Consider the following 57063-nt stretch of genomic DNA (forward strand, 5'->3'; position numbering starts at 1 on the left):
TGCCGGCGCCTCTCCAAAGACTTCGAACGCTCTGCCGCTACCGAGCTCGCTTGGCTGCTCGCCGCCCATCTAAGGCTCCTAATTCGCCGTCTAGCCAGAACCTTGATAGCGTCCACGCGCTTTTTGAGTCAGGCTCTCAGGATGAGGACGAAGCGCGCGCAAGCAGTTTCAACGGGCACCGGCGCCGATTATCTGGTTCACCTTTGCCTAGGAGGAGGTGCCCTCCTCGGCTCGCACCGATTCAACCAAAGCTCATCTCGCTTTAGCTGTTGAGCTGCGGCGGCTTGAAATCCGGAAAGCGCGTGAGCATTGCGGTCTTGACGAACTTCAAGTGAGCAATGCTGCTTGCCAATTCCTTGAGCCGTCGCTGGCCATTCGAGATGTCGGCCGCGAAGAGATCCTGATGATAATTGTCGAGCGGCTCTCGCTCGAGATATTCATCGGTGCCATTTCCGAAGGTGACGGACGCACGCGCGAGGGCATCATCAACACGCCGGTTGAGGCCGGCCTGCTCCCTCTCCGCCTCCTGCAATGCTGTTTCAATCGCCGCCAGGACGGCACCGATCCGCACGCGGTCGGTCTCCGCATCACGCTCGACAGAGCGCGCCTTAAAACCCTTGGTCTCGCGGCGGGAGCCGAGAAGATTGTGTGCGCGCGCTCTCAGGAACAGCTGAAACATTTGGGCCATCCCACATTCGAGATCAGGCGGCTACCATCGGTCAGACATAGTTAACAAAGCCTAAATCTTGCGCCCGCTCCGCCTGGCTTTGTTCGATCCATGCCCGCCAGGCTCGTTCGTGCCTGGAATAGAGCTCAAGCCAGCGAAACTCGGTCGCGGCGGCGGCTGCTTCGCTCACGCAAATCTCCGACGCGAATTGCACCTTATTGTTCGGTGAAAGATCCAGCGCTTCGAACTCCGCAGTTTCCTGCAGCGAAAGGCCGATCAGGACACGACGCCCTTGGGCGTCGACGAAATACCTACGGGGCGCATTGCGCCTTTGATCAATCATCTCGAATGGCCCTCATCCATGATCCAAGGCCCTGGAAGATCTTTCAGCCGACGATCAAAGCTACGAACAAACGCGACCAAAATGAGGACGCAAGTCGCGCCCAGCAACACAATCAAATACGCCATCTACGCCTACCCTGCGAGCCGCGAAAAATCGAGATGACTAAACTCTCGCCATGAACTGATCCGTCTTAAGTTGCCTTTCCGAAGCGCTCAAGGACCGCGCCACGTTAACCTAACTGCACATGGTTATTCGACGTTGCCACAACATCAACTCCAACCGAAACGTCGCGCCCCTGGTGTTGCCATCACGATGGACGCTCGCTTTGCCTGACTCTCATCGAGGCCGGCGTGTAGGGCGCATAGAGACGATATCGCGCTGATCGCTTGCGCGAGCGCCACGCCCGCACACCATAGCCGCAGCAAAAGCCAGCTGCAAAAATCGACATCAAAACCAGAATTGCAAGCATGTGGAATGTTCCCAGTTTTCGGAACGCTCCTCCCGGTCCATTTCAACGTGATGTCGTGACGACTTCAAGATCATCGGCGCTGAAACTTTTGTCAGACGAACATGAAGTTTGTGCAACGTGGTGCTCGGAGTTTGGTCGTCGCGGGAAAAGCTAGGCCGGGCGGATGACGAAATCTCTCATTGTTCAAGAGCGACATCCTGCTGGCGATGCTAACCCCTGTTCACCTCGGCAAGCAGCCTGAGCCACGCGCACCGGTGATCGAGCGTGTCTGTACTCTGCGTGATGACGTCGCTTCCGACACATTTTTCGCACGCCGCTGCTGGCGATTGCAGACACCGACGAAACATCCGTGGTTATACGGAGCGTCATGCACCAACTTCATCCCGGTAAGGTTGAGCAGTTAGCTTAATCCGCGTTGGTTGTTGCGAAGTCTCGCATTTCGCTTATCCATCTTCGCACCGGGCTCCCCCAAGCCCGGCCCCACCCAAGCAAAGCCGTCGAGCGAACATGGGTCGCTTGGCGGCTTTGTCCTTATGTCGACGAGAGGATCATGTCGGTTATGGCGCGGAAGCCCTGGTCGTTCAAGGAAGACCGCCGGCTCATGGAGCTGGCCAAGTCTTCGGCTTCGCTGGAAGAGGCCGCGAAAGTTCTCCGACGCTCGCCTGATGCGATCAAGCGCATGGCGTTGCGACTCGGTCTTTCGTTGAAGTCGAAGTCGGACAAGAAGTCCTAGCGCGGAAGCGCGGCAGCGCTCACCTTGCGCCTCGCAGCCGACCTCCCGCGCTGCGGTGCACGCGAACGACGTCACCGACGAGCCCAGCAGGTCATCCCATCCTCTACAGCGCCGCAACACGCCTTCGACGCAGCCACAGCTTCATCCCGGCGGGCGGAACCGAACCAACGCTCGGGTGTTGATGCCCGACTTCACAGCGAGGCCTGGCAGTGCTCAACTTGGCCATTTCCGCGATGTTGATTTGGCTGGCGATCAATATCGCCTTCGTGGTGCTTCGGCTCCGGACCCCCCGCCATCCGGCCACGTCCCACACCCACAGGCCCAGCTCACCTTGTCCCGACGTGATTCCTCTGCGCCATCGCCTCAGGCGGTGAGCGGCGATAGACGCCCGAGGGTCCGTTCGGCTCGTTCAACCTAAAGCGCGATGAGATCAGGATGAATCGTCATCGCGCTTAGGTTTTTGTTTGAGCATGATCTTTTCGGAAAACCGCTTCGCACTTTTCCGGATCACGCCTTAGTTGTTGGTCTTCTTCTGGGAGCCCATTCCAGGGCTGGTCCCGTAATTGGGCGTCCCCGTTCCTTTGAACGCGCCACCCATGCTGTCCGAACCGGAATTCGTCCCAGTGCCGCTGCGGGTCGCCGAAGTGGGCTGCGTGCCCGATGGCCTGTCTTTGGTTCCCTGTGCCGAGGCCGCAGAGCTCCCGGCAATTAGCGCCAGGAGAAGGATGCTTAACGTCCTGATCATACTGCTCAACTTTCCATGCTCGTTCTAATGCTTGCGCCGCGAGATCATCGGCCAGCCATCACTCCGGTCGGCCCGACCGCGCCGGTCCGCCCGTTAAACCCTATCTTAGCCCCCGCTGGCTAGGATCAATTCTCCAAGCCTTGCCTCATTTCGCCTGACCCGGATGAAACGACTGCGACCGACCCTCCCGTTTGCGGCGCTCGTGCTTGCGAGCACGATGGCGTTCGCCTTGTCCGGGCATTTCGCTGCGGACGCCGTCATTCGCCACCAGCAGGCGCATCAGCTGAACGAGTTGACCGAGGTCGTTCTGCGCCGCTCCGAATTGGCGGTCGATTTTGCCGCGGCCAGCCTGGACGAGCTCCCAAAACGCAATCTCGCCAGCTGCGAGCCCGCGGCGTTGCAAGCCATCCGCCTCCACGTCTACCAGCGCTCGGCGATCAAGGACGTCCGGCTCGTCAAGCCGGATGGCTCGGTGATCTGCTCGGCCTATTCCGAGACGCTCGAGTTCGACAAGGGATGGGCGGATCGCCATGACATGCTGCCCTCGCGCGACAAGGCGCTGTCGCTGTTCCGCGTGGAGCAGTTCGGCGGGGACGCCCTAGGCGTGCTCAGGGACATCAATGACAGCTCCGCCCTTATCGCCATTGTCGGCATCAATGCCAGCCTGTTCGACATCATGCCCGCCGAGCTGCGCGCGCACAGCGAGGTGATCCTCACCTTGAGCAATGGCGAGAAGCTCGGCGAATTCCTGCTCGATGCCGACAGGCCCCTGGTGAGACCAATCAGCTTCGAGAGGCATTCCACGCGCTTGCCGCTTCATGCCACGATCCGGCTCGAGCACGCGGTGCTCTCGAGCTGGAACAGCGAGGCCTATTGGCCGGCGCTCGCAGTCGCCCTTGGCCTTGGCACACTCTTCGGCATCCTGCTGGCACGCAGCCGCCGGATGGAAGGGCCGGTCGCCGATCTCGATCGCGGACTGGCAGCTGGCGAATTCAAGCCGTACTACCAGCCCATCTTCGACCTCAGGGCGGGCCGGATCACAGGCTGCGAGGTTTTGGCGCGCTGGGTGCGCCGAGACGGCTCGGTCGTCCCGCCGATGAACTTCATTCCGCTCGCCGAATCCAGTGGACGCATCCAGGCGATGACCTGGCAGATCCTGAGATCGGCGCTGTCCGACCTGCAGCCAATGCTGAGGGCGGACAAGACCTTCAAGCTGTCCCTGAATGTCGTGCCCAAGCAGCTGCTGAGTGCCGGCTTCGTCGAAACGCTGCGTCGCACGGTCCTGACGGCCAGGGTCTCTGCGCGCCAAATCGTGGTCGAAGTCACCGAGCGCGACGAGCTCGACGATCTTGCGCGCGCCGCGGCGGTTGTCGCCGAGCTGCGAGACCATGGCTTCCGCGTCGCCATCGACGACGTCGGCGTCGGCCATAGCGGACTGTCCCGATTGAAAGGCCTCGGCGCCGACACGATCAAGATCGACAAGTTCTTCGTGGACACGATCACCGTGGACGCGTCGACGACGATGATCGTGGAGATGCTGGTGGCGCTCGCGAGGGACCTCCATATGAGCGTGGTCGCGGAAGGCATTGAGACGGAGGAGCAGCTCCGCGCGCTGGTCGCATCCGGCGTGGAAGAGGGTCAGGGTTATCTCGTGGCGCCTCCGCTTCCGTTCGCCAAGTTTGGTGAGCTCGTCGAGTGCCGGCGCGCGGCGCAATCAGGCACGGCGGTGTCAGAGGACACGGCTTTGGTGGCGTAACGGCGGCGCGAGCTTTAACGATATTTTCTGCTTTCGAGGCAGACCGGCAACCGACCGGCTATGCTGGCGCCATGCGCAGAACCCATCTCATTGCAGCCGCGAGCATCTGCCTTGCCCTCATCGTCTACGCCACGCTGGCGAAGCTGGCAGGAAGACCCGCGCTCTTGGGCCATCACGAGGCGTACTGGGTCGTCGTGATCGAGCGCTTCAGTGCCTATGGGCTGCTCGGCTTCCTTCTTTCCTTCTTGCTGCCAGGACGGCTCGGTCTGGCTTGCTCGCTCGTGATCGCGGTCGCGATGGGGCTGGAGCTGATGCAAGCGTTCATACCCGATCGGGATCCGGGCTTTCTCGACGTGCTCCAGAAGGCGGCAGGAGGCACCGTCGGCGTCATGCTCGCCCAGATGATCCTGGCGTTCTTGCCCAGACCGCCGTCCTGAAGCCACCGGTATCGCAGCAAGATGACCGTTCGGACGTACAACCGGTCCTTACTTCATCATCTGGCCGCGCAATTCACCGCCCGGGTTCGCGGCCGTATGGATGTTTGCGTACCATTTTCCGGCCAGTAGATCTGCCGCCTGCGCGTCGGTGAGCGTGGCACTGCCTTGGATTGGGCTTTGCACTGTCTTGAACGGCAAGACGATGCCGGCGTTCTTGCCGGCTTCGCCTGGGCCATGGAAATGCGCGCCCATTGCGGGTCCCGTAAGCCCGGCATAGGTGACGCTGTAAGTCAGAACTTTCGTTTCAGTGTCGTAGCTTGCCTCGGCCTTGCCTGACCCGGTTGAGCTGTTCGGGGGCACTTCATTGCTTCCCTTGAGCTCGGCTTGCAGCATCACGACTTCCGCGTTTGCCGTGCCGCTCATCGCAATGACGCTTCCTATGAGCGCGAGCGTCCCCAACAGTGCCACCGACGGCCGACACCCGGCTTTGCTCATGCATCCCTCCTGCGGACTTCGCGACCCATCGGCTGTGAACACCGACGACAGCCGGAAATTCCGCCATAGAGCTTATGCTGATTCGGGACGAACGCGGGAATTGGCCCTTCGGCCTGGGCCGGAACACGCGGAGGCTCAGGCCGCTCCACGCCTGTTGTGGAGCTGGGTGGGAGCCAGCAGTTCGGCCATCTGCCGGTGGGTGTTGTGCAGCGCCTCAACGGCGCAATCCAGATCGAAATCCGCCTCACGAACGGCTGCAAAGAACTTGGCCGTCAGCGCCAGATCGAGTTTGACGCGCGTCGTCCCGTCGCGACTCTTGCGGCGATCGAGCGACAAATGGATGGCACGCTCCCTGGCCTCCATTGCGCCGCAGCCGCAAAGCGCACCGAGCTCGTCGTATGTCATCCAGATTTGAGGCATGTTCTTCCACCACACTTGATCGGCCGCGAGACTAGTTCTCGCGTCTAAAGGCAGGGTTGCTGCAGCGCGGCCGCGGTGTGATTTCGAAGCAATAGTGTCAATGCAATGCTAATCATCGCGGCGGGCACCCGCGGAGCTGCGCGGATGATCGTCGATTTGGCTTTCACCTGGGCGGGCCCGCCGTGAACGGATGCCGCGGCCGGGAACGGCTGTCGGGCCCCTTGGGCAGCTTGTCGGCATTGAGCTTCACGACCGCGCTCCTGATATCGGCAGCCGGGGCATCTTCCTGACTGTAGATCAGCGTCGCCTCGAATTTCACGTCAGGCGCTTGCTTCGCCGTTCCGGAGCAGATCGCCATAGCGCCGCTGAAGACGCCGGAGAGATAGACTTCGACCTCGTCACGCCCGAACACGGTCGGCGGCCCGTCGGCATGCCGGCGCGTGGTCAGAACGGCCGTGAAACGCTGGTCGTCATCGAATTGATAGGTGCCGCCATAGGTGAAGAAGCTGTCACTGCCCGAAATCCGGCCCTGGGCCAGATGCACGATACCGGTGCCTTGCGCTTGTGCGGTTCTGAACCACGCCGCGTATTTGCCTTCTTTCAGCATGGGAACATCCGTCGTGATTTTCACCCGTATTTGCAACGAACCTGTGGGGCGCGACAATGGCTGCCGCAGCGAGCATTCCGCCACGGTTAACACCCTGCCAAGTCAATCGATCAAATTCCTGCGGGCCGGGAGGCGAAGCCGGCAGCGACGTCAAAACAGTTCTAAGCCATCGTGCCCATGGCTTGATACCCGGTCGCCGATTTGAACCTGTTCCTGATAAAGTGCACCAATATCAAAGAGTGATTCTGGTCACACTTGCCTGGGCGCCCCGCTGCTAAGCATCGGACCGGACGGGGACCGGTAGAGCATCGTCGAATTGGATGAGAATTCCCATGAAAAGCCTGATCGGCGCCCTTGTCGGCGCGTTCTGTATTGCGGCCCCCGCTCTGGCGGAGACCCCGGCCGCGATTGTCGAGGATGTGCAAGGCAAGGTCGACGGCGTCGAGTTCATGGATTATGTGGCGCCGGGCAAGATCATCAAGCTCGGGCCCAAGTCCAGCGTTACCCTCAGCTATCTCAAATCCTGCTTGCGCGAAACAATCAGCGAAGGCGTCATCCTGGTCGGCACCGAGCAGAGCACCGTACAGCTTGGCGACGTTCAGCGCGCCAAGGTGCCCTGCGATACCAAGGCGGCGCAGCTCTCCGAACGCGAGGCCAACCAGAGTGCCGCGACCACCTTCCGGACCGTGCGGTCCGATGCCAAGAACGCTCCATCCAAATTGCCAACGCTCTACGGCATCGCGCCGCTGGTCCAGGCCAAGAGCGGCAGCACGCTCGTGATCGAGCGCACCGACGGCAAGGAGCCCACGATCAGCGTGCCGCTCAAGAACGACGTCATGATCCGCGGCAAATTCTATGACTTTGCCAAGGCCGGAAAGTCACTGACCCCGGGCGGCAGCTATCTCGCCATTCTCGGCGCCAAGCGTTACGCCTTCCAAGTCGACGCCGGCGCCACGGCATCGCCTACCCCGGTTATCGGCCGCCTGCTGCGGCTCGAATAGACGGACCTAGCGAGGCCGCGATGCGGCGGATCGGCAGGCGGGACATCGTTGCGGCGATCCTGATTGCGCTCCTCGCGGGCGCGATCGTCATGTCTCCGCCGCTTCAGACGCTGCAGGGCCTGTCGCTCGACATCCTCACCGCGCTGCGCGGCAAGCTGGCCGGTGAGCGCCGCGATCCTGCAATGTCGCCAGTCGTTGTAGTCGCGATCGATGCGGAAACCTACGACACGCCGCCCTTCAAGGGATCGCCGACGCAAACCTGGACGCGTGAGATTGGACGGATGCTCGGCAGCATCACCGAGGGCGGCGCCAAGGTCATCGGCTTCGACGTAATCTTTCCGAGCTCGATCGAGCAGTCCGAGATTCTCTTCGGCGACGCGCCGCTCGGCACCCGCATGAAGGGTTTTGATCGGGATTATCTGATCGCCCTGCGGCAAATCTCCGACGGCGGCAAACTGGTGCTCGGCGAAATCCTGAACAACGACCACCCGGAAGTGCCCTATCGCGCACAGCAAGTGGCCGTGCGCAACACCATCCGCGCGCTCAACGTACACACTGATCCCGACGACGTGATCCGGCGCATGCCATTGAGCTTTGCCATCGAGGGCAAGCCTGTCCCCGCGATGGCGGTCGAGCTGGCTGCGCGTGCGCTTGGCGCAAAGCCTGAGATTGCGCCGTCCGGCGCGACCGAGTTGTCCGGCTATGCGATCCCGAGCGCGATGCCGAATACAATCACACTCAACTTTCGCGGGCTGGGACGCGACGTTCCGACCTTCTCCTTCGCCGACCTGCGCGCCTGTGTCGAGAAGGGCGATCGCGATTTCTTTCGCCGCGCCTTCGACGGCAAGGTCGTGCTGCTCGGCACGGTCCTGAATTTCGAGGACCGTAAGCTCACCTCGATGCGCTTGTCTGGCGGATATGACGGCACGCCGGCGGCGCGATGCGCCCTGCCCGCGCCGGAGCGTGGCGCGCAACGCCCCCGCAGCGATGTCGCCGGCGTCTTCGTGCACGCCACCGTCGTTCGCAACTTGATCGAACGCGACGCCGTGACCGAGCTCGGCTTTCCCGCGCGGAGCATCCTCACAATCCTGTTCGCGCTCGTCATCGCTTGCGCCGCCTGCGTGCTTGCACCGAGCGGCGCCCTGATCGCCTGGCTCGGCCTCACCGCCGTTTACGCCGCCATGGCTGTCGGTGCGTTCGTTCGCGCACTGGCACTGCCGCTGACCGAGCCTGCGCTCGCAAGTCTTGCCGCGCTCGCGATGATGATCGGCTACCGCTTCGTGCTGGCTGATCGCGACGAGCGCTTCCTGCGCAAGAGCTTTGCGTTCTATCTCGCGCCTGAAGTGATCGACACCATGGTTGCATCCGGCAAGATGCCGGCGCTCGGCGGCGAGATGCGCAACGTCACCATGTTCTTCTCCGACCTCAGCGGCTTCTCAGCGATCGCGGAGACGATGACACCTGGCGAGCTTGTGACCCTGATGAACGAATATCTGTCCGCCATGACCGACATCATCGAGGGCCATGGCGGCTACGTCGACAAATATATCGGCGATTCCATCGTCGCCATGTTCGGCGCCCCGGCCGACGACGTCGCACATGCGCGCAATGCGGTGCGTGCCGCGCTGAAATGCCACGAGAAGCTCGCAGAGCTCAACGCCAACAATGCCGCCTTTGCGGGCCACGGCCTGTCGCATCGCATCGGCCTCAACAGCGGCGAAGCCGTGGTCGGCAACATCGGCTCGCGCCGCCGCTTCAACTACACCGTGATGAGCGACACCGTGAACGTTGCCTCGCGGCTCGAGGGCGCCAACAAATATTACGGCACCGCGATCATGGCCTCCGAAACCACGATGGCGCAGACCGGTGACACCTTCGCCTGGCGCGAGCTCGATGCGATCAGGGTGTTGGGACGCGGCGAGGCGGTCAGGGTGTTCGAGCCGCTGGCGGAGAGAGGCGCGGCGAGCGCCGAGCAGGCGAAGGTGGCCGCGGTGTATGCGGAGGGGTTGGCCTGCTGGCGGGCCAGGGATTTTGTGAAGGCGGCCGAAGCGTTCGAGAGCGCGGCGAAGATCGATCCGTCGTCGGCGCTATTCGCCAAACGCGCCAGAATGCTAATCGCGAATCCGCCCGCGTCGGATTGGAGACCGGTCAATATGCTGGAGGGGAAGTAGCAGTTGATCGCCTCCCTCCAGGGCAGGGTAAACGCGTGCCACCCTAAACCGGCAGCTCCGGGAGGCGCGGATGGGGAGGAAGTCTGACGACCTCGGCCTTTGTTGGCCGGCACGGCCACTTACCTTCGTATATGGTGTCCTATCCTTTGGATAGAGGCCGTTTACCTCAGTACAATTGAGTACGGAATGCTCGCGCCTTAGCGTGACTGCATTCGGCGCCCTGGCGCTGGTGGCATGAAACCTCCCTGACCTTGGCGCAAGACGGCCACCCCTGTCCGGTCGTCTGCGCCGCTTTTTTCAGCAAGCCATCGCCAGCTTTTTGCGAAACTGGAGATTTGTGCACAATGTCTTCTCTTGAGAAGATCGCACTCTTTATCGATGGCTCCAATCTGTATGCCACCTCCAAAGCGCTCGGCTTCGACATCGATTTCAGGCGGTTGCTCAGCGAATTTCAAAGCCGAGGTGCACTGTTGCGCGCCTTTTACTACACGACCGTCATCGAGGATCAGGAGTTTTCGTCAATCCGCCCGTTGATCGATTGGCTCGATTATAATGGGTACACCGTCATCACCAAGCTCGCCAAGGAGTTCGTCGACGCCACCACCGGCCGCCGCAAGGTGAAGGGCTGCATGGATGTCGAGCTCGCCGTGAGTGCGATGGAGCTCGCCGAACACGTCGATCAGATCGTATTGTTCTCGGGCGATGGGGACTTTCGTTCCCTCGTGGAAGCCCTGCAACGCGGCGGTGTCCGCGTGACGGTCGTCTCCACGCTCTCCACTCAGCCGCCCATGGTCGCCGACGACCTGCGCCGACAGGCGGACGTATTCCTCGATTTGGCAGACCTGAAACCAAAAGTGGGGCGCGATCCCGCCGACCGGCCCCGCGAGCTTCGGCAGCCACCGCAATTCCTCGCGCGCGGATCGATCGATCGGGGCGACCGGGTGGAATGATCCTGGGACGGCCGCCGGCACCGTCGAGCACCCTGCCTTCCAGCGTGATGCGTTCGCCCTTGGTGCTCGGCGTCACCAGGACGTCCAAAAGTTCTTCTTGAAGACGTCGAAGCCGGCCATCGCCCGCACGCGAAGGTTGGCCGGCTGCCGATGTTCATGGCGAGCCAGCTCCAGACTGTCGCGGCGATGGCTGCCGCTTGAGCCGGCCCCACCCCACGAAAACCTGATTCCCGCCAAACCCACTGGTTGCGCACGGGGAGCCACGCTAAAATCGCGCCATGACAGTGACCGACATTGCGAGCCGAACCTACAATCACAGCTGGCGGCTGGATCCCATCATCCGCAGCCTGCTCGATACCGATTTCTACAAGCTGTTGATGTTACAGATGATTCGGGAGGATTACCCGAATCAGCAGGTGACGTTTTCGGTCATCAACCGCTCGCGCCATGTGCGTCTCGCCGAGATCATCGACGTGGGCGAGCTGCGCGCCCAGCTCGACCATGCCCGCACCATCCGCTTCACCAAGAAGGAGCTGATCTGGCTTGCCGGTAACACCTTCTACGGCAAGACCCACATGTTCTCGGCGGACTTCATCCGCTGGCTGGCCGAATTCCGCCTGCCCGAATACGAGCTGCGCAAGGTCGACGGCCAGTACGAGCTGCATTTCCACGGCCCCTGGACCCACACCACGATGTGGGAGATTCCGGCACTCGCGATCCTCAACGAGCTGCGCTCGCGCGCAGCGATGAAGGGCCGCGGCCGCTTCGAGCTCGACGTGCTCTACGCCCGCGCCAAGGCCAAGCTGTGGACCAAGGTGGAGCGGCTGCGCAAGCTGGAGAACCTCCGGTTGTCCGATTTCGGCACCCGCCGCCGTCACGGCTTCCTCTGGCAGCGCTGGTGTGTGGAGGCGGTGAAGGAAGGCCTCGGCTCGTCCTTCATCGGCACCTCCAACGTGCTGCTCGCGATGGACAACGATCTCGAAGCCATCGGCACCAACGCGCATGAGCTGCCGATGGTCGCGGCCGCGCTCGCCAGGGACGACGAGGAATTGCGCTGGGCGCCCTATCGCATCCTCGACCAGTGGCGCCAGACCTATGGCGGCAACCTCCTGATTGCGCTGCCCGACGCCTTTGGCACGAAAGCTTTCCTGCGCGATGCGCCGGAATGGGTCGCCGACTGGACCGGCTTCCGCCCCGATAGCGCGCCACCGATCCAGGCCGGCGAAGAGATCATCGCGTGGTGGAAGAAGATGGGCCGCAATCCCAAGGACAAGCTGCTCGTCTTCTCCGACGCGATGGACGTCGGCTCGATCGAGGAGACCTATCACCACTTCGCTGGCCGTGTGCGGCTCTCGTTCGGCTGGGGCACTAACCTCACCAACGACTTCGTCGGCTGCACGCCGGACGGCTCGTTCAATCTCGATCCGATCTCGCTGGTCTGCAAGGTTTCGTCCGTCGACGGACATCCGGCCGTCAAGCTCTCCGACAATCCGGAGAAAGCGACCGGCCTGCCCTCGGAGATCGAGCGTTACCTGCGCGTGTTCGGCGATGCCGGACGCGTGCGCAAGCCGGTGCTGGTCTAGCAGCGGACCAGGCTTCTTTCGATCCGGTAAACCGCGCACGATGAATATGAGGCTTTGGTTCGCCGATGCCGCGCCAGTTCCGATTGACCAGTATTTGACGCGATCTGCGCGCATCCACTTCACAGCGCCTTCACCCTGGGTGCAGTCGCTCGCGTTTTCAGGTCGAGTTAAGCAACATTCTGCTCTACTTCGCGTTGCAGGCCCAACGCTCCGCTGGGATCGTTGATCGATTTGGGGAACGCAGGGTGTTTCGTAGAACAGCGACGTCGACGAAGGGACACAGTCTCCTTCACGTCATCAAGCTTGTCTCGCCTTTCGTCATGGTCGTCGTGCTCCAGGCGGCAATCGCAGGATTCAGCCTCGAGGTGATGTCCTCGGTCCGCGCCTATGTCGCCGGCGAAGCGTTGTGGTCGCGCTCGCAGAAGAATGCTGTTTACTTCCTCAATCGCTATCTGCATTCGGGCGAGGCCAGCCAGTTCGCGCAATATCGGGCCGCGCTCGCCGTTCCCATTGGCGACCAATTCGCGCGCTGGGCGCTCGAACGCGATCCGGTCGACGTCGAGGTCGCCCGCATCGGCTTTCTGCAGGGCGGCAACCATCCCGATGACGTTCCGGGACTGATCTGGCTGTATCGCTACTTCAACCGTGTCAGTTTCCTCCATGAAGCGATCCGGGAGTGGGCTGCCACCGATCCCATGCTGCTGGAGCTCAGCGTGTTCGGCGAGGTCATCCGGTCCGAGTTGGAGAACGGCCCCATTCAAAACGACGGTCGCCTGCAATTCCTGTCGTCGCGGCTCTCGGAGCTCAATACCCAATTCACGGTGCATGCCAAGCGGTTCTCCACTGTCCTCGGTGAAGGCTCTCGTGCCATCAAGGTGACGCTGACGTGCATCAACATCGTCACCGCCGCGACGCTGATCCTGCTCCTGATCTGGCATACGCGGCGGCTGGTGCTGCAACGACAGGCATTCGAGGAGGCCTTGCACGCCGAGAAAGAGCGCCTGGCCTGGCAGGCGTCGCACGACTGGCTGACCGGCCTGTCCAACCGCCGCGCCTTCGAGGCGAGCCTGCAGAGCGAGTTGGACAATGCCGCCGCGGGTCCGCTGGGACTGATCCTGCTCGACCTCGACCAGTTCAAGAGTGTCAACGATACCTGCGGTCACCTTGCCGGCGATCGCCTGCTCTGCCAGGTCTCGCGCCTCCTGCAACAGGACCGGCATGCCCATGATCTGGTGGCCCGGCTCGGAGGTGACGAATTCGGCCTGATCCTGCCGCGGTGCCCGCCCTCGAATGCCGTCGATATCGCCGAACGGCTGCGCCGATCGTTCGAGCTGTTCAATTTCGCCTGGGACGACCGTTGCTTTGCGGTGACCGCCAGCATCGGCGTCGCCTGCATCACCGACCGCAACACCACGCTCGAGGATGCGATGCGGCGCGCGGATGCCGCCTGCTACCGTGCCAAAGAGAAGGGACGCAACCGGGTTCAGGTCGACGGCGTAAGGCCGGATGTCGTCGTCGCGGCAGCCCGGCCGCGCGAAGCGGCGCGCGCTTGACGCTGCCCGCGCCGTCACCGTCGAGGCAAAATTCCAAGGCCGGCGAGATGGGCGTCGAGAAACTGCTCGATCTGCTGACGCAGCATCTGCGGCGGCACGGCCACCATGCGCTCCTCGAGGCCGAGCGAGATGATTCCATGCACGGCCGAAAACAGCGTACGCGACAAAAGCGCGATCTCCACGTCATTCGCATCCGGCAATAGCCGCACCAGCGGTGGATGCATCAGCGCGAAGGCGTCCATGACCATCTGAAGGATGTCGTCCGGATAAGGGCGATCGTCCTCCATCCGATGCTCGAACAACGAGCGCAGCAAATTGGCGTGCTCAGCAAAGAAGTCGAGATAGGTCGCGGCAAGGCCATAGAGCTGACGGACGGGATCCTTGGCAGGAACTCCGCGGAGCCGCGCTGTGAGCGCCTGAACCGTCTCCCGATTGACGGTCAGGATCACCCCATCGAAGTCGCCGAACTCGTTATAGACGCTGCCGACCGAGCAACCGGCGGCTTCCGCGACATCACGGACCTTCAATGATTTCAGCCCCTTAGCTGAAATGATGCCCCGGGCGATCTCCACGATCTGGAGCCGTCGCCCACTTTTTTTCTGCCCGCGCAGTGATTTTTCTTGAACATTGTTCATTTTCAGGCTACCCATGTGAACATTGTTCAACTTAGCCCGGAGACCTGCAAAATGCAAACTCTCGCTGTTGATATCGCCGCCACCTTCGTCGATGACGCCGCAGCTCTCGTGACCGGCTTTGGCCGCGCCCTGCTGCGGTTCGCCATGACTCCAATCGATCGCGTCGCAAATGCCTGCGACATCGCCGGCGTGCTTACTGAGCGGCGCGCGACCTTCCGGATGTGGCGGGCCAACCGTGCCCGTGGGCGTCTCGAGGGCCGCCGGTTCAGCCTGCTCGGCCGCCTCTCGCCCTTTCGCCACCTCTCCCATCTCACCTGAGACAGGCACAGCCGGCACGTTCCGATCGGCTCGAATGCAAGATCGGGTTGCAACGAAGGACTCACCATCTCCGGACATTGGCGGTCGATCTGGCGGACTTCGGCGATGCGGTTCAGCTTTTCCTCAGAACCGGCGCGATATCCGGCAAGCGCGGCCATCTCGCCCGAACTGCGGTCGCGCTCAGATATTTGCGAACCTAACGAGACCACTTGGAGACCAACAGGATCGGAAGAATCGAGGCGACGAAGCAGGCCGGCAACCGTCGTCGCCCTGCAATCACTCATCCCATACCCTTCCGGTCGTGACGCTTCACCGACAACGTAAATCTCAGGCTGCCTTTCCAAAACAGGACTAGTCATGATCAGGGAATTGATGTCGTCACGCCGCTTCGCGCCGCTGTTCTGGGCGCAATTTTTCTCGGCGCTCAATGACAACGTGCTCAAGAACGCACTCGTCATCATCCTGCTTTACAGTGCCGCGACCGGCCACGGCGATGCCCTGGTGACGATCGCAGGCGCCGTCTTCATCTTCCCCTATTTCATCCTGTCCGGGCTCGGTGGCCAGCTCGCCGACAAATACGTCAAATCCGTCGTCGCAAGGCGGCTCAAATTCGCCGAGATCTTCGCCGCTTGCTTTGCGGCCGCCGGCTTCTTCCTGCACTCAGTGCCGCTGCTGTTCGCAGCGCTCGCGCTGTTCGGCATCATCGCCGCCATGTTCGGCCCGGTGAAATACGCCATGTTGCCGGACCAGCTCGAGCTCGGCGAGCTCGCGACCGGCAACGCACTGGTCGAAGGCGCAACCTTCATGGCCATCCTGCTCGGCACCGTCGCCGGCGGCCAGTTCGTGGCCGGCTCCGCGCATATGGGCTGGGTCGCATCGGCCGTGGTCGTGCTGGCCCTGTTGTCCTGGGCCTTCGCCTCCCGCATTCCGGCGACCACGCCGTCTGCGCCCGATCTGCCCGTCAGCGCCAATCCCTGGACCTCGACGCTCAGCCTGCTGAGGACCTTGCACGCCGACCATCGGCTGTGGGACCGCATCGTGATCGTCTCCTGGTTCTGGCTCGTCGGCGCCATCGTGCTGTCGCTGCTGCCGGCGCTGGTCAAGGACGTCGTGGGCGGCACCGAGGGCGTGGTGACGCTGTGTCTTGCGATCTTCGCGATCGGCATCGCCGTCGGCTCGCTGTTCGCCGCCAGCCTCAGCCACGTTCGCCCGAACCTCGCTCTCGTGCCGATCGGCGCCATCATCATGGGATGTTCTGGCCTCGATCTCGCCTGGGCCATCGGCGTGACCACCAGGGGTCAGGACATCACCGCGGCCGGTTTCGCAACCTCGTTCGCGGGCTTGCGCATGATGATCGACTTCGTCGCCTTTGCATTCGGCGGTGGCTTGTTTGTCGTTCCCTCATTTGCGGCTGTTCAGGCCTGGTCGGCGCCGTCCGAGCGCGCCCGCATCATCGCCGCCGGCAACGTGCTGCAGGCGGCCTTCATGGTGGTCGGCTCGCTGTTCGTCGCGCTGTTGCAGGCGGCCGGCCTCCATGTCGGCTGGATCTTCTTCGGCCTCGGAGTCGCGAGCTTCGGCGCGGTGTGGTTCGTGCTGACCAAGTGGGGCAAGGAGGGCGTGCGCGACTTCGGCGGACTGCTGTTCCGCGCGCTGTTCCGCACCGAAATTCGCGGGCTCGAAAACCTGCCGCCGTCAGGCACGCGCATGCTGATCGCGCCCAACCATGTCAGTCTGATCGACGGTCCGCTGCTGCACGCGGTGCTGCCGATCGACGCCAGTTTCGCGGTGGATACCGGCATCTCGAAGGCCTGGTGGGCCAAGCCGTTCCTGCGCGTGGTCAAGCACTACACCATGGATCCAACCAAGCCACTGGCTGCGCGCGACCTGATCAAGCTCGTCGCCGCCGGTGAGCCGGTCGTGATCTTTCCCGGAAGGACGCATCACCGTCTCGGGCTCGCTGATGAAGGTCTATGACGGCACCGCGATGATCGCTGACAAGGCCGACGCGGTGGTCGTGCCCGTCCGCATCGAGGGCGCGCAGCGCTCGCATCTCAGCTATCTCAATAGCAGCCAGATCAAGCGCTCCTGGTTTCCGCGGGTGACGGTCACCATCCTGCCGCCGGTCAAGCTTCCGGTCGACCCGTCGCTGAAGGGCAAGGCGCGCCGCAACGCCGCCGGCGGCGCGCTTCAGGACGTGATGATCGATGCTCTCGTGAAGAACGCGATGCTCGATCAGACGCTGTTCGAGGCGCTCGGCCACGCCTATCGCGACCGCGACACCGGCAAGGTCATCGTCGAAGACGCGCTCGGCACCAAGCTGACCTATCGCAAGCTGATTCTCGGCGCGCAGGTCTTGAGCCGCAAGCTCGAGGCAGGCACCGCCGCCGGCGAGAATGTCGGCGTGCTGCTGCCGAACTCGGCAGGCGTCGCCGTTGTCTTCATGGCGTTGCAAAGCATCGGCCGGGTGCCTGCGATGCTCAACTTCTCCGCCGGCCCGGTCAATGTGCTCGCCGCCATGAAGGCGGCGCAGGTCAAGACCGTGCTGACGTCGAAAGCCTTCATCGACAAGGGCAAGCTCGACAAACTGATGGCGGCGGTCTCCGCAGAGGCGCGAATCATCTATCTCGAGGATGTCCGCGCCTCGATTGGCGTGGCCGACAAGATCAAGGGCCTGCTCGCAAGCACCGCGCCGCGCGTCACCCGCCAGGCCAACGATCCGGCCGTCGTGCTGTTCACGTCGGGCTCGGAAGGAACGCCCAAGGGCGTGGTGCTGTCCCATCGCAACATCCTCGCCAACGCGGCGCAGGCGCTGGCGCGGGTCGACGCCAACGCCAACGACAAGGTGTTCAACGTGCTGCCGGTGTTCCACTCCTTCGGGTTGACTGGCGGAATGATGATGCCGTTGCTGGCGGGCATTCCGATCTACATGTACCCCTCGCCGCTGCATTACCGGATCGTGCCCGAGCTGATCTACCAGACCGGCGCCACCATCCTGTTCGGCACCGACACGTTCCTCACCGGCTATGCACGCTCGGCGCACGCCTACGACTTCCGCACCCTGCGCCTCGTGATCGCCGGCGCCGAAGCGGTCAAGGACCGGACGCGTCAGGTGTTCATGGAGCGCTACGGCATCCGCATCCTCGAAGGCTATGGCGTCACCGAGACTGCGCCGGTGCTGGCGATGAACACGCCGATGGCCAACCGTCCGGGCACCGTCGGCCGCCTGTCGCCGCTAATGGAAAGCCGGCTGGATCCGGTCCCCGGCATCGAGGACGGCGGTCGCCTCTCGGTGCGCGGACCGAACGTGATGCTCGGATATCTGCGGGCTGAAAATCCCGGCGTGCTCGAGCCGCTGGCAGAAGGCTGGCACGACACCGGCGACATCGTTTCGATCGACGCGGCCGGCTTCATCACCATCAAAGGCCGCGCCAAGCGCTTTGCCAAGATCGCGGGCGAAATGGTCTCGCTGTCGGCGGTCGAGAGCATCGCGACGACGCTGTGGCCGCAGGCCGCATCGGTCGCCGTCTCGATCCCGGACCAGCGCAAAGGCGAGCGCATCGTGCTGCTGACGACGGAGAAGAACGCCGAGCGCAGCGCGATGCAGGCCCAGGCCAAGGCGCTCGGAGCGTCCGAGCTGACCGTTCCCGCGGCGATCATGGTGGTCGACAAGGTGCCGCTGCTCGGCACCGGCAAGACCGACTATGTCACGGCAACAACAATGGCCCGCGAGCAAGCGTCGGCACCGGAGCGCGAGGTGGCGTGACGACCGATCGGGGCAAGCCTCTCAAGCGCTGGCTTCGCTACGCCGCTCCTGTGCGTAACGCACCAGCGCCGCGAAGCGATAGATGCCGTGCACGAACTTGCCATAGGGCATGGTGATGAACAGCGCGAACACCGCGCCGAGATGCAGCGCCAGCAGCGGCCCCATCGCAGAGGTCTCGCGCAGGAGCAGGAGGGCCATGCCCGTAAGACCCGTCAGGAACAGCATGGCGATGAAGCCCACGTCCATGCCGTAGCGGCTCTCGTCGAGCAACGCTGGATCGCGGCGCATCTTGGCGGCGAAGAGCCCGATCGGCCCAATGATCAGGCCGATGCCGCCGAGCGTGCCGAGCACGACAGGCAGGTCCCACCACGGATAAGGCGCCTCCCGGCCGAGCACATAATGATACAGCGTGGCGACGGACGTCGCCGCAAAGCACAGCAGGAAGCCGTAGAAGGTCAGGTGGTGATAGAGCTTGCGCCGATCGGTCGGCTTGTCGTCTTCGTTGTAGCAGCCGACGCCGCCGCCATGGAGGTAACGCAGCTCGCCGGCATCGCGGATCGCTTGAAAAATCGAACCGCCGTCGGCGCGGCCGCCAATCGGCGGACCGATGTCACGCCAGAAGGCGCGCACGCTCAATACGAGCGCGAGGATCGCATAAAGCAAGGCAGCGCTGAACAGCGCGGCCATCGCGTTATGGGGCATCAGCCTGTAGAACGCGCCGGGTCCGGTGTGCACGCCGAACAGCACGCTGCGGTCGTTCCAAATGGCGAAGCCGAGGATGAAGACGGCCATGCTGAGCGCGGCGATGATGCTGATGACCAGCCCGTTGCGGGCAAATGTGCCTGATAGCGCCTGCGGCCAGGCATAGGCTGCGTAGGACTCGGCGCGCACAATTGCCAGCGTCTTCGGAACGTTGACGTTGAATTCGTGCGGCGGCGAGAACTGGCAGTCGACATAGCAGGCGCCGCAGCCATGGCAGAGATTGGCGAGATAATTGAGATCGCCGTCGGAGAAGGCGCGGCGCATCTCCATGGCCGGAAACACCGCGCACAGACCCTCGCAATAGCGGCAGGAATTGCAGACCGTCATCAGACGGTCGGCTTCGTCCAAAATCCTAGTTGCGTGCATGCTTTGCCGCTTCCCGTCCTGCGATCCGCCCGAACACGCTGCCGATGGTCATGCCCATGCCGGCGGCATAACCCTTGCCGAGCACGTTGCCGGCCATGATCTCGCCGGCCGCGAACATGTTGGCCGACGGCCTGCCGTCAGCCATCAGCATCCGCGCCTCCTTGTTCACGCGCGTGCCGAGATAGGTGAAGGTGATGCCGGGCCGCACCGGATAGGCCAGATAAGGCGGCGTCGCGATCCGGCGCGCCCAATGGGTTTTCTGCGGCGTGATGCCTTCGGTGCGGCAGTCATCGAGGATGGTGTGATCGAAGGTGCCGGGCCGCACCGCAGCGTTGAATTCGGTGATCGTCTTCTCCAGCGCGGCCGGATCGAGATCTAACTTGGCGGCGAGCTCGGTCACCGTCTGCCCGGCGATCGGCGGAAACAGCGTGGGCATGAAGCTCGTGACCACTGTCGAGTCGAAGATGATGTAGGCGATTTGGTCGGGCTGCGCCGCGACCAGCCGGCCCCAGATCGCGTAGCGCTTCGGCCAGATGTCCTCGCCTTCATCGTAAAAGCGTTGCGCATGCTTGTTGACGACGATACCGAACACGACGGAGTCATGGCGGGTGATGATGCCGCCGTCGAATTTCGGCGCACGGGCGTCGATCGCGACCGCATGGCACTGTGTGGGATCGCCGACTTCCTGCACACCCTTATCGAGCAGCATCTTCAGGATCGAGCCGCGGTTATAGGGCGTGCCCCGGATCAGGAAATTGTCGGCGGCCTCGCCCCAATATTGCTTCAGCCATTCGATGTTGGCCTCGAACCCGCCGGCCGCCGCCACCAGCGAGGTCGCGCGGATCTCGATCTCGCCGTTGACCGGCCGCTTAAGGCGGGCGGCGAGGAACATGCCATGCTCGATAACTAGGTCGATGACTTCGGCATCGTACTCGACCTCGACGCCGAGCTGCTCGGCGGTGAGATAGAGCGCATTCAGCATCGCTCGCCCGCCGCCGAGGAAGAACGAGTTGGTGCGGCCGAGGCTCAGCGTGCCGCCGAGGGAGGGCTGCCAGCGCACGCCCTGCTCGACGATCCAGTTGAGAATGTCCTTGGACTCCCGGATCATATGACGGGCCAGCACCTCGTCGGTTTGCCCGCCGGTGACGCGCAGCAGGTCCTCCCAGAACTCCTCCTCGGTGTAGGGGCCGGTCAGGATTTCGGTCGCGGCATCATGGGCGCAGCGCATGTTGCGGGTGTGACGGGTGTTGCCGCCGCGATAGAATTTTGGCGCCCCCTCGAGCACCAGCACCGACGCCCCACCCCGGCGCGCGGCGATCGCTGCGCACAGAGCGGCATTGCCGCCGCCGATCACCAGCACATCATATTTGCTGCCCATACCGTCTGCCCGATGGCACGCCAGATTAGAGACAATTGCCGTCAGCGGCCATGTCCAAGCACGACCGCTGTTGCGTACCTTTGTATACAAAGATATACATAGGCGGCGCAAGCGGCGCGTCGTGCATGGGCAGGATGCGCATCGAGGGACAATGGCCAGACGCCCGGCAAGGACAGGCGGAACGATCGCGCGCGGCGGTGGTGTCGCGCTGGGCGAAGCGGTGTTCCGTTCGCTCTGCGAGGCGCTTCAGGCCGGCACCTACCGTGCCGGCGACCGCCTGCGCGAGGAAGAGGTCGCGCAGCGGCTGAAGGTCAGCCGCACCCCGGTTCGCGAAGCCCTGGGACGCCTCGCGGCACGCGGCTTCGTCGAGCCAGCCGGCGGCCGCGGGCTGATCGTGCGCAACCTCGACATTTCTGAGGTGCTCGAGCTCTACGCCATGCGCGAGATCATGGAAGGCGCCGCTGCGCGCCTAGCCACCGAACACGCCTCCACCACGGAGATCGACGCGCTCCGCGATATCGAGCAAGCCTTTGTCGAGACCTCCGCCAGCCACGCTGCCGAACTGGCGCGGCTCAACCGCGCCTTCCACGAGGCGATCTGCCGCGCCGCGCGCAACCGCTATCTCGACAATGCGTCGCGCGAATTGCAGGACTGGATCGCCCTGCTCGGACTGACCACCTTCACCATGACAGGCCGCCCCAAGACAAGCCACGGCGAGCACCAGGCCATCATCGGCGCTATCGCTGCCCGCGACGGCGACAAGGCCGAGCAGCTCGCGCGCGCCCATATCCGCGAGGCGCTGCGCTGCCGGCTCAAGCTGCTGCAGAAGCAATAGGCGCGAGGCGCCTCAGGCAATCACGTCCGCGACGACTGCCGTCAGAACGTCGCGCACATCAGCCGGCCTCACCCGCACCTGCAAGCCGCGCTGGCCGCCGTTGAGATAAACCTGGTCATGCGCGAGCGCGCTCCGCTCGAGCACAGTGCGCACCGCCTTCCGCTGCCCGAACGGACTGATACCACCAACCTTGAAGCCAGTCAGGCGCTCGGCCTCTGGCGGCTTCATCATCTGCGCCGACTTGCCGCCCGCAGCGATGGCGAGCTTCTTCATGGAGACTTCCTGGTTGGACGGGACGATCACGCAGACCGGCTTGCCGTCAACCACCGCCATCAGCGTCTTCAACATGCGCGCCGGGTCTTCACCGAGCGCGGAGGCGGCCTGGAGCCCGATGCTCTCGGCGTCGGGATCGTAGTCGTAAGTGTGGAGGGTGAAGGCAACTCCGGCGGATTCAAGCGCCCGCGTGGCTGGGGTGGCTTTGGACATCAGTCACATTTACCACCGTCATTGCGAGGAGCGAAGCGTTGTGGGGGAGCCGTCAGCACGCCGGCCGAGCACCACTGGGGGCCCGGCGTAGCTTCGCGGAGACGGGACCGGGTGATCCAGTACTCCGAGACGACTGTGATCAAACCGATGGGCCGCGGCGTACTGGATGCCCCGCCTTCGCGGAGCATGACACTGATTTGGGAGCAGCCCGAGCGATCGTATCGCGGCTCTCCCCTACTCCGCAGCGTCCCGCATTTCCACGCGTTCGGCCCTGGCCGCGCAGAACTTGAATTCCGGGATCTTGCCGAAGGGATCGAGCGCCGGGTTGGTCAACAGGTTCGCCGCCGCCTCTGCGTAGCAGAACGGCATGAACACCATGTTCTCCGGCACGTCGCGGTCGGAGCGCACTTTGACCTCGACGGCGCCGCGGCGGGTCTCCAGGCGAATGAAGTCGCCCGGCGCGAGCCTCTTCTTGCGCATGTCCTTCGGCGACATGAACGCGACCGCCTCGGGCTCGATCTGGTCGAGCACCTGCGCGCGGCGCGTCATCGAGCCGGTGTGCCAGTGCTCGAGCACGCGGCCCGTCGACAGCACCATCGGATATTCGGCGTCGGGCAGCTCGTCCGGCGGAATGACCTTGGCCGGCACGATCTTGCCGCGGCCGCTCGCCGTCGGGAAGCCCGTGGTGAAGATGATCTCGTTGCCGGGCTTGTCGGGAGCGTCGGCCGGATAGGTGACTGCGCCTTCGCGCACCAGCCGTTCCCAGGTGATGTTCTTCAGCGACGGCATCAACTCCGCCATTTCGGTGTAGACGTCGCCGGGGCCGGAGTAATTCCACGGCAGCCCCATGCGCTTGCCGATCTCTTGGATGATCCAGAGATCCTGCCGCGCATCGCCGGGCGGCTTGATCACCTGGCGCGCGAGCTGCACGCGGCGGTCGGTGTTGGTGAAGGAGCCGTCCTTCTCGGCGAAGGCCGAGGCCGGCAGGATCACGTCGGCGTGGAACGCGGTCTCGGTAACGAAGAGATCCTGCACCACGAGATGATCGAGCATGGCCAGCGCGTGGCGTGCGTGCTGGAGGTCGGGATCGGACATCGCGGGGTTCTCGCCCTCGATGTACATGCCCGTGATCTCGCCGGCGTGGATGGCGTTCATGATCTCGACCACGGTCAGGCCGCGGACGGGGTCGAGATCCTGTTGCCACAGCTTCTCGAAAGCGCCGCGCATGTCGTCGCGTCCGACCGGCTGGTAATCCGGCAGGAACATCGGGATCAGGCCGGCATCGGAGGCGCCCTGCACGTTGTTCTGGCCGCGCAGCGGATGCAGGCCGGTCCCGGGACGGCCGACCTGCCCGGTGATCAGCGCCAGCGCAATCAGGCAGCGCGCATTGTCGGTGCCATGGACGTGCTGGCTGATACCCATGCCCCAGAAGATGATCGACGATTTTGCGCGCGCATAGGTCCGCGCGACCTCGCGCAAGGTCTGCGCCGGGACGCCGCAGATCGGCTCCATCTTCTCCGGCGTGAACTCCTTGATCTTCTCCTTGAGCTCGTCAAAGCCTTCGGTATAGCCGGCGATGTATTGGTCGTCGGTCAAGCCTTCGGTGATGATCGTGTTGATCATCGCATTCAGCATGGCGACGTCGGAGCCCGGCTTGAACTGCAAATGCTTGGTCGCATGACGCGACAGCGACTGCCGGCGCGGATCCATCACGAACAGTTTTGCACCGTTCTGCTTGACCGCGTTCTTGATGAAGGTCGCCGCGACCGGATGGTTCACGGTGGGATTTGCGCCGATCACGACGATGACCTCGGCATCCATGGCTGCGGAGAACGGCGCCGACACCGCGCCCGAGCTCAGGCCTTCGAACAGCGCTGCCACGGACGAGGCATGACACAGACGGGTGCAGTGATCGACGTTGTTCGAACCGAAGCCGGTACGCACCAGCTTCTGGAACAGATAGGCCTCTTCGTTCGAACCCTTGGCCGAGCCGAAGCCCGCCAGCGCCTTCGCGCCCTTCTCATCGCGGATCTTGACCAGACCCTTGGCCGCGATGTCGAGCGCTTCTTCCCAGCTCGCTTCGCGGAAATGAGTGAAGGGATTGGCCGGGTCGACCTGGTCGTTGGCATCCTTCTTCGCATTCGGCAGCCGCACCAGCGGCTTGGTCAGGCGGTGCGGATGGTGGATGTAGTCGAAGCCGAAGCGGCCCTTGACGCAGAGGCGGTTGTGATTGGCGGGGCCGTCGCGGCCCTCCGCGTAGATCACCTTCTCGTCCTTGACCTCGTAGGTCACTTGGCAGCCGACGCCGCAGAACGGGCAGAGGGAATCCACCTTCCTGTCGGGATAGGTGACGCGCGTTTGCTTGTCGTCGAGCATCACGGCCGGCATCAACGCGCCGGTCGGGCAGGCCTGCACGCATTCACCGCAGGCGACGCAGGTTGATTCCCCCATGGGATCGTCGAAGTCGAACACGATCTTGGCGCCGGCATTGCGGTACGCCATGCCGATGACGTCGTTGACCTGGACCTCGCGGCAGGCACGCACGCACAGGCCGCACTGGATGCAGGCGTCGAGATTGACGCGCATCGCCGGATGGCTCGCGTCGGTCGCCCAGCGCTCGGCAGCGGGGAAGCGGCTCTCGGTGACACCCGTCGTCTCGGCCCAATGCCAGAACTTGGAATCCGGATCGTGCGAGGTCTCACGCGCCGGCTGGTCGGCGACGAGCAGCTCCATCACCATTTTTTGCGCAGCGACGGCGCGCGCGCTTTCGGTCTTCACCTTCATGCCGACCGACGGCGTGCGCTTGCAGGACGCCGCGAGCACGCGCTCGCCCTCGATCTCGACCATGCAGGCACGGCAATTGCCGTCGGGGCGATAGTCGGGAGCCGGCGAATAACAGAGGTGCGGGATCTCGCGGCCCTGGCGCTGGGCCACCTGCCAGATCGTCTCGCCGGGTTTCGCTTCGACCTGCTTGCCGTCGAGCTCGAACGTAATCTTGGTCATTCGGCCGCTTCCTTGAACTCGTCAGGGAAATATTTGATTACCGAGGACAGCGGATTCGATGCCGCCTGTCCGAGCCCGCAGATCGAGGCGTCGCGCATCGCCTGGCTCAATTCTTCCAGCAAGGCCCGGTTCCAGACCGGCTTCTGCATCAGCAGCGCGGCCTTCTGGGTTCCGACGCGGCACGGCGTGCACTGACCGCAGCTCTCGTCCTCGAAGAACTTCATCAGGTTTAGTGCCGCTGCGCGCACGCTGTCCTTGTGCGACAGGATCACGATCGCGGCGGAGCCGATGAAGCAGCCGTATTTCTCCAGCGTGCCGAAATCGAGCGGGATGTCGTCCATCGACGCCGGCAGGATGCCGCCCGACGCGCCGCCCGGGAGGTACGCGTAGAATTGATGGCCGTCGGCCATGCCGCCGCAATATTCATCGATCAGCTCGCGCACGGTGATGCCCGCAGGCGCGAGCTTCATGCCGGGATTCTTGACGCGGCCCGAGACCGAGAAGCTGCGCAGGCCATGCCGCTCATGGCGGCCATTGCCCTTCCACCAGTCGGCTCCCTTCTCGACGATGTCGCGCACCCACCACAACGTCTCGATGTTGTTGATCAGCGTCGGCAGGCCGAACAGGCCGACTTGGAAGGGATAAGGCGGCTTGTGCCTGGGCAGGCCGCGCTTGCCTTCGATGCTCTCCAGCAGTGAGGATTCCTCGCCGCAGATATAGGCACCGGCGCCGCGGCGCATATGCAGCGTCGGACCGCCCGGCGGGAGCTTGGCGATCTCGCGCTCAAGGATCTCGCGTGAGGCCGGATATTCGTCGCGCAGATAGATGTAGACGTCGGAGGCTTGCACCACATGCGCGCCGATCAGCATGCCCTCGATGAAGCGATGCGGATCGGTTTCGAGATAATAGCGGTCCTTGAACGTGCCGGGCTCGCCTTCGTCGCCGTTGATCGCCATCAAGCGCGGGCCGGGTTCGCCCAGCACCGCACGCCATTTGCGCCCCGTCGGGAAGCCGGCGCCACCGAGACCGCGGAGCGAAGCGTCATCGAGCGCCTTCAGCAGGTCGTCCTTCGGTAATTCGCCGGAGCGGAGGCGATTGAGCAGCTTGTAGCCGCCGCCGGCAACATAGGCGTCGTAATCGACATATTTCGGCAGATGCGCGTGAGTGTCGCCGGCCTTCGCGGCCGCCATGACATTGGCGACGGTCGCGTGGTCGACGAAGTTGTGGCCGACCTCAGCGGCAGGCGCCGTATCGCAACGGCCGACGCAGGGCGCGCGTACCACGCGAATGCCGGGACCCGATGCGCTCTGCAAATCTTGCAGCAGCTTTTCGCCGCCGAGCATCGCGCAGGTCAGCGAATCGCAGACGCGGATCGTCAGCGGGGCGATGTCAGGCTCACCTTCTTTCACCACGTCGAAATGCGCGTAAAAGGTCGCGGTCTCGAACACCTCGGCAAAGGCGAGCTTCATCTCGTCGGCGAGCGCGGCGAGATGCGCGGCCGAAATCTGGTGGTACTTGTCCTGGATCAGGTGCAGATGTTCGATCAGCAGGTCGCGCCGCCGCGGCCTGTCGCCGAGCAGCTGCTCGATTTCGTGCGCGGCCGTGGGGTCGACCTGTCGTCCCTTGGAGGTCGCCTTGGCTCGCTTCCGGCCACCGCCGGGATGTTCGAACGAGCGGACCTGTTGCACGTCGTGGCTCATCGCTGCGTCTCGTAGCCCTTCTTGGAACATATCTAATCCTAGGCCCTGGCATACCAGATGCCAAGAGAATTCTCGCGCTCAAATAGGCATTTAAAGGCATGCGGCCAATAAGGCCGCATGCCCTGTACGCCACGAAGAGGTTTGCGCGATCAGAGGATCTTAACCGCGCTCTCGAGCGTCTTGTAGACACCCCACGCCAGCGGAACGCAGACGAAGAGCCAGAACAGTGCTGCCTTGACATCGAGGCCGCCGGTGCCGATTCCGAACGAGCCGGTCTGCACGGTGGCGGCGCCCGCATTCGCCGCCTGCAACTTGGCGACGTCGGCCTCGCTCATGTACCATTTCGGATCGACCGGCTTGACCAGGTAGTTGCAGATGATGCCAGCGATCAGCATCGCACAAAGAATGTACATCGTGGTGTTGTAGAGCTGGTCGCGCGGAACGCCCGCCGCGAGTTGGAACTCGCGAATGTAGTTCACCACGACCGGGCCGATGATGCCTGCGGTGGACCACGCCGTCAGGAGCCGGCCGTGAATGGCGCCGACGAACTGGGTGCCGAACATGTCGGCGAGATAGGCCGGCACGGTCGCGAATCCACCGCCATACATCGACAGGATGATGCCGAAGCCGAGCACGAAGAGCAGCTTCGAGCCCATGGCCGCAAAGGTCGGCGCCAGCGCGTAGAGAACGATGCCGAGAATAAAGAACGTGTAGTAGGTGTTCTTGCGGCCGATCGTGTCCGACAGCGTTGCCCAGAAGAAGCGGCCGCCGATGTTGAACAGCGATAGCAGGCCGGCGAAGCCCGCCGCAATTCCAGCGATGACCGTCTTCTGCTCGACCGAGAGCTGACCAAAGGTAAGCTCCGGATGTCCGATCAGCTTGCCAGCAAAGATTTCCTGGAGCATCGGAGAAGCCATTCCGATCACGCCGATGCCCGCCGACACGTTCAGACACAGCACCCACCAGATCAGCCAGAACTGCGGCGTCTTGTGCGCGTTGTTGAGATGGACGTGATGCTCGGAGATCATCGTCTTCTTCTCGCTCGGCGGCGTCCACCCCTCAGGCTTCCAGCCAGCCGGCGTCACGCGATAAGCGAAAGCGCCAATGGTCATGAAGACGAAATAGACGACGGCCATGACGACGAAGGCCTGCCATACACCGACATCGGTCGAGGTCTTGAAGTAGTTGATCAGGAGGTTGGCAAATGGCGCGCCGATCATCGCGCCGCCACCGAAACCCATGATTGCCATGCCGGTCGCCATGCCGCGGCGGTCGGGAAACCATTTGATTAGCGTCGACACTGGCGAGATGTAACCGAGACCAAGACCTATGCCGCCGATCACGCCGGAGCCCAGCCACATGATCCAGAGCTGATGGGTATAGATGCCGATCGCGCCAAGCAGCAGGCCACCGCACCAGCATAGCGCAGCAACGAAGCCTGCTTTGCGCGGACCGACCCGCTCGAGCCAGCCGCCCCAAACAGCGGCGGCAACGCCGAGCACGACGAAGAACAGGGTGAACATCCATCCCAGACTCGCAACCTTCCAGTCGCAGGTGGTGGTGAAGAGCTCTTGCCACAGCGACATATCCGGACAGGCTTTCGGCGCCGTGATGCCGATGGCTCGGGAAAGCGGCAGCCAGAACACTGAGAAGCCATAGGCCATGCCGATGCAGAGATGAATGCACAGCGCCGCCGGCGGCACCAGCCAGCGGTTGAATCCGGCGGTCGCGATGGTCCGCTCGCGATCAAGAACCCCCGCGCCACGGCCCGAAATGGTCCCGGCGCTCTCAACACTAGCCATGCATTCCTCCCCTGAGGCCGCCCTTCTGAGCAGCCTGCCCTAAGATCCTGATCTCCAGTCCAGCGACGCAGCCAAATGTCCCTGCTGCTCCGCTCAATGATTCGACGCGCGTCAGGATCGTCACGCGCATCCGAAATGCTAACCCCTCGGGCGGGATGCTATGCCCTATACGACATACAGGCATTGTGAGCGCGGCCCGTCGATCAGCGTGTCGCAGACAAGACTCAACCTCCGCGCCTGAACGGAGAAAGCCAATTTGCAGAAGCCATGAACGATGTCGATAGACAAATGGTCGGTATCAGCGCGGTAACGTTCTCAAGAACGCGACGCACCATTAGCGCTCTCTATCGAACGATTTGATTTTTCTATCAAGAACACGATACGCGCGTCGTTGCGCTCTGTGATCTCCACCGTGTCGCCGGTCTCGCGGATCAGGTTCGGAATGTCAATCACCGACAAGGGATCGGTGCAGTGAACCTCGAGCTGATCGCCGGGCTGCAACGGCTTCAGTGCTTTTCGGGTCTTCAGGGCGGGCAACGGACATTTTAACCCGGTGAGGTCGAGCGTCGTTCTGGTCATGGGCGCACCATGGCGGGGCCGATCGATGGCGTCAACGCAAGGACCGCTAGAGCAGATCGGCATAGAACAAGAAGCCTACGTCCTGTCCAGGTTCGACCTGCGTGATGTCTTCGCCAAGCTCAACGAGGCCACTGGTCTCCACCAGTGAGGACAATAGCCCGGCTCCCTCGCGCGGGAACTTGATGACCTCCAGCGTGCCATCCTTTCCGCGCCGCAAGGAGGCGCGAACATATTCGCGCCTGCCTTCCTTCTTCCTGTAGGTGAACGCAGCACGCACAGGGATCGGCAAGTGCGGCTCCGGCAGAGAACCGGCCAGCGCCAGCACCGTCGGCCGCACCACATGCACGAAGGTGACAAAGCTCGCAACGGGATTGCCGGGCAATCCGATCAGCGGCGTGCCGTCGATGACGCCCATCGCCACCGGTCGGCCGGGTTTGATCGCCATCCGCCACAGCACCAGCGAGCCGACGCTCTCAACCGCCGCCTTGACGTGATCCTCCTCGCCGGTCGAGACGCCGCCAGTGGTGAGGATCAGGTCGTGATCGCCTGCAACCTGCTTCAGGCCATGTGCAAGCGAGGTACGCTCGTCCCGCAAGATGCCGAGATCGCTGACCTCGCAGCCGAGCCGGCGCAGCATCGCCATCAGCATGAAGCGGTTGGAATCGAACAGTTGCGAGGCCGCGCGCGGCTCGCCGGGCGAGGCCAGCTCGTCACCGGTCGAGAAAACTGCGACGCGGATGCGCCTGACGACGTCGAGGCTGGTCAGGCCGAATGCTGCCGCAAGAGCGACATGCTGCGGCCGCAAGCGCTGCCCGGCGCGCAGCGCGACGTACCCTTCGGGAATGTCTTCGCCCGCAGGGCGGACATTGGCACCCGGCTTCAATCCCGGCGGCAGCACCACCTTGCCGGACTTATCGACGCGGACATCTTCCTGCATGAAGACGGTTTCGGCGCCCAGTGGCATCGGCGCGCCCGTGAAGATGCGCGCGGTGTGGCCGGGCTTGATCGGTGCCTGTGCAAGGCCGCCGGCCTGGATACGGCCGTCGAGCGGCAACGCTTGCTCGGTGCTTTGCGGAAGATCCGCGTTGCGCACGGCGTAACCATCGACGGCGGAGTTGGTGAAGGGCGGCAGCGGCAAAGGCGCTGCGATGTCGTGCGCCAGTACGCGTCCGTCCGCGTCGACGAGCGCAACCGTTTCGAGATCGGCGATCGCATTGACGCGCGTGGTGATCAGGCCAACGGCCTCATCCACCGACATCATCGGGCCGCCGAAGGCAAAGCAATCGTCCGATAGTTGCGCCATGGTGCCTCGTCAGCGCATCGCGGCGCTTTTTGCCACCGCTTCGTCGACCGGCATCGCTGCGCGCAGCAACAAAGCCGCGGCGGCCGGAATATCGTCGAGATGGACAGTCGGCAGGCGGGTGTCAACCGCGACGTCGGCGACAATCCCGGCAATGCCGGGATCGTCTGGAAACAGCAGTGGCTTGCCATTGGCGCCGCGATGCACCTCGATCTTGCGATGTGGCTCGCGCTTAAAACCTTCGACCACGACCAGATCGACCGCGGATAGCTTGCTCAACAGTTCCGGCAGCCGCGGCTCCTTGGCGCCGCGCAGCTCGTGCATCAGGGCCCAACGGTTCGCCGAAGCAACCAGCACCTCGGCCGCGCCGGCCTCGCGATGGCGCCAGGAATCCTTGCCGGGCACGTCGACGTCGAACTGGTGATGCGCATGCTTGATCACGGAAACACGCAGGCCCTGCGCGTTGAAATGCGGGATCAGCCGCGTCAACAGCGTGGTCTTGCCCGCCCCACTCCAGCCTGCAAGCCCGATGACTTTCATAACCGCCCGATCTCCGCCAACGGCTCACGAGCCGATGGAACCTCCGGCCTTTCCCCGCCATGCTTATATCGGCTTGATCCGAATGTCATGCTAACCTCGCAACCATGATGAAGATCGACAAGACCCCGGTGCCCCTGATCGTCCCTGACACGGACGACCCGCGCCTGACCCAGAGCGTGACCGGGACTGACCAGACTGGCGCCAGGGTCGAGATCAAGGTGCCGATGGAGCGGCCACTGACGCTCTACCTGAATTCGCAGGAGATCGTCACCATGATGACGATCGGCGACTATCCGGAATATCTGGCGCTCGGCTACCTGCTGAACCAGAACATGCTGAAATACAATGACGAGGTCACTGAGGTCGAATACGACGACGACCTGCAGGTAGTCGTGGTGCGCACCTCACATCACACCAATTTCGAGGCCAAGCTGAAGAAGCGCACGCAGACCTCGGGCTGCGCGCAGGGCACAGCTTTCGGCGACCTGCTGGAAGCGGTCGAGAGCGTCGCACTGCCGAAGGCAGAGCTGCGCACCTCGTGGCTGTACCAGATGACCCAGACCATCAACACCATGCCCTCGCTCTATCTGGAGGCCGGCGCAATCCATGGCTGCGTGCTGTGCAAGGAGGGCACCCCGCTCTGCTACACCGAGGACGTCGGCCGCCACAATGCGGTCGACAAGATCGCGGGCTGGATGTACCGCCACGGCGTCGATGCCTCCGACAAGATCCTCTACACCACGGGACGCCTCACCTCGGAGATGGTGATCAAGACCGTGCGGATGGGGATTCCGATCCTGGTGTCGCGCTCCGGCTTCACCGCCTGGGGCGTCGATCTCGCAAGACAGGTCGGGCTGACGCTGGTCGGGCGCACGCGCGGAAAACGCTTTATCGCACTCGCGGGCGAGGACCGCATCGTCTACGACCAGAATCTCGCTTACGTCGAGGAGGAATCGGCCAAGCACAAGCGCAAGGGTGAAGGTGGTGACGACTAGGATTCCGGCGACGAGTGTTCCGCCGACTGTTGGCGTGCTGCTCGCCGGCGGTCTCGCCCGGCGCATGGGCGGGGGTGACAAGCCAATGCGCAGCATCGGCGGCTGCACCATCCTGGAGCGTGTGATCGCGCGCCTTGCACCCCAATGCAACGGGATGATCCTCAATGCCAACGGCGATCCCGCGCGCTTCGCCGCGTTCGGCTTGCAGGTGGTCGCCGACGACGTGCCCGGCTTTCCCGGCCCGCTGGCCGGCATCCTCGCGGCGCTCGACTGGACCGCGGCGAACCGGCCGAACATCGAGTGGGTGCTCAGCGCCGCGGGCGACTGCCCGTTCCTGCCGCGCGATCTGGTCACCCGCCTGCATGAGGCGCGCGCGCGCGAGCACGCGCAGCTCGCGGTCGCGGCATCAGGCGATCAGTCGCATCCGGTGATCGGTCTGTGGCGCGTGGACATGCGTGAGGAGCTACGCCACGCGCTCGTGGTCGAGGACCTCCGCAAGATCGACCGCTGGACCGCGCGCTATCCGCTGGCGACGGTGAGATGGCCGACCGAGCCGCTCGACCCGTTCTTCAATGCCAATACTGTCGAGGACATCGCCGAGGCCGAGCGGCTGGCGGCGCTGGATGAGGCGTCCTAGCGCGCTTACGACGTGGCCGCATGCGGGGCCGTTCACGCAGGCCGAAATCCGGCGCGCTCCAGCGCCGCGCGCGCCTCATGCGAGCCGAGCGCATCGAGAAAGGCCTGCACTGCCGGCCGGTCTTTGCGCGCCGTCACCAGCGCGAAATCATAATGCTCCTCCGCGAGCGGAATGAAATCGAGGCCGCCCGCATGGGCGACCGGCGCAATGGTCATGCCCCAGTCGGCGCGGTGCTGGGCGACGGCGGCGGCCACTGCATTATGCGAGCGCGGCTGGTTCCAATAGCCCTCCGGGCGGGCGCCGCCGAGCAGCCGATCGATCAGGATGCGCGTGCCGGCGCCCTGATTGCGGTTGACCATGATGCAGGCGGGATCAGAGATCGCAGCCGCGACCGCCTCCTTCGCACTGAGGTCTTCGAAACGCTTGTCGCCTTTGCGGAAGACGATGCCCTGCATCCGCCGCCAGCCCGGAACGAGCTCAAGCCCTTCGACGAGATAGGGCGAGTTGTAGGTCTCGCTTCTGTCGTCGAACAGATGGATCGGCGCGAGATCGCATTCCCCGCGCCGCGCCGCCGCGAGCCCGCCGAGACTGCCGACGGCGATCGAGCGGACGGAAAGACCGGCATGCGCGAGCTGTGCCGTGACGAGATCGAGGCCGGTGCAATGGCTGCCGACGATGACGAGATCCGGCACGCGCACATGCGGCGTGAACAGGGTTACCTCGGCTTCGGTCCCGGCCGGCATCTGGTCGGCGAGCGCGTGGATGCGCAAAAAGCCGTCGGCCTGCGCGAATGACGTGATCGCACCAGACCCCTTGCCGGAGGGATAGGCGATCAGGCCGCCGCGCCCCTCGACCAGCGAGACCATGACGAATTCGGTGCGGCCGAGCTCCGAGGCGATGCGGACCGGCACGGTCGCGCTGACCTTGGCATCGGAGCGCGGCGGCAGCCCGGCCATCCTGCGCAGCACCGGCACGATCATGTCGTGGAAGGTGAACATCGCCGAGGTCGGAAAGCCCGGCAGGATCACCACCGGCTTGCCGTCGCACACCGCAAGGCACAGCGGCTTGCCGGGCTTGAGCGCCACGCCATGCGCGATGATTCCGGGCTGGCCGAGCCGGCCGATGATGCGATGGGACAGGTCGCCCGCGCCTTTCGACGTGCCGCCCGACAGCACCAGCATGTCGGCATCCGCCAGCGCGCGGCGCATGGCGGCTTCGAGCTTGGCTTCATCGTCGGGAATGGCGCCGAGGAAGACCGCTTGGCCGCCATTCTCGTCGATCGCAGCAGTGACGATCGCACCATTGGTGTCGTAGATCTCGGCGGGCGCGAGCAGCTCTCCTGGCTGCACCAATTCGTCGCCGGTGGAGATGACGGCCACAAGCGGCTTGCGCGCGACATTCACCTCGGCGACGCCGCAAGCGGCCAGCATGCCGATCTCGCGCGAACCGATGATCGTCCCCGCACGCAGCAGCGCTTCGCCGCGCGCGATGTCGGATCCGGCATAGGCGACGAATTGCCCGGGAGACGTGGCGCGACGGACCTCGATCGCGTCCGATCCTGCCGGCTGGGTGTGCTCGACCATGACGACAGCGTCGGCGCCGCGGGGCAGCGGACCGCCGGTGGCGATCGCCGTTGCGGACCCAGCCGCCACTTGCAGCGTCGGGGCCGTGCCGCAGTGGATGGCTTCATCATTGAGCCAGAGACGAACGGGTGCACCTTCCCCTGCCGCAACGACATCGGCGGAGCGGACGGCAAAACCGTCGACATTGGAGCGGTCGAACGGCGGAACGTCGATCGGTGCCGTGACGTCTTCGGCGAGCGCCGCACCGAGTGCATCGGCGAGCCTGCACGGTGCACTCGGAATCGACCGCGGGAACAGCGCCGCCTCGAAACGTCCCAGCGCTTCCTCGCGCGACAGGATCTTGAGGAATTGCTCCTGTTCGAGCGCGCTGCGCTCTTGCGATCGCGGAATCATCGTCATGCCGGAACCCATATCATTCCCGCATCAGATAGGCACCGACCGGCGTGCCCGCCGCAAATCCCTCGTGGCTGGCGGGGACGAGCAGCCATGCATCGGCGCGCACGATGGCCTGGAGCGGCCATTCGCCCACGGCAAGCGGCATCCACGCATGATGTTCCTCGACCAGCAGGGCCATTTCTGCGATGCCCACACCGGATGCAATCTTGCGTGCGAGCGGCAAGGTCAGCTGTCGGCGTGGCCGGCGCGCCGACAAGTGATCGATGAGCGGCAGCACGAGCGCGAGCCAGGCCGCGAGCGCATGATCGGGCGAGCCGGGCAAGGCGACAATCGGAACCTTTTCGAGCCGGCCGACCGCAGCGGTGCGTCCAGGCTGGAGCGCAAGGCCATGGGCAAGCACCTCGCCACGCTGGGCCAGCGCCGCGACAGCTGCATCCCCACGGCCGACGCCACTGCCGCCGACTGTCAGCAGCAGATCGCAGGAGGAAGCGTCGAGCGTCTCGGCAATCGATGCTCCGTCGCGCGCGCCGGCCTCACACGTCTTCACCTCCAGCCCCGACGCGCGCGCGATCCCGGCGATCATCTGCGCCGTTGCCGTTGCGCCGGGCACGTTGACGATGCGCAGCCGCGGCCGCCGCACGCTGAACTTTTCCAGATGCGTGACGCGCGCGATCAGCAGATCGGCCGCGCCGATCGGATAGCCCTCGGCGCCGGCGGGCGTGTGCGCTGCGACGTCGCTTCCCGCCCGCCTGACGCCCTGCCCCGGCACGGCCTCGGCCAACACCTGCGCGAGCGGACCTGACAGCTCGACCGCACCGGCGTCGAGCACGCAGTCGCATCCCTCCGGCATCGCCTCACCGGCATCGACCCATGCAGGAGCCATCGCCAGTGGCAGCGGCGAATACGCGGACGCACCGACGAGATCATTGGCGGAGAGCGCCCAACCGTCTGCGGCGGCAATGTCGCGCGGGGGATAGGCGGCAAGCAGCGGAGCGCCCACCGCGACGCAGCCGCTCGCTTCCGCCAGCGGCAACTCCATCGGCGCGACAGGATCGACGCCTCGCAGCAACGCGGCGAGCGCAGCGTCGAGCGGCGTGAGCGAGGACGGCAGGCGCTGAATCATGCGCCATGATGGACCATGCATCGCCCGGTTTGGCAACCGCCAGTGCTACGGACATTACCCGCCGGACCTGTCCGAATTGGGGAAGAACAGCTGCTGCCCGTCGATCTTGTAGCCGGCGATCGCGGTCTGCCCCTCCGGCGAGGTCAGCCAGTCGATGAAGGTCTGCGCGAGGTCCTTCTTCACGTTCGGAAACTTGTCGGGGTTCACCAGCATCACGCCGTACTGATTGAGCAGTCGCCTGTCGCCTTCGACGACGATACCGAGATCGCCGCGATCCCTGAACGAGATCCAGCTGCCGCGGTCCGACAGCGCATAGGCGTTCGCGGCGCGCGCGGCCTCGAGGGCTGCCTTCATGCCGGGCCCGGCCTCGCGATACCAGGCGCCCTTGGCGCTCGCGATGTCGATGCCGGCGACGATCCAGAGCGCGAGCTCCGCGGCATGGGTGCCCGAGCGGTCACCGCGCGTCATGAACGGCGTCCCCTTGGCTTCGATCGCCTTCAGCGCGGTCGCGATGTCTTTGCCCTTCACGCCCGCGGGATCGCTCTTCGGCCCGATCAGCACATAATCGCTGTACATCACGTCGAGGCGCTTCACGCCAAAACCGTCGGCGACGAATTTCTCCTCCTGCGGTCGCGCATGCATCAGCACGACGTCGACTTCGCCCCTTCGCGCCCCCTCGAGTACTTCATCGGCGCGCCGCACGATCACCGTCACGTCGATGCCGGTCTTCGCGCGGAAGATCGGCAGCAGATAATCGAGCAGGCCGGACTCCTGCGTCGCCGTCGTCGACGCGAGGACGATGCCGCGCTCCTCAGCGGATGACGCCGCAACGCCCGCGGCAAGGCCGCAGAGAAGTGCGAATGCAACGGACAGGCGGCGGACGGCCATGATCGGGTTCCCATTGGCTTGACGGGATCATGATGATGATCGATTGCGCCGCACTCGTGACGCATCGGGGCTCCTTGCGCTCTGCGCCGGCCAGACCGATTGCGGCATCGCCCGCGCGCGGCGGCGGCGCGCTCGACCTCGCGATGCGGCAGCGTAGCTATTTCCCCCCGCCATGCAGGCCCTGCCCGGCTGCTCGGCGAAGGGCGGCCGCGCCAGCGTGCCAAGGAGCCCACCGGCTACGACCCTTCGCCGGCCCGACGGAGCCGCTTCGCCGCCTGACATTGACGCCCGCCCCCAAATAGTTGCAAAAGAAACCAATTCAGCCGGGCATACCCGGGCAACACCGGCCAACGAGCCGGATCAGGGGAGGAGAACCATGAATCCAATCAGGTTTGGACTGCCGGTCGCGGCCGCCTTCGCCGCGACGTTCTCGGCGGCGGCGCTGCTGCCGGATGCCGCAATGGCGCAGGTGTCCGACGACGTCGTCAAGATCGGCGTGCTCACCGACATGAACGGGCCGGCCTCGGCACCGACCGGCCAGGGCTCGGTGACGGCGGCGCAGATGGCGATCGACGATTTCGGCGGCACCGTGCTCGGCAAGCCGATCAGCGTCGTGATCGGCGACCACCAGCTCAAGGCCGACATCGGCGGCACGATCGCGCGGCGCTGGTACGACGTCGACCAGGTCGATCTGATCGTCGACGTGCCGGTCTCCGCGGTCGGGCTCGCGGTGCAGAACGTCGCCAACGAGAAGAAGCGGCTGTTCATCACCCACTCCACGGGCACCGCGGATTTCCACGGCAAGTTCTGCTCTCCTTATGCGATCCAATGGGTGTTCGACACCCGCGCCCTCGCGGTCGGCACAGCGGATGCGGTGGTCAAGCGCGGCGGCGACAGCTGGTTCTTCATTACCGACGACTACGCCTTCGGCCATTCGCTGGAGCGCGACGCTTCCGCCGTCGTCACCGCCAATGGCGGCAAGGTGCTGGGCTCGGTCCGGCCCCCGCTGGCGACGCCCGACCTCTCCTCCTTCGTGCTGCAGGCGCAGGCCTCCAAGGCCAAGATCATCGGCATTGCCGCCGGCCCCCCCAACAACATGAACGAGATCAAGACCGGCTCGGAGTTCGGCGTGTTCAAGGGCGGCCAGCAGATGGCGGCGCTGCTGGCGCTGATCACCGACATCCACGGCCTCGGCCTGCAGGCTGCGCAGGGCCTGCTCCTGACGACGTCGTTCTATTGGGACATGGACGACAAAACCCGCGAATGGTCGAAGCGGTATTTCGCCAAGATGAACAAGATGCCGTCGATGTGGCAGGCCGGGGTCTATTCCAGCGTGATGCACTATCTCAACGCGATCAAGGAAACCGGCACAGACGATCCGCTCAAGGTCGCCGCAAAAATGCGCGAGAAGCCGATCGAAGATTTCTTCGCCCGCAACGGCCGCTTGCGCGAGGACAATCTGATGGTGCACGACCTCTGGCTGGTGCAGGTGAAGACGCCGGAGGAGAGCAAATATCCCTGGGACTATTACAAGATCCTCACGACCATTTCCGGCGACAAGGCGTTCGGGCCGCCGGACCCGGCGTGTCCGCTGGTGAAGAAGTGACGATCGCCTAAAGCGATCGTCACTTCGCCACGCCGATCTCGCGAAAATACGTCATCACGCCCGGATGGATCAGCTCCGGCTTCGGCGCTGCCGCGACTGTGTTCGCGGCCGTCGTCTCGCAGGCCTGCGCGAGCTTCTTGCAGAACGTCGCCTCGACGCCGTGCAGCGTCTTGGCGAGGCGATAGGCGACATCGTCAGGCAGATCCTCGCGCGTCAGCACAAAACTCCACGAGCCGAGCGAGGCGATCGGCTCCGTCTGCTTCGGATAAGTATTGGCCGGCACGGTGAGCGGCTTGAGGAACGCATGCTTGGCGCGGATGCGCGCGATCTCGTCCAGCTCAGGCGCAATGAAGCGCGCGCCTGATGCGCTTGATGCCACCGCGGCAAAGCCGGGCCAGCCGATGCCGGCGCCCCACAGCGCGGCGACGCGGCCGTCTTCGACCATCGCCGGGCCGTCGCCGGCGCGGTCGAGATAGACCGCCTTGAAATCCTCGTCCTGCTTCAGGCCGAGTCCGTCAAGCACATAGCGCGCCAGGATCGGCAGGCCCGAGCCTTTGGCGCCGAAGGCCACGGGCTGTCCGACCAGATCGTGAATCGTCTTGTAGGGACTGTCCGCCCGCACCACGAACATGCCAGGGTTGGAATAGATCGCGGTGAGAATCTTCAGCGCCACCTTCGCACGGCCAATGCCGGCGAAGGCCTCGTAGGCCGGCTCGCCTGCGACCAGCGCGAGATCAAGCTCGCCCTTCTCCAAAAGCGGAATGTTCTCGCTGCTGCCCTTGGTGTTGCGCGGGACGACGGAAATTTGCGGGTCGGCTGCGTTCATCACCTCGGCGAACGCGTTGCCATAGAGTGGAAAGCCGCCGCCGGGCGTTGCGGTGCCCAAACTGATCGTCGTGATCGAAATGGCCGTGCCTCCGGTCTGGGCAGCAGCGGGGCCAAAGAGCAGCGCCGCACTGACGAGGATGAACGTTGCGAATCTCATGGTCGCTCCCGCGGACCTGCGTCAACACCGACTTGCGACGATGTAGGCAGCAGCCGGATTTTGTGAAAGCATGTCGCCCAAAGACAATAAAGCAATGGGAGGCGTGATGTTGCGAATTTTGCGTAATGGTGTTTTCGGGCTCGTCGTTCTTGCCACGCTTTTCGGCGCCACGCCGCGCGCCTCCGCTGCGTATCCCGACCGCCCCGTGCACTGGCTGATCGGCTTTTCCGCCGGCGGCCCGGTCGACATCGTGGCGCGGATCATGGCGCAGTGGCTGTCGGACCGCCTCGGTCAGCAATTCATCGTCGAGAACCGCACCGGCTCCGGTGGCAACATCGCGGCCGCCGCCGCGATCAATTCGCCGCCGGACGGCTACACGCTGCTGTTCGTCGCACCCAACAATGCGATCTCGACCTCGCTCTACAAGAAGCTGCCGTTCGACTTCCTGCGCGACACCGTGCCGGTCGCCAGCATCATGCAGCTCACCAACATGCTGGTCGTCTCCAATGCGTTTCCGGCGAAGACGGTTCAGGAGTTCATCGACTATTGCAAGGCCAATCCCGGCAAGGTCTCCTTTGCCTCGTCCGGCAACGGCACCTCGGTGCATATGTCGGCGGAGCTGTTCAAGGTGATGACCAAATGCGACATGGTGCACGTGCCCTATCGCGGCTCGGCCATCGCCTTCCCCGACATCATCTCCAACAAGGTGCAGCTGATCTTCGACAACCTGCCGTCCGCGCTGGAGCAGGCCAAGGGCGGCAATGTCCGCGCGCTAGGGGTGACCTCCCCGCAGCGCTGGCCGAGCGTTCCCGACGTGCCCGCGATCGCCGAGACCGTGCCGGGCTTCGAAGCGGTCGGCTTCTACGGCATCTCCGCGCCGAAGGGCACCCCAAGCGAGGTCATCGAGATCCTCAACAAGGCGGTGGGCGAAGCGCTGAAGGACCCGAAGCTGGTGGCACGCCTGGCGGAGACCGGCGGCATCCCCAAGCCGATGACGCCGGCCGAGTTCGGCAAGCTGGTCGCGGACGAGACCGAGAAGTGGCGGAAGGTGGTCGAGTTCGCCGGCGTGTCGGTGGATTAGGGCCCCGCGGCGGGTGCGGTTGCTCGCCGGCAAACGTTCGGGGGACCGGCGGGCCCCTCACCACAAAAGTGCGAAAACAACCCCATGCACAGTAGAAGACGTGAGCAATTTCAGCGGGTTACGGAAACGGAAGGACAGCCGCCGGCACATGATCGCAGAGCCGTTTGACTCGTCGGGCAAAACAATGGCAAAATGCGATTATTCCGAATCCCGCAATCAACCAAAGAGCCGCGCTTGCCACGCGGCGCCCGGCGTTCCGTTTGAGCAGAGCCAGCATTGCACCCCCGCCCCAGGCCCTGTAAACGAACCGCGCACCGTTGCCGGCCGCTTGCAAAAATGGCCGCCTCGCGGCGGGGCCTGTAGCTCAATGGTTAGAGCCGGCCGCTCATAACGGTCTGGTTGCAGGTTCGAGTCCTGCCGGGCCCACCAGTAAATCGATCATCACCACTTGGCAGGCTTTCGTTTTTCCCTTGCTGCAACAGAAACGCCGCGCGCTGCCGCTCATTGATCGCTTCAATGGTTATCAAACTCCCGCTCAACGTTCGATCTAGCGAGCCTCCCCGCGAGGTCGCGTCTTGACCAGCATCAGCCTCTGGCAAGCGAAATAAAGGTGGGGCAGCGGCACGGCCCAGCGAGTGGTTCGGCTCGCGGTCAAGACGGAGACGAGCCCCAAGGCCATCAGCAGCATGCCAAGCCAGGTCCAGCCCTGCCCGCCATCACCCGCCTCGGCGGCGGAAAAGGCGAGCGGCGTCGCCGAAGGCGCCGAGGCGGCAACCACGTCACTGGCGGCGGGCGCGGCTGCCAAACGTGCATCCACGTCGACTTGGCGCGGCGCGATTTCGTCCGGCGTGAGCCGGTCGGCGCGTTTGGAGAAGGGGGCCGGCGACACGCGGGTCGCAATCCCGGTAGCAAGGATGGGACCGGCATCAACCACCTGCACGGGCGCGGACGGGCTCGGCCGAGACGTGTCCACCGCTGCGGAGCGCTGCAGCTCCGCGCGCGCATCTACCATCGCCTTCCGCTTGCGCGCCGCGGTCTTGTTCTCTTCGGCCATGGCAACACGATATCTGGCGGCGCTATACCGCACCGGCATCTTCACCGACTCTGTCCCTTCGGCGACCTGGAACCAGCATCTGCGCCGGCCTTCCACCCGATAGACCCAGCGCTGGCCGTCGGCGGTCGACCTGCCGGGCCGCGATAAGCACTTCACTTCCGCGACTTCCGCGGAAGTGGGCGCAGAGGCTGTCGCGGGACCGGCATTGAAGAATCCGGAAAATGGGTTCGAAGACGCTGATGACGTCGGGAGACCTGCAACAAGTACAAAAGCGGCGAAACAAAATCGCAAATGACCGGACATGGAAACCCCGGTGTTGCGCCCCTGCCCGAACACGAGCTTTGGCCGTGACCTAGGTCGCAATGCGACTTAAATCGGGCATTGCGGTGGATTCGTTTTGGCCACAGACCCTACGACGACCTCTCCACCAGCCCGATCGTCCATTTTCGCCATCCCCTCAAGGTCGCACTTCCAAGCTCGGCCCGCGCAAGCTTGCAAGGCTGTAGCCCACCCGAACGGATGTAGCCGTTGTTACGGGTGCCCGACGAAGCGCCATATCCGAACTGACGACTGGGCATTCGACCTTCCCGGGATGACATTGTGTCCGGAGCGCAGAACCCGTCCGATCGCGCGGAGCGATCGCGATGAGGGAGGCTACGATGGATTTTTCGCGGATGTCGGATGGAATCCGACTGCATCACGCCTCGCATCACCACGATGGCTACGATGGCGAGCGCGGACCGGGCCCTGGGCCGAGTGCTTCGTTAGTAGCTCAGGTCGGCGGTGGCGCTCTGCTCCATGGTCCAGGCCCTCTTGCGGGTCAATTTGCTGGTCCTGGAGCCCACCACGCGAGCGCGAACATCCAGCATCACGAGGCCGACCCGGTTCAATCCAAACATCCCACGTCGGGGGTCGACACGGGCGGCCACGCCGGCAACCACGCTGCGGCGGGCCTGGACGTTTCGTCCACGAAGCCTGCAGCCGGCGCATCACATCCAGGGACGGGCATTGCTTCGGTCGAGAGTGGGGCGAACACGGCGGGAAACGGCGGGGATGGCTACTTTTATGGAGGGATCATTCGCGCGTCCCTGCTGATCTACGAACCGATCAACATCTCGGTGAGTATGGGATACGGCTCGGTCGCCCTGGCCAACCAGCCCAACAATTTGAATGTCGATCAATCCGCTCTTCAGGTGGCCGGCGTCGGCGGCCATGGCGGCAATGACAACATTGTATCGGGAGGGAGCGTCAGTACGTCCTTGAGCGCCGGCGTGATCGCGAGCGGCGACAACAGCGCCGGAAACGGCGGCAGCGGCTATTTCTCGGGTGCGATCGTGGACGCTCCCGTGGTGATCTATCATCCGATCAACATTGCCGTGGCGGGTTCGGGCGGCACCGCGCTTGCAAGTCAATCGAACACGGTCGACATCGATCAATCGGCCGCTCAGCTCGCGGGCGTCGGCGGAAGCGGCGGAAATGCAAACGTGGCCGCCGGCGGCAGCGTCATCACGCTCGACCCCAGTTGGGGATCAAGCAACGGAGGGGGCTTCTTCGACGTTCAAACGGGCGGAAGCCAGGCTGGCAATGGCGGCGATGGCGCGTTCTACGGCGGGCTCGTCCATACTTCCTTCGTACTGTACGACCCGATCAACATCGCAGTCGCGGGCTATGGTTCCAACGTTTACGCGGTTCAGACAAATGACGCCTACGTGGATCAATCCATCATTCAGATCGCCGGCATTGGCGGGTACGGCGGCAACAGCAACGCCGCGGCGGGCGGCCATGCAAGCCTTCTCTCCCACGGCTTGTGGGGCGGCTCCGACACGATCGCGACCGGTTCGAACGGCGCAGGCAATGGCGGCAAGGGCTATTTTGCCGGCAGCCTGATCGATGTCAGCGTCGCGATCTATGCACCCATCAACATCGCAATCGCGGGTCCCCATTCGACGGCCGTAGCCGATCAGGTCAACAACGTGCACATCGACCAGAGTGCGATCCAGATCGCCGGACTTGGCGGGGACGGCGGCCACGGCAATCTCGCGCTGGGTGGCGATCTTTCCGCCCACCTTCTGTCGGATCTTCACCTGCTGGGATAGCGAAATATCGCGCCGCTCGCACAAGCCCGATCGCGAGCCGCGTCGACACTCTGCGCATGCAAGCTCGCCCTGCGGGCTCTCCCGGATGTTTCGAGTTCCGATGTTGCGCGACGAATGTCGTACTTTCGTACGTAGGTCGACCAAACCGGATCGTGTCCGATTTGACATCTATCGCCATCGCGCCTGGGCGGATCAGACTTTGCCGCGCGCGTCCGTCCGATCGGGTGGATGATGCGCGAAAGCCAGCAGAAAGAGGGAGGCTCAAATGTTGCCCAAAGCGATCAGCATCTCGGACTCGATCGAATTCAAATCGATCAGCACCGGTGGTCAAAGTGTCGGAAATGGAGGCGACGGCACCTTCAAGGGAGCCATCATCAGCAAGCCGACGCTCAACTTCGATCCAACCAACAAGGCGGAAGGTGCCGACGTGCACGTGAGCACCGGCGATCACGTCAAGCAGACGGCAGATTGGGATGCCGGCGGGGCCAACGCGAAGGCCTCGTGGTTTTCGAAGGCCCATGGCGGAGACGCCGAGTCGAACGGAAGCCAGAAATCCTACAGCGGTCACGATACCTCCAAGGTATACGCCAATACGGATGCGACCCAGATCAACAAGGTCTGGGTGGATCAGCACCAGGAGGTCGTGGCCGGCATCGGCGGCAATGGCGGAGACGGCAACGCGGCGGTGGGCGGAGAGGTGAGCTTCCATCTCGATACGTTCTGACCATCGGCTCGTCCGACTGGCAGGACCGGTGGCTTCCGCCACCGGTCCTGACGCTCGAGCCAATACCCCGCCGATACCGTTGGCAGATGACGTTAGCCATCGGTCAAGTGCGCCGGACCTCGATTTCAGGCGGTAACGATCATGCTGATGCCGCCCCTTCAGTGGCCTATCCTGCCGCAGATCCGGACGCCACTGCACGCGGCCCTCCGGTCCTGCGCGGGACCGCTCGGTCTCGTATTCGCCTATAGCTGCAGCTACAACCTGCTTCTGTTTGCGCCCTCCATCTATCTTCTTCAGATCTACGACCGGGTGTTGTCGAGCCGGAGCGGCGACACGTTGCTTCTGCTCACGCTTATTGTCGCGATCACAGTGGTCGTGGGCGGCGTGTTCGATGCATTGCGGCGCGCCGTCCTGGGACGCCTTGGCGCCTGGCTCGACGATCGCCTTCGTCCTTGCGTGCTTTCGGCCGGCCTCGAATCGGCGTTTTGCAGCGACTCGACGCAAGCGTCGGGCGCATATCGGGATCTCACCGTGCTGCGCCAGTTCGTCGAGTCCGGCGCATGCACGCTGCTGTTCGACGCGCTCTGGGCGCCCTTGTTCCTCCTTGTCCTCTTTCTGATCCATCCCCTGCTTGGCGTGGTGGGCGCCTGCTGCGTAGCCTTCCTGTTCGCGCTCACGGTAGCCGGAGAGCTGGTCACGGAAGACGTTCTGCAAAGATCCGGCGCCGCACTGTCCAGAAGCTGCGGCCGCCTCCAGACGGCCGCGGGCAACATCCACATGATCCGCGCCATGGGAATGTTCGACAGCGCAGCGCGCATGATTCACCGTGACGCGCAGCACGCGCGCAGGGAGCACGATGTGGCACTCCGGCGAGGCGAGATCGTCATGCTGGCCACCAAGCCGGTTCGCGCGCTGTCGCAGGTCTTGATCATGGGGGCTGCCGCGTGGCTCGTCCTCGATCACGGGAAGAGCCCGGCAATCATATTTGCTTCCACGCTGATGTTCAGCCGGGCGCTCGCGCCGGTCGAAAGTGCGCTCGCTGGCTGGAAATCACTCGTAACGGCCCTGAGCGCCTGTCAGCGGCTCGGCGCACTTCTCGCCGCATTCCCCATCGCGCTGCAGCAGAGCGCGGAGGTTCCTCCGCCGCAGGCGCGAAGCGGCCTCGTCGTCGACAATGTTAGCGTGCGGCTTGCGGGGACCGACCATTTTCTGCTGAACGGCGTCTCGTTCAGCCTCATGCCCGGACAATGTCTTGGCATTATCGGTCCGTCCGGGTCAGGCAAATCCTTGCTCGGCCAGGTGATCGCCGGGCTATCGATGCCAACGGATGGCCGTGTCCTCCTCGACAATACCGGCGTCCCGCTGCTTCGCGAGGGCCGAAACGGCGACCGCCTCGGATATCTCCCCCAGGATATCAACCTGCTCGGCGACACGATCAACGACATCATCGCACGCCTTGAAGATGCCGACCGGCGGGAGGTCGTCGAAGCGGCCAAGCTCGTCGGAATCCATGGGGCGATCATGCGCCTGCCGCAGGGTTACGACACGATGGTTCACAGCGAAACAAACTTCTCGCGCGGATATCGGCAGCGCCTCGGACTTGCCCGCGCCTTTTTCGGCAGTCCACGCCTCATCGTTCTCGACGAACCCAACGCCAGCCTCGACTACGGGGGCGAGCGAATGCTCCTGGATGCCATCGAGCGCATGAAGCTCGCAGGTGTCATCCTTGTCGTCGTCACTCACAGGATGGGTCTCCTCGCAGCCACGGACAAAATTGCCATCATGGAAGACGGTGCGATCGCCGCATTCGGCGACAGCGAGGACATCTTTGAACGGCACCTGAGCCGCCCCCAAGTTACTTCGCAGATTGCGCCATGATCTGGAATTCTCTCATCATCCGGAAGTTTCCCGCCGTCTCGAGACTTCCCATGATCTGGGAGCAGCTCATGCGAGCTCCGGCGCGCCCCGCGCCCGCCCGGCGATTTGGCGTCGTGGTGACCGCAATCGACGATTTCGAGCCGCTGGAATTTCCATGGTGCTCGACGCCCACGCCGACCTCTCCGCGCGGAAGGCTTCGCGGTCTCACAGTCGCGGGCAATCTGCTGGTGCTCTGCTTCATGCTGGGGCTTGGTACATGGGCGAGCCTCGCGCCTCTCGAGAGCGCCGCGATCGCGTCTGGCGTCGTGGAATCGGAGTCGAGCCGCAAGACGATTCAGCATCTGGAAGGCGGTATCGTCAGGAGGATCCTTGTTTCGGATGGCGATATCGTGCGAAGCGGCCAAACGCTGATCGCGCTGGACGACACCCGGGCCGCCTCGGAGATGCAAAGCTTTCAAGGCCAATTGTGGGATGCAGTTGCTCGTGCCGCACGGCTTCAAGCCGAGCAGCAGAGATTTGAAAGGATCGCAATTCCGGACGCGCTGGAACAGGACAGCAAGCAGAACGGGGTGGCCGCCGCTGCGGTGTCGGCGCAGCAGTTCATTTTTCAGGCGCGCCTGCAGGTTCACGAGTCGCAGCTTACGGTCATTCGCGAACGAAGGCGTCAAGTCGAGAAGGAGATCGAAGGTCTCAAGGCTCAGGAGAGCGCCACCGGGCAGCGGGTCGACATCGTCCGGGAGGAACTGGATATGGTCGCGACCCTCGTCAACAAGGGGCTCGAGCGGCGACCGCGGCTTCTGAACCTGCAGCGGGAGCTGGCCGACGTTGAGGGCCGCCGCGGCGAGATCGCCGCGCAGATTTCTCGCGCCGCGCAGGTCATCAGCGAACAGCAGGCCACATTGTTCAAGCTCGAGAGCGAGAGGCAGAACGAGATCGCACAGTCGCTTCGTGAAGCGCAGAACCAGATATTCCAGCTCCGCGAGCGATTGCTTGCGGCCAAGGATGAGCTATCGCGAACGGAGATCAAGGCGCCCGAAGACGGCGTGATAACCGATTTGCGGATTCATACGGCCGGCGGCGTCATCGGAGCTGGTGCTCCGCTCATGGACCTGGTACCCCGGCAAGATCGCCTCATCGTGAAGGCGCGCCTGAGGCCCGAGGACATCGACGTGGTTCATCCCGGCCTCAATGCCGAGGTTCACCTCCTACCGTACAATCAGCGTCGCGTGCCTCGCCTGAAGGGAACCGTCGTGCACGTATCCGCGGACCGGCTCCTCGACAAGCGTACCGACCAGCCATACTACGCGACCAAAATCCGCATCGACGACGCGCAGATCGCGGCAAACGACATCCAGATCGTCCCCGGTATGCCGGTTCAAGTGTTCATCACGACAGGGCGCGGTACTGTGGCTCTCTACGCGCTCAGGCCCCTGCTCGACAGCTTCCGTGGTGCATTCAGAGAGGACTAGTTTTCCAGCATTGGAGCTGCGCCGGGATCGTCATCGCGACTCTGCGCGGGCAACCGACCGCGCCAGCGGAGGACAGCTTCCGTGCGATTGTGCGCAGCACATTTCCTCATGATATGCTGGATGTGCATTTTGACTGTGCTTTCCGAGAGGTTCAATTTGGCGGCGATCAGCTTGTTAGGCAGGCCGAGCTCCAATTCCGCCAGAACCTGTTGCTCACGAGGCGTGAGATCGGTCACGCTCCTGTCGATAGCAACTCCGACTCCCTCGTTCATCAGATATGCGGGCGCAAGCCCGCGCGTATCCGACGGCTCCAGATCCCCTATCCTGCTCGTCCCGGCCACGGGCAACGGCCGGTAGACGCCACCAACAAGAACAAGCCGCAGGCCAGCCATGGCGATCTCGATCGATAGCGAGGTGGAAAGAAAGCCGCGCACGCCCCGCTGCATCGCAGCTTGCACGGTCGGCTCGTCATCATGGTTTGACAGGACTGCAACGGCGGCGTTGGGACAACACTCCGCAACGAAGGCGAGATCGTCCTCAACCGAGGGATCGCCGATGGGCCTATCGGCGATACTCAGCACCACCAGACGAACATCGCGGGCTGACGTAGAGTCCAGGCTTTGGACCGTTGCCATGTCAAGGATCTCAAGGTGGTCCAGCTCACGCCTGAGGACGTTCAGCATGCATGTGCGAGGCAACAGGAGCGGCTCGATGATTACCAGAACCGGCAAGTGAAGCGATTCATTGAGCCGTTTTGAGGTGTTCGTTATGTCGTGCATGATTTCCTCGAGATGAAAAGAACTTCCGCGATATTCCCATTCCGTATTGCGTCTTCCCCTGCTGCTGCATTCATTCTGAATGCATCACCACGAGGCGCAGTGCCGCCGTTAGTGCCGTATCCACTGCGGGATCACTTTGCGGCTGGGTGGAAATTCTTTCCGCTCAAATCACTTGGGTGCGTACCGCGCGGTGGCGCAGTCGACGCCTCCCCTAATTGCAGATATTTCGATACGCCGTTGACGCCGCCGACCCTGACTTGCCGTCGGCGACATATGCTTCATCCTCCTTCACGAGGTAAAGAAACGGCCTCTCCGCGGTCTCGCCGCCTGACGCGCTTCTTCCTTTCACACGCCCGCAAATCGTATCCACAGGGCGTCCAAGCGTGTTCTTTCGCATCGTGCGCTTCATATCGGTGAATTCGGCCGATTCTGGGTCCTCCATCTTCGCCGAGATCGTGACCTTCGCCTTGTCCAGGACAGGATCTGAAGTTTCCGCGGAGTGTTCGGATGCCGAGACGCCGATCCTCGTCCGAGGCGACGCCACCTTGGCAAGGTCGGCCGCTCCACGCTTCTTCGGGGAAGATTTGTTGGCGGACCTTGCCGGAGTAGCAGAATTCGATTTGACGGCCGCAGGATCTGGCGCCAAAGCCATCTGCATTGGCAGCGCGGGTCGGGCGACTGCGCCCCCGTTGAAACAGGGGCGTGACGCGCAATCAAGGAAATACCCTCGGGAAGGCGCGAACCAGCCAAAGCCGATCAGGACTCCCGCCAGCACTCCAACAAAAAGCAGTCCCATCCGATTCCCCTCCGCGGGAGGTCGGTTCGCACTCGTAACTAAGGACTAATTGCGCGCTGGTGATCTATCTGTTGCGCAAAAGCGTTAAACGCTCATTAAGCGCGCGCGGTTGTCCGGCACGTGCCCGGATGAGCGGATCAGATCCGTGCCGAACTACCGTAAAGCGCCAATCGTGAAAGCAATTATGGCCGATTTGGTCCGCTCCTGGACCCTTCTGCCGATCGCCGGCTTGTGTGGCTCTCAGGCCAGTTTCGAAGCACCGCACCAGTTTCGCACCAGAAACGGCGTGAACGAAACGGAACGAAGGCCATCGGACTCGAACAAAAACGCAGGAAGGTCAACGAACCTGATCGAAATTCTGCCGCTCATAACGGTCTGGTTGCAGGTTCGAGTCCTGCCGGGCCCACCAGTGGATCAATGGTTAGCAGCTTTCCATTGTCTTTCGGTTGGAGGCGGCACCACAAATTGCCTGTGTAGCTACTCGTTGTTTTGCTTCAACGGCGACCAACTACCGCTCCAGATCCGGGTCCGGCGCCGGCTCTCCTTCTTGAGTGTAGATCCTGCGGCTCTATCGCACGAACCGGGGCAACATCGTTGAGAGCCTGTTCTATCGAATGGCCCACCAGGTCAATGTCGTCCCTTACGTACCGCTGTAAGAGCCGCCGGTGTAGTTCTTCGTCGCCAGGAAATACAAAGTCGGGGACACGATCGCCTCAAAGACGAGTTCGAATTGGCGATCGTTCGACCAAAGGAGAATTGCGCCGCTCATCGCAAAAGCCACCGCCGACCCAAACGGACTCAGCATCTCATCGGTCATGGGATGCTTCTATTCTCGAGTCAAGCTTGCGCTTCCGGTCCGCCACAGCACCTATCGTGCAAGTGGTTTGGTCCCGAGATTCCAACGAGAGATAGGCCCCCTGGTCGCACACAGCGGCTTGGTCCGGATCCAAATCCTGCCCTTTCGGAGAGCCTGTCTTCGTCGTACGATGCCTCCCCCGAAAGCTCGGGTGAACACGAGACGGCGCGAACTTCTCCGGGCGCAACGGCGGCTGTTCGTCTCCCATTGGTACTGAGGCGATCCGCACGGATTGACCGCAAGTCGGCCGGATGCTCCTCCATCGCACGCGCCGTCTCTTGGTCGCCATCAGACTGCGGTGATCATTTCGATCTGAGCGCATCTGCCGTATCGAGCTAGCGATCTTTGATTTTCGGCCAAGAGATCAACAGTCAGTCATGTGAACAATCCAATTGCCTAGTCCGGACGCCGACCATGTCCGATCAACGATCAGCAGCTTCCGACATGGATGCATACCGCGGCCTCAGCTACGTCGGGGGTCTGGTCGTGATCGGAGCGATCTATCTCGCCTCGGCAAAGGGCGGCCTTGCCCTCGCCTCTATCCATCCCAGCGCAACGCCAATTTGGCCGCCGACAGGTGTCGCGCTGGCGGCGGTGCTGTTGTGGGGATATCGAACTTGGCCCGCAATTTTTGCGGCGGCGATGATCGCCAATGCGACGACGGCCGGCTCCGTTGCCACCGCATTTGCGATTGCAACAGGCAACTCGCTCGAAGCGGTTGCCGGCGCGTATCTCATTAAGCGGTGGTCAGGCGGGTGTGAGACGTTTTCAACGCCAGATTCTGTTGCAAAGTTTACCCTGATCTGCGTCGTGATCGCGACACCGATCAGCGCCAGCATTGGACTGAGCAGCCTGGCACTCTTCGGGTACATCGAGCCGAAGAATTTCGCGGACGCGTGGATCACCTGGTGGCTGGGAGACGTGACCGGCGCACTGGTCATTACCCCCGTTATCGTGCTGTGGGCATCAAACCAACATCATGCCTTCAACCGGCACGATTTTTTGGAAACGGCCGGGGTCCTCGCGACAGCGGCGGCTGTTGGCCTCATTGCTTTCAGCCCCCTGATCGAGCAGACGCCCGGCCGAGATCCACTCGGCTTTCTGGCGATCCTGCCCATGCTATGGGCGGCCCTGCGTCGCGGTCCACGCGATACCGCAACGGTTGCCCTCGTGCTTGCGGGCCTTACGATTTGGGCAACGCACACGGGCGGCGGCCCCTTTGCGACGCCAGATCGCAATGCGTCATTCCTGCTGGTGTTGATGTTCTTGATCAGTATAACTGTTCCAAGCTTGCTGCTGAGCGCGGATGTCGAAGTCCGCAAGAACGCGGAAGGAAACCTGCGCCGCGCGCACGTCGAACTCGAGCAGAAGGTCGCAGAGCGCACGCAGGAACTGGAGCTCGCCAACACAGCGAAGTCGCGCTTTCTCGCCATGGCAAGCCATGATTTGCGGCAGCCTTTACATGCTTTGGGCTTGTTCGTCGCCCAGCTGCGCACGCCGCTCAAGCCGGAGGAAAGGACAAGAACGATCGAACGGGTCGACGCAACCCGCAAGGAAATGGATGAAATGTTCAATTCGCTCCTGGACATTTCCAGGCTCGATGCCGGGATGCTTACCCCCAAAATCACCGAGTTCCCGATCGCGCGCCTGTTGCAAAAACTCGAGACGGCGTTTGACCAGGCGACGCAAAAGAAAGGTCTGCGGCTACGCGTCAGGCCAAGTGACGCCTGGGTCCGAAGCGACGCGATGCTGCTCGAACGCATCATGCTGAATCTTGTATCAAATGCGGTGCGCTATACGTCGCAGGGCGGAATCCTGGTCGGATGTCGCCGGCGCGGTGATATGTTGCGTATCGAAGTATGCGATACCGGTCCCGGCATTCCCGAGGACCAAAAGCAGAATATCTTTAGCGAGTTCTTTCAAGTTCCGACCTCAGAACAGAACCGGTCCGGCGGACTCGGCCTCGGCCTCGCGATCGTCGACAAGCTTCGCCTGCTTCTCAACCATCAAATCGACCTGGCTTCGACGGTGGGCCGAGGTTCGCGATTTGCGATCCTAGTTCCGAGAGTCGATCAATGCGTCAGGTCGGCGGCGCCCGCCGACTTACCCTACCCCGGAGCCTTGGCCGCCGACGGCAAGGCAATTCTGGTTATTGCCGATACTCCGATCGTGCAGGAGGGAACGGGCGGATTGCTTAGCAAATGGGGATATTCGGTTCTTGCCGCTGGATCCGACGAAGCTGCACTGGTCCGGCTTGCCGAGCGCGCACAACGCCCCGATCTCATCATCTCGGACTATCATCTCGCAAGCGGGAAGACCGGAATCCGGGCTATTGAACAAATCAATGCAGCGTTTGGCTCGTCAATTCCCGCCATTCTCATCAGCGGCGATACCGCAGCTGAACCTCTGCGGGACGCTAGGGACAGAGGATACATTTTGCTGCACAAGCCCGTCGACCCGATGCGGCTCCGCGCTGTCATGCATGAGCTCCTTAGGAATCATGATGGTGAAAGAGGCACGGGGGCAGTTTCATGATTCGGATTTCGGCGGCCATTCCCAGCCCATTTTTCCGACTTTTATGACGGCCTCGGTGCGCGTCGCCACGCCGAGTGCCTTGAGAACGAACGTGATGTGGTTCTTCACCGTCGGCACTGCCATATTGAGCGTCCTGGCAATGACCTTGTTGCTTTTTCCTTTCATCAGGAGCGCCAGTACGTCGATCTGACGATCGGTCAGCCCGAGTCCCTTGAGCGAGTCGCGAGCCAAAGGTTTATCTGCGAACCGCGGACCCGCTGTTTCCTCCAGAATCTTGGAGGGAATGTAAACTCCGCCGGAGAACACCAACTCAATGGCGTTGAGCATCACTTCACGTTCCGTGGTCTTCGGGATGAAACCCAGCGCGCCAAGTTTGAAAGCGCGCCTGACCGTATCCTGATCATCGGAGGACGAGAGAATGACGATAGCAATCGTCGCATAGCGCTGGCGCAGTTCGCAAAGGACAGAGAAGCCGTCGCGGTCAGGCAAATTGATATCGAGCAAAATGAGGCTGATATCGGGATGCTCCTCGACGATGTGCATGGCCTCTCGACTGCTCGATGCTTCCAATATCACGGCTTCTCGCTTCAACTCCTTCAGGACAGCGTGCAACGCCTCGCGAATCAATGTGTGATCGTCAACAATAAGTACCTTCATAAAAATGCTCTCCGTCTTCTGACGCCCGGAGATCAATGAAAAATCATACACCCAGCTTCGAAACCGTCCATCTTCTATCTCTGGTCCAGCGGTTCGCCGCCCGCACTCAAAGTAGGAGCCGCGGGCTGCTGTGTGCTATGGTTGCAATCGGCACACATCGTAAGCAGCGCGAACTACACGAAGCGCGAAGCTCACTGGTCCTTCGTCCATGCGAGCGATGGATTGCTCATCACGTGTCTCACCGGCGTCAAATAGATGCCGCGGCCCGGACGGTACCTTGGTCATAGGACCTAGGCACCTCTCTGTACCGACCTCCGACCGGTTTACACACTGCGCCACTTGAACGATGATGTCGACAGTCAGCTTCTCCACCAGCTTTTTGCTCAGCGCGGCCATTGTCTCAATTGCTGTCGTGGCCCGGTCGGTGTGAAGCAACGCTGGACTGCTGCGCTGTCACGAACCCGCCGCCGCAGGCCGCTTTTTTGTCAGATTCGATTCCTGTCGATCGTTCCTCTTGAAGCGTGCGCGCACGCTGGACGAGGCAAGCCAATGCATGACCGAACCGCCACCCCGAAGCCATCGGCGGCCGCGCTGCCGGAGCTGAAAGCCAACGGCCGCGACCTGCGCATTGACGCCTGCCGCGGCATCGCGCTCTGGTGCATCTTTCTTGATCATGTCCCCCATAACATTGGAAGCTGGCTGACGCTGCGGAACTACGGCTTCAGCGATGCCGCGGAAGTGTTCATGTTCGTTTCGGGCGTCACCTGCGCACTGGCCTACGGCAAGGTATGGAGCTGCGAGGGATGGACCAGCGTGATCCGCCGCACGCTGCGGCGAAGCTGGGACATCTATATCGCATTTCTTCTGCTCACGCTCGCCTGCGCCATCCTAGTCCACATCGCTGGCGTGGAACGCCTTGCTGACGAGAGCAATACGCGCATTCTGCTGGACCAGCCTGGCGCGACGCTCGCGCACGCGGCAATTCTGCAATACCGCCCGGTCAATACCGACGTGTTGCCGATCTTCGTGCTTCTCCACCTCTTGTTCGCGCCGTTGCTGTGGTTGCTGCTCCGACTGCCGAACCTGACGCTGGGCGCCTCGCTGGCGCTTTATGCGCTGGTGCATATGTTCGGCTGGTCCTTGCCGGCGTGGCCGAACGGCCACTGGGCTTTCAATCCACTGGCCTGGCAGCTGCTGGTGGTGCTTGGCGCGTGGGTGATAATCGAGGGCGAAAGAGTGCGCCCCTGGCTAACGTCACGCATGGCGCTTGCGCCTGCCATTCTCTATCTGGTCGTCAGCCTCGTCATCGCATTGAGCTGGAGAATCAAGCCGCTGGAAGCGTTGATCCCGCAGGGGCTGACGAAGTTGGCTTATCCGGTAGACAAATCGAATCTCGATCCGTTGCGTCTATTGCATTTCTTGGCTCTTGCGGTTGTAGCGGTATGGCTCGTGCCACCCAATCGACAAGCATTGACGACTGCGGTGATGCGCGGCGCCATCCTCTGTGGCAAGAACTCGTTGCCAATCTTCTGCCTCGGCGTTCTGCTTACGCTGGTCAGTCTCCTGGCGTTGCTCGACATATCGGAGGGGCTTGCGATGCAGATCACGCTCAGCGTCGGTGGCGTCCTAACGATGATCGTGGCGGCGACGCTGCTGAACTTGATCAAGATCAAACCCAGGTCGCAGCCGATCATTGCACTGCCGATGAGTGTGCGCGCCCCTCAGGACGCGTGGGGCACAGTTGGCGGGCGCACCCTGGAGGCGTTTCGCCGAGGACTGCGCGAGTTCGGATGGGCCCGCGGCCGGAATCGCCTCGGCGATTGCCAGGTCGCGAAGCGGCAATCCGGCCACGGGCCGTGTCTCGCAGGCGAATTGGTACGGCTCAAGGCGGATGCCATCGCGGCGGCGGCGAGACCTGCAGCCATGGCGGCCAAGAATGCAACCGCGACGGTTCCAGTCTGAGCGATCATTCCTCATGTCCGACGGTCGTTAGCCGGGCGCCCCCTCGCGGCGCTCGGCCTTTGCGCGCTCCCGCGCCTGGCCGCTCTTAACGGTCTGGTTGCCGGTTCGGGTCCCGCCGCGCCCATCACCCAAATTATGAGCTTGTCGGTGCTCGCCAAGCCACTGCACCAGAAGCGCACGCTTGGTCGCCCGTTGCCGCATTTCGGTGTGCGCACCAAGTCAGTGCTCTTCCGTGTCCGTCTGACCTGATTTCTATCGCTCAAGCGGCGATTACGGTGACAGTGCACCAAATTTCAATTTATTGGCAGGTTCGAAAACCGGAGGCGAACTGCCTCCCCGCCCAGACGTCCCTTCACCCCTCCACCCGCCACAGCCTCCACCTTTCCGGCACACCCTTCAGCCGGTGCACGCCGTGATCCTTCAAGCTGATCGCAGATTGCGTCTTCATCAGCTCCTTCACCGCGCTCGAGACCAAAACCTCCCCGGCGCGCGCCTTAGCGGCGACGCGGGTGCCGATGTGGAAGGCGAGGCCGACCATCTCGCCGCCGCTGATGGTGTATTCGCCGGCGTGCAAGCCGACCCTGATCTCGAGGCCCAGCGTGCGCACGGCTTTCTGGATCGCGGTCGCGCAATTGACGCCGGCGGCGGGCTTCTTGAACGTCGCCAGCACGCCGTCGCCGGTGGTCACGACTTCCTTGCCGCGCGAGCTCTTCAATTCCTTGCGGACGGCCGCGTAATAATGGCCCATCACCTTGGTCCAACGCGCATCGCCGAGCTTCGCAGCCTTCGCGGTCGAGCCGACGATATCGACGATCAGGATGGTGGCGAGCGCCTGCTTGAGCTCGGCGCCACCGTTCGCGGACCGGCGCCGCAGCGCGATCGGTCCGGTCAGCGGCTCATAGCGATGGCTGCGGCGCCGAGCGATCGCTGCTTTGGCGTAGTCCTGCGCGCGCTGCGCCGTGCCGCAACGGATCGTCTTCTCCTGCGGCGATCGCGACCAGGAGACCTTGCGCCCATCGCCGGCGCCACTGACCTCCACGGCGCCCCATTTCAGAAAGACCGCCGAGCCGACCCGCCGAATGCACCAGGCCTTGGAGGTGTATCCGGATACGTTCGACTGAAGGACTCCGATGCGAAGGAATTTGGGCATGAATGTGCGGCCGATCGAGGACCGTTGAGCGCTTTCGGGACGGAGCCTATTCGTACAATCCTGCATCGGCAATAGAGCTTTGCCATCGTTCGGCGCGGTGGAATCCATGGGGCCGACGTCCACCGACAGGAGCAGGCGAAGCACAGATCGATGTGCTATCCTCATGCCAGGACAGCAAGGGAGAGAGAAAAGATGTCAACAAGCGTCAAGCAAATGCTGGAAGCCGCGAACGCGGCAGTCCCCAAGATCACCTCGGACCAAGCGGCCGAGATGATCAAGAACGGCGACACGCTTGTGGTGGACGTTCGCGATGCCCCGGAAGTTGCCGCCAGCGGCAAGATCGCGGGCGCCGTGAATGTCTCGCGCGGGATGCTGGAGTTTCGCGCCGATCCGGAGTCGCCGTATCACGACAAGGC

At 63.3% G+C, this 57063-nt stretch carries 46 protein-coding genes, 2 tRNA genes and 2 pseudogenes (1 of these 50 only partly in view); 25 read left to right on the forward strand and 25 right to left on the reverse strand.

The window, feature by feature from the left end:
- Positions 1 to 99: pseudogene (locus IVA91_RS01865) on the forward strand (IS5/IS1182 family transposase); the annotation flags it as partial.
- A gap of 163 nt (positions 100 to 262) precedes the next feature.
- Here IVA91_RS01865 and IVA91_RS01870 read toward each other — a convergent pair.
- Both IVA91_RS01870 and IVA91_RS01875 read right to left on the reverse strand, forming a co-directional pair.
- Entirely contained in the window at positions 263 to 679 is a 417-nt protein-coding gene (locus IVA91_RS01870) for a hypothetical protein (RefSeq protein WP_247415943.1), read from the reverse strand.
- A 40-nt stretch (positions 680 to 719) separates the two neighbouring features.
- Positions 720 to 1010, reverse strand: coding sequence for a hypothetical protein (locus IVA91_RS01875; RefSeq protein ID WP_247280769.1), 291 nt, complete (start codon positions 1008 to 1010; stop codon positions 720 to 722).
- 1019 nt (positions 1011 to 2029) lie between these two features.
- Between IVA91_RS01875 and IVA91_RS01880 the strand changes: the two genes are divergently transcribed.
- The 3 genes from IVA91_RS01880 to IVA91_RS01890 all read left to right on the forward strand — a co-directional run bounded on the left by IVA91_RS01880 (position 2030) and on the right by IVA91_RS01890 (position 5150).
- A complete protein-coding gene (locus IVA91_RS01880; RefSeq protein WP_247280862.1) occupies positions 2030 to 2212 on the forward strand; it encodes a hypothetical protein in 183 nt (60 codons plus the stop codon).
- Between the two features lie 962 nt (positions 2213 to 3174).
- Positions 3175 to 4713 carry an EAL domain-containing protein gene (locus IVA91_RS01885; RefSeq protein ID WP_247280770.1) on the forward strand — a complete coding sequence of 513 codons (1539 nt, stop codon included), beginning with the start codon at positions 3175 to 3177 and terminating at the stop codon, positions 4711 to 4713.
- A 71-nt stretch (positions 4714 to 4784) separates the two neighbouring features.
- A complete protein-coding gene (locus IVA91_RS01890) occupies positions 4785 to 5150 on the forward strand; it encodes a VanZ family protein (RefSeq protein ID WP_247280771.1) in 366 nt (121 codons plus the stop codon).
- A gap of 48 nt (positions 5151 to 5198) precedes the next feature.
- Here IVA91_RS01890 and IVA91_RS01895 read toward each other — a convergent pair whose 3' ends face one another.
- From IVA91_RS01895 to IVA91_RS01905, 3 genes are all read right to left on the reverse strand, one after another.
- Complete coding sequence (locus IVA91_RS01895; protein WP_247280772.1) at positions 5199 to 5645, reverse strand: CHRD domain-containing protein; 447 nt, start codon at positions 5643 to 5645, stop codon at positions 5199 to 5201.
- A gap of 135 nt (positions 5646 to 5780) precedes the next feature.
- The gene (locus tag IVA91_RS01900) at positions 5781 to 6065 is read right to left on the reverse strand and encodes a hypothetical protein (protein WP_247458298.1); all 285 of its coding nucleotides are present in this window, start codon (positions 6063 to 6065) and stop codon (positions 5781 to 5783) included.
- Positions 6066 to 6228: 163 nt separating this feature from the next.
- Positions 6229 to 6672 carry a hypothetical protein gene (locus IVA91_RS01905; protein WP_247280774.1) on the reverse strand — a complete coding sequence of 148 codons (444 nt, stop codon included), beginning with the start codon at positions 6670 to 6672 and terminating at the stop codon, positions 6229 to 6231.
- A gap of 332 nt (positions 6673 to 7004) precedes the next feature.
- On the opposite strand from IVA91_RS01905, the gene IVA91_RS01910 reads away from it, so the two are divergent.
- From IVA91_RS01910 to IVA91_RS01930, 5 genes are all read left to right on the forward strand, one after another.
- A complete protein-coding gene (locus IVA91_RS01910; RefSeq protein ID WP_247280775.1) occupies positions 7005 to 7673 on the forward strand; it encodes a hypothetical protein in 669 nt (222 codons plus the stop codon).
- Positions 7674 to 7693: 20 nt separating this feature from the next.
- A complete protein-coding gene (locus IVA91_RS01915; RefSeq protein WP_247280776.1) occupies positions 7694 to 9844 on the forward strand; it encodes an adenylate/guanylate cyclase domain-containing protein in 2151 nt (716 codons plus the stop codon).
- Between the two features lie 344 nt (positions 9845 to 10188).
- Positions 10189 to 10794: an NYN domain-containing protein gene (locus IVA91_RS01920; RefSeq protein ID WP_247280857.1), complete on the forward strand. Its 606-nt coding sequence runs from the start codon at positions 10189 to 10191 to the stop codon at positions 10792 to 10794.
- A gap of 278 nt (positions 10795 to 11072) precedes the next feature.
- A complete protein-coding gene (gene pncB / locus IVA91_RS01925) occupies positions 11073 to 12377 on the forward strand; it encodes a nicotinate phosphoribosyltransferase (protein WP_247280777.1) in 1305 nt (434 codons plus the stop codon).
- A 245-nt stretch (positions 12378 to 12622) separates the two neighbouring features.
- Positions 12623 to 13930, forward strand: a complete 1308-nt coding sequence (locus IVA91_RS01930) for a GGDEF domain-containing protein (protein ID WP_247280778.1) — start codon at positions 12623 to 12625, stop codon at positions 13928 to 13930.
- Positions 13931 to 13944: 14 nt separating this feature from the next.
- Here the strand turns inward: IVA91_RS01930 and IVA91_RS01935 are convergent, their stop codons facing one another.
- A complete protein-coding gene (locus IVA91_RS01935) occupies positions 13945 to 14565 on the reverse strand; it encodes a TetR/AcrR family transcriptional regulator (protein ID WP_247280858.1) in 621 nt (206 codons plus the stop codon).
- Between the two features lie 51 nt (positions 14566 to 14616).
- On the opposite strand from IVA91_RS01935, the gene IVA91_RS37045 reads away from it, so the two are divergent.
- Positions 14617 to 14883, forward strand: a complete 267-nt coding sequence (locus IVA91_RS37045) for a hypothetical protein (protein WP_346015460.1) — start codon at positions 14617 to 14619, stop codon at positions 14881 to 14883.
- Between the two features lie 357 nt (positions 14884 to 15240).
- Positions 15241 to 18646 (forward strand): annotated as a pseudogene (locus IVA91_RS01940) (acyl-[ACP]--phospholipid O-acyltransferase).
- A gap of 21 nt (positions 18647 to 18667) precedes the next feature.
- Here the strand turns inward: IVA91_RS01940 and tcuB are convergent.
- Entirely contained in the window at positions 18668 to 19774 is a 1107-nt protein-coding gene (gene tcuB, locus IVA91_RS01945) for a tricarballylate utilization 4Fe-4S protein TcuB (RefSeq protein WP_247280779.1), read from the reverse strand.
- Positions 19761 to 21152, reverse strand: a complete 1392-nt coding sequence (gene tcuA, locus IVA91_RS01950) for an FAD-dependent tricarballylate dehydrogenase TcuA (RefSeq protein ID WP_247280780.1) — start codon at positions 21150 to 21152, stop codon at positions 19761 to 19763. Before tcuA ends, tcuB begins: the two co-directional genes overlap by 14 nt.
- Before the next feature lie 151 nt (positions 21153 to 21303).
- On the opposite strand from tcuA, the gene IVA91_RS01955 reads away from it, so the two are divergent.
- On the forward strand, positions 21304 to 21987 hold the full coding sequence (locus tag IVA91_RS01955) for a GntR family transcriptional regulator (protein WP_247280781.1): 684 nt from the start codon (positions 21304 to 21306) through the stop codon (positions 21985 to 21987).
- 12 nt (positions 21988 to 21999) lie between these two features.
- Here the strand turns inward: IVA91_RS01955 and ybaK are convergent, their stop codons facing one another.
- The 7 genes from ybaK to mobB form a co-directional block, all read right to left on the reverse strand.
- Entirely contained in the window at positions 22000 to 22473 is a 474-nt protein-coding gene (gene ybaK, locus IVA91_RS01960; RefSeq protein WP_247280782.1) for a Cys-tRNA(Pro) deacylase, read from the reverse strand.
- A 234-nt stretch (positions 22474 to 22707) separates the two neighbouring features.
- Complete coding sequence (gene fdhF, locus IVA91_RS01965) at positions 22708 to 25476, reverse strand: formate dehydrogenase subunit alpha (protein WP_247280783.1); 2769 nt, start codon at positions 25474 to 25476, stop codon at positions 22708 to 22710.
- A complete protein-coding gene (locus tag IVA91_RS01970; RefSeq protein ID WP_247280784.1) occupies positions 25473 to 27176 on the reverse strand; it encodes an NADH-ubiquinone oxidoreductase-F iron-sulfur binding region domain-containing protein in 1704 nt (567 codons plus the stop codon). Before IVA91_RS01970 ends, fdhF begins: the two co-directional genes overlap by 4 nt.
- Positions 27177 to 27325: 149 nt before the next feature.
- A complete protein-coding gene (locus IVA91_RS01975; RefSeq protein WP_247280785.1) occupies positions 27326 to 28978 on the reverse strand; it encodes an OFA family MFS transporter in 1653 nt (550 codons plus the stop codon).
- Between the two features lie 315 nt (positions 28979 to 29293).
- Positions 29294 to 29557: a sulfurtransferase TusA family protein gene (locus tag IVA91_RS01980; protein ID WP_247280786.1), complete on the reverse strand. Its 264-nt coding sequence runs from the start codon at positions 29555 to 29557 to the stop codon at positions 29294 to 29296.
- Positions 29558 to 29603: 46 nt separating this feature from the next.
- Positions 29604 to 30860 carry a gephyrin-like molybdotransferase Glp gene (glp, locus tag IVA91_RS01985; RefSeq protein WP_247280787.1) on the reverse strand — a complete coding sequence of 419 codons (1257 nt, stop codon included), beginning with the start codon at positions 30858 to 30860 and terminating at the stop codon, positions 29604 to 29606.
- Positions 30861 to 30869: 9 nt separating this feature from the next.
- Positions 30870 to 31397, reverse strand: a complete 528-nt coding sequence (mobB, locus tag IVA91_RS01990; RefSeq protein ID WP_247280788.1) for a molybdopterin-guanine dinucleotide biosynthesis protein B — start codon at positions 31395 to 31397, stop codon at positions 30870 to 30872.
- 104 nt (positions 31398 to 31501) lie between these two features.
- Here mobB and fdhD point away from each other — a divergent pair, with 104 nt between their 5' ends.
- Both fdhD and mobA read left to right on the forward strand, forming a co-directional pair.
- Positions 31502 to 32392, forward strand: a complete 891-nt coding sequence (gene fdhD / locus IVA91_RS01995) for a formate dehydrogenase accessory sulfurtransferase FdhD (RefSeq protein WP_247280789.1) — start codon at positions 31502 to 31504, stop codon at positions 32390 to 32392.
- Position 32393: 1 nt separating this feature from the next.
- Complete coding sequence (gene mobA / locus IVA91_RS02000; protein WP_346015461.1) at positions 32394 to 33029, forward strand: molybdenum cofactor guanylyltransferase MobA; 636 nt, start codon at positions 32394 to 32396, stop codon at positions 33027 to 33029.
- A gap of 32 nt (positions 33030 to 33061) precedes the next feature.
- Here the strand turns inward: mobA and IVA91_RS02005 are convergent, their stop codons facing one another.
- The 3 genes from IVA91_RS02005 to IVA91_RS02015 are packed head-to-tail and all read right to left on the reverse strand — an operon-like array spanning position 33062 to position 37019.
- A complete protein-coding gene (locus tag IVA91_RS02005; RefSeq protein ID WP_247280790.1) occupies positions 33062 to 35011 on the reverse strand; it encodes a molybdopterin biosynthesis protein in 1950 nt (649 codons plus the stop codon).
- 13 nt (positions 35012 to 35024) lie between these two features.
- The gene (locus IVA91_RS02010) at positions 35025 to 36131 is read right to left on the reverse strand and encodes a molybdopterin-binding protein (protein WP_247280791.1); all 1107 of its coding nucleotides are present in this window, start codon (positions 36129 to 36131) and stop codon (positions 35025 to 35027) included.
- A gap of 54 nt (positions 36132 to 36185) precedes the next feature.
- Entirely contained in the window at positions 36186 to 37019 is an 834-nt protein-coding gene (locus IVA91_RS02015) for a substrate-binding domain-containing protein (RefSeq protein WP_247280792.1), read from the reverse strand.
- A gap of 376 nt (positions 37020 to 37395) precedes the next feature.
- Here IVA91_RS02015 and IVA91_RS02020 point away from each other — a divergent pair, with 376 nt between their 5' ends.
- Positions 37396 to 38625, forward strand: coding sequence for an ABC transporter substrate-binding protein (locus tag IVA91_RS02020; RefSeq protein ID WP_247280793.1), 1230 nt, complete (start codon positions 37396 to 37398; stop codon positions 38623 to 38625).
- 19 nt (positions 38626 to 38644) lie between these two features.
- Here the strand turns inward: IVA91_RS02020 and IVA91_RS02025 are convergent, their stop codons facing one another.
- Positions 38645 to 39610 carry a TAXI family TRAP transporter solute-binding subunit gene (locus IVA91_RS02025; RefSeq protein WP_247280794.1) on the reverse strand — a complete coding sequence of 322 codons (966 nt, stop codon included), beginning with the start codon at positions 39608 to 39610 and terminating at the stop codon, positions 38645 to 38647.
- 106 nt (positions 39611 to 39716) lie between these two features.
- On the opposite strand from IVA91_RS02025, the gene IVA91_RS02030 reads away from it, so the two are divergent.
- Both IVA91_RS02030 and IVA91_RS02035 read left to right on the forward strand, forming a co-directional pair.
- Positions 39717 to 40691: a tripartite tricarboxylate transporter substrate binding protein gene (locus IVA91_RS02030; protein ID WP_247280795.1), complete on the forward strand. Its 975-nt coding sequence runs from the start codon at positions 39717 to 39719 to the stop codon at positions 40689 to 40691.
- A gap of 353 nt (positions 40692 to 41044) precedes the next feature.
- Positions 41045 to 41120: transfer RNA gene (locus IVA91_RS02035), tRNA-Ile, on the forward strand.
- Between the two features lie 118 nt (positions 41121 to 41238).
- On the opposite strand, the gene IVA91_RS02040 is transcribed toward IVA91_RS02035, so the two are convergent.
- The gene (locus tag IVA91_RS02040; RefSeq protein WP_247280796.1) at positions 41239 to 41790 is read right to left on the reverse strand and encodes a hypothetical protein; all 552 of its coding nucleotides are present in this window, start codon (positions 41788 to 41790) and stop codon (positions 41239 to 41241) included.
- Positions 41791 to 42404: 614 nt separating this feature from the next.
- Here IVA91_RS02040 and IVA91_RS02045 point away from each other — a divergent pair.
- The 4 genes from IVA91_RS02045 (at position 42405) to IVA91_RS02060 (ending at position 47912) form a co-directional block, all read left to right on the forward strand.
- Positions 42405 to 43841 (forward strand): hypothetical protein, encoded by a 1437-nt coding sequence (locus tag IVA91_RS02045; RefSeq protein WP_247280797.1) that lies wholly within the window; start codon positions 42405 to 42407, stop codon positions 43839 to 43841.
- A 265-nt stretch (positions 43842 to 44106) separates the two neighbouring features.
- Positions 44107 to 44565 carry a hypothetical protein gene (locus IVA91_RS02050; RefSeq protein ID WP_247280798.1) on the forward strand — a complete coding sequence of 153 codons (459 nt, stop codon included), beginning with the start codon at positions 44107 to 44109 and terminating at the stop codon, positions 44563 to 44565.
- 141 nt (positions 44566 to 44706) lie between these two features.
- Positions 44707 to 46443 (forward strand): ATP-binding cassette domain-containing protein, encoded by a 1737-nt coding sequence (locus tag IVA91_RS02055; RefSeq protein WP_247280799.1) that lies wholly within the window; start codon positions 44707 to 44709, stop codon positions 46441 to 46443.
- Positions 46444 to 46493: 50 nt separating this feature from the next.
- A complete protein-coding gene (locus IVA91_RS02060; protein WP_247280800.1) occupies positions 46494 to 47912 on the forward strand; it encodes an HlyD family type I secretion periplasmic adaptor subunit in 1419 nt (472 codons plus the stop codon).
- On the opposite strand, the gene IVA91_RS02065 is transcribed toward IVA91_RS02060, so the two are convergent.
- Positions 47909 to 48691: a response regulator transcription factor gene (locus IVA91_RS02065; RefSeq protein WP_247280801.1), complete on the reverse strand. Its 783-nt coding sequence runs from the start codon at positions 48689 to 48691 to the stop codon at positions 47909 to 47911. The two genes, IVA91_RS02060 and IVA91_RS02065, sit on opposite strands and share 4 nt — an antisense overlap.
- 211 nt (positions 48692 to 48902) lie before the next feature.
- On the reverse strand, positions 48903 to 49487 hold the full coding sequence (locus IVA91_RS02070; protein WP_247280802.1) for a hypothetical protein: 585 nt from the start codon (positions 49485 to 49487) through the stop codon (positions 48903 to 48905).
- Between the two features lie 336 nt (positions 49488 to 49823).
- Here IVA91_RS02070 and IVA91_RS02075 point away from each other — a divergent pair.
- Positions 49824 to 49896: transfer RNA gene (locus IVA91_RS02075), tRNA-Met, on the forward strand.
- Between the two features lie 231 nt (positions 49897 to 50127).
- Here IVA91_RS02075 and IVA91_RS02080 read toward each other — a convergent pair.
- A complete protein-coding gene (locus IVA91_RS02080) occupies positions 50128 to 50304 on the reverse strand; it encodes a hypothetical protein (RefSeq protein WP_247280803.1) in 177 nt (58 codons plus the stop codon).
- A gap of 483 nt (positions 50305 to 50787) precedes the next feature.
- Between IVA91_RS02080 and IVA91_RS02085 the strand changes: the two genes are divergently transcribed.
- Entirely contained in the window at positions 50788 to 52878 is a 2091-nt protein-coding gene (locus IVA91_RS02085; RefSeq protein ID WP_247458300.1) for an MASE1 domain-containing protein, read from the forward strand.
- Here the strand turns inward: IVA91_RS02085 and IVA91_RS02090 are convergent.
- The gene (locus IVA91_RS02090) at positions 52873 to 53535 is read right to left on the reverse strand and encodes a response regulator transcription factor (RefSeq protein ID WP_247280805.1); all 663 of its coding nucleotides are present in this window, start codon (positions 53533 to 53535) and stop codon (positions 52873 to 52875) included. The two genes, IVA91_RS02085 and IVA91_RS02090, sit on opposite strands and share 6 nt — an antisense overlap.
- 339 nt (positions 53536 to 53874) lie before the next feature.
- Between IVA91_RS02090 and IVA91_RS02095 the strand changes: the two genes are divergently transcribed.
- Positions 53875 to 55497, forward strand: a complete 1623-nt coding sequence (locus IVA91_RS02095) for an OpgC domain-containing protein (RefSeq protein WP_247449012.1) — start codon at positions 53875 to 53877, stop codon at positions 55495 to 55497.
- Positions 55498 to 55849: 352 nt separating this feature from the next.
- Here IVA91_RS02095 and IVA91_RS02100 read toward each other — a convergent pair whose 3' ends face one another.
- The gene (locus IVA91_RS02100) at positions 55850 to 56647 is read right to left on the reverse strand and encodes an adenylate/guanylate cyclase domain-containing protein (RefSeq protein WP_247280807.1); all 798 of its coding nucleotides are present in this window, start codon (positions 56645 to 56647) and stop codon (positions 55850 to 55852) included.
- A gap of 192 nt (positions 56648 to 56839) precedes the next feature.
- Here IVA91_RS02100 and IVA91_RS02105 point away from each other — a divergent pair, with 192 nt between their 5' ends.
- Positions 56840 to 57063 carry the 5' portion of a rhodanese-like domain-containing protein gene (locus tag IVA91_RS02105; protein WP_247280808.1) on the forward strand. 145 nt of this gene lie beyond the right edge of the window, so the window shows 224 of its 369 coding nt (coding positions 1–224); its start codon is at positions 56840 to 56842; its stop codon lies beyond the right edge, outside the window.

This window comes from Bradyrhizobium sp. 153, from assembly GCF_023073835.1.
Taxonomy (GTDB): domain Bacteria; phylum Pseudomonadota; class Alphaproteobacteria; order Rhizobiales; family Xanthobacteraceae; genus Bradyrhizobium.

What these genes read in the sequence shown, in the direction of transcription:
- IVA91_RS02055 (WP_247280799.1), top strand. Translation starts at nt 44,707, where the DNA reads ATGCTGATGCCGCCCCTTCAGTGGCCTATCCTGCCGCAGATCCGGACG.
- IVA91_RS02080 (WP_247280803.1), bottom strand. Translation starts at nt 50,304, where the DNA reads ATGACCGATGAGATGCTGAGTCCGTTTGGGTCGGCGGTGGCTTTTGCG.
- IVA91_RS01875 (WP_247280769.1), bottom strand. Translation starts at nt 1,010, where the DNA reads ATGATTGATCAAAGGCGCAATGCGCCCCGTAGGTATTTCGTCGACGCC.
- IVA91_RS02010 (WP_247280791.1), bottom strand. Translation starts at nt 36,131, where the DNA reads ATGATTCAGCGCCTGCCGTCCTCGCTCACGCCGCTCGACGCTGCGCTC.
- IVA91_RS37045 (WP_346015460.1), top strand. Translation starts at nt 14,617, where the DNA reads ATGCAAACTCTCGCTGTTGATATCGCCGCCACCTTCGTCGATGACGCC.
- IVA91_RS02100 (WP_247280807.1), bottom strand. Translation starts at nt 56,647, where the DNA reads ATGCCCAAATTCCTTCGCATCGGAGTCCTTCAGTCGAACGTATCCGGA.
- IVA91_RS02065 (WP_247280801.1), bottom strand. Translation starts at nt 48,691, where the DNA reads ATGCACGACATAACGAACACCTCAAAACGGCTCAATGAATCGCTTCAC.
- glp (WP_247280787.1), bottom strand. Translation starts at nt 30,860, where the DNA reads ATGGCGCAACTATCGGACGATTGCTTTGCCTTCGGCGGCCCGATGATG.
- IVA91_RS01900 (WP_247458298.1), bottom strand. Translation starts at nt 6,065, where the DNA reads ATGCCTCAAATCTGGATGACATACGACGAGCTCGGTGCGCTTTGCGGC.
- IVA91_RS02025 (WP_247280794.1), bottom strand. Translation starts at nt 39,610, where the DNA reads ATGAGATTCGCAACGTTCATCCTCGTCAGTGCGGCGCTGCTCTTTGGC.
- IVA91_RS01970 (WP_247280784.1), bottom strand. Translation starts at nt 27,176, where the DNA reads ATGAGCCACGACGTGCAACAGGTCCGCTCGTTCGAACATCCCGGCGGT.
- IVA91_RS01880 (WP_247280862.1), top strand. Translation starts at nt 2,030, where the DNA reads ATGTCGGTTATGGCGCGGAAGCCCTGGTCGTTCAAGGAAGACCGCCGG.
- IVA91_RS01870 (WP_247415943.1), bottom strand. Translation starts at nt 679, where the DNA reads ATGTTTCAGCTGTTCCTGAGAGCGCGCGCACACAATCTTCTCGGCTCC.
- IVA91_RS01890 (WP_247280771.1), top strand. Translation starts at nt 4,785, where the DNA reads ATGCGCAGAACCCATCTCATTGCAGCCGCGAGCATCTGCCTTGCCCTC.
- tcuA (WP_247280780.1), bottom strand. Translation starts at nt 21,152, where the DNA reads ATGGGCAGCAAATATGATGTGCTGGTGATCGGCGGCGGCAATGCCGCT.
- fdhF (WP_247280783.1), bottom strand. Translation starts at nt 25,476, where the DNA reads ATGACCAAGATTACGTTCGAGCTCGACGGCAAGCAGGTCGAAGCGAAA.
- IVA91_RS02085 (WP_247458300.1), top strand. Translation starts at nt 50,788, where the DNA reads ATGGATGCATACCGCGGCCTCAGCTACGTCGGGGGTCTGGTCGTGATC.
- IVA91_RS02050 (WP_247280798.1), top strand. Translation starts at nt 44,107, where the DNA reads ATGTTGCCCAAAGCGATCAGCATCTCGGACTCGATCGAATTCAAATCG.
- IVA91_RS02070 (WP_247280802.1), bottom strand. Translation starts at nt 49,487, where the DNA reads ATGGGACTGCTTTTTGTTGGAGTGCTGGCGGGAGTCCTGATCGGCTTT.
- IVA91_RS02020 (WP_247280793.1), top strand. Translation starts at nt 37,396, where the DNA reads ATGAATCCAATCAGGTTTGGACTGCCGGTCGCGGCCGCCTTCGCCGCG.
- IVA91_RS01895 (WP_247280772.1), bottom strand. Translation starts at nt 5,645, where the DNA reads ATGAGCAAAGCCGGGTGTCGGCCGTCGGTGGCACTGTTGGGGACGCTC.
- tcuB (WP_247280779.1), bottom strand. Translation starts at nt 19,774, where the DNA reads ATGCACGCAACTAGGATTTTGGACGAAGCCGACCGTCTGATGACGGTC.
- IVA91_RS01980 (WP_247280786.1), bottom strand. Translation starts at nt 29,557, where the DNA reads ATGACCAGAACGACGCTCGACCTCACCGGGTTAAAATGTCCGTTGCCC.
- IVA91_RS01935 (WP_247280858.1), bottom strand. Translation starts at nt 14,565, where the DNA reads ATGAACAATGTTCAAGAAAAATCACTGCGCGGGCAGAAAAAAAGTGGG.
- fdhD (WP_247280789.1), top strand. Translation starts at nt 31,502, where the DNA reads ATGATGAAGATCGACAAGACCCCGGTGCCCCTGATCGTCCCTGACACG.
- IVA91_RS02030 (WP_247280795.1), top strand. Translation starts at nt 39,717, where the DNA reads ATGTTGCGAATTTTGCGTAATGGTGTTTTCGGGCTCGTCGTTCTTGCC.
- pncB (WP_247280777.1), top strand. Translation starts at nt 11,073, where the DNA reads ATGACAGTGACCGACATTGCGAGCCGAACCTACAATCACAGCTGGCGG.
- IVA91_RS01910 (WP_247280775.1), top strand. Translation starts at nt 7,005, where the DNA reads ATGAAAAGCCTGATCGGCGCCCTTGTCGGCGCGTTCTGTATTGCGGCC.
- IVA91_RS02005 (WP_247280790.1), bottom strand. Translation starts at nt 35,011, where the DNA reads ATGACGATGATTCCGCGATCGCAAGAGCGCAGCGCGCTCGAACAGGAG.
- IVA91_RS01920 (WP_247280857.1), top strand. Translation starts at nt 10,189, where the DNA reads ATGTCTTCTCTTGAGAAGATCGCACTCTTTATCGATGGCTCCAATCTG.
- IVA91_RS01905 (WP_247280774.1), bottom strand. Translation starts at nt 6,672, where the DNA reads ATGCTGAAAGAAGGCAAATACGCGGCGTGGTTCAGAACCGCACAAGCG.
- IVA91_RS01975 (WP_247280785.1), bottom strand. Translation starts at nt 28,978, where the DNA reads ATGGCTAGTGTTGAGAGCGCCGGGACCATTTCGGGCCGTGGCGCGGGG.
- IVA91_RS01915 (WP_247280776.1), top strand. Translation starts at nt 7,694, where the DNA reads ATGCGGCGGATCGGCAGGCGGGACATCGTTGCGGCGATCCTGATTGCG.
- ybaK (WP_247280782.1), bottom strand. Translation starts at nt 22,473, where the DNA reads ATGTCCAAAGCCACCCCAGCCACGCGGGCGCTTGAATCCGCCGGAGTT.
- IVA91_RS02015 (WP_247280792.1), bottom strand. Translation starts at nt 37,019, where the DNA reads ATGGCCGTCCGCCGCCTGTCCGTTGCATTCGCACTTCTCTGCGGCCTT.
- IVA91_RS02060 (WP_247280800.1), top strand. Translation starts at nt 46,494, where the DNA reads ATGATCTGGGAGCAGCTCATGCGAGCTCCGGCGCGCCCCGCGCCCGCC.
- IVA91_RS01885 (WP_247280770.1), top strand. Translation starts at nt 3,175, where the DNA reads ATGGCGTTCGCCTTGTCCGGGCATTTCGCTGCGGACGCCGTCATTCGC.
- IVA91_RS02045 (WP_247280797.1), top strand. Translation starts at nt 42,405, where the DNA reads ATGGATTTTTCGCGGATGTCGGATGGAATCCGACTGCATCACGCCTCG.
- IVA91_RS01955 (WP_247280781.1), top strand. Translation starts at nt 21,304, where the DNA reads ATGGCCAGACGCCCGGCAAGGACAGGCGGAACGATCGCGCGCGGCGGT.
- IVA91_RS02090 (WP_247280805.1), bottom strand. Translation starts at nt 53,535, where the DNA reads ATGAAGGTACTTATTGTTGACGATCACACATTGATTCGCGAGGCGTTG.
- mobB (WP_247280788.1), bottom strand. Translation starts at nt 31,397, where the DNA reads ATGAAAGTCATCGGGCTTGCAGGCTGGAGTGGGGCGGGCAAGACCACG.